The organism is Nostoc sp. (genome assembly GCF_036917655.1).
Classification (GTDB): Bacteria; Cyanobacteriota; Cyanobacteriia; order Cyanobacteriales; family Nostocaceae; genus Nostoc.
Window position 1 is genome coordinate 1 of sequence record NZ_JBALCY010000061.1, and the last position, 57,671, is coordinate 57,671.

53 protein-coding genes and 2 pseudogenes are annotated in these 57,671 nt (G+C 42.4%); 38 read left to right on the plus strand and 17 right to left on the minus strand.

The genetic code is table 11. The features are described 5' to 3' along the window. The 11 genes from V7K30_RS20675 to V7K30_RS20725 form a co-directional block, all read left to right on the plus strand. Window positions 1–218: hypothetical protein (locus V7K30_RS20675; protein ID WP_335002423.1), on the plus strand; the 218-nt coding region annotated here is incomplete at its 5' end. An 86-nt stretch (window positions 219–304) separates the two neighbouring features. Continuing rightward, window positions 305–544, plus strand: coding sequence for a helix-turn-helix domain-containing protein (locus tag V7K30_RS20680; RefSeq protein WP_335002424.1), 240 nt, complete (start codon window positions 305–307; stop codon window positions 542–544). A gap of 4 nt (window positions 545–548) precedes the next feature. Then, window positions 549–3,683, plus strand: a complete 3,135-nt coding sequence (locus V7K30_RS20685) for a PAS domain S-box protein (protein WP_335002426.1) — start codon at window positions 549–551, stop codon at window positions 3,681–3,683. Beyond that, window positions 3,680–4,159, plus strand: a complete 480-nt coding sequence (locus V7K30_RS20690) for a response regulator (RefSeq protein WP_335002428.1) — start codon at window positions 3,680–3,682, stop codon at window positions 4,157–4,159. The genes V7K30_RS20685 and V7K30_RS20690 overlap by 4 nt, the downstream gene beginning before the upstream one ends. Then, on the plus strand, window positions 4,156–6,123 hold the full coding sequence (locus V7K30_RS20695; RefSeq protein ID WP_335002430.1) for a hybrid sensor histidine kinase/response regulator: 1,968 nt from the start codon (window positions 4,156–4,158) through the stop codon (window positions 6,121–6,123). The genes V7K30_RS20690 and V7K30_RS20695 overlap by 4 nt, the downstream gene beginning before the upstream one ends. Before the next feature lie 884 nt (window positions 6,124–7,007). Continuing rightward, window positions 7,008–8,249: a pentapeptide repeat-containing protein gene (locus tag V7K30_RS20700; RefSeq protein ID WP_335002432.1), complete on the plus strand. Its 1,242-nt coding sequence runs from the start codon at window positions 7,008–7,010 to the stop codon at window positions 8,247–8,249. A 672-nt stretch (window positions 8,250–8,921) separates the two neighbouring features. After that, complete coding sequence (locus V7K30_RS20705; RefSeq protein WP_442941087.1) at window positions 8,922–10,118, plus strand: ABC exporter membrane fusion protein; 1,197 nt, start codon at window positions 8,922–8,924, stop codon at window positions 10,116–10,118. Between the two features lie 112 nt (window positions 10,119–10,230). Continuing rightward, entirely contained in the window at window positions 10,231–11,403 is a 1,173-nt protein-coding gene (gene devC / locus V7K30_RS20710) for an ABC transporter permease DevC (protein WP_335002510.1), read from the plus strand. Between the two features lie 156 nt (window positions 11,404–11,559). Next, the gene (locus tag V7K30_RS20715) at window positions 11,560–12,252 is read left to right on the plus strand and encodes a DevA family ABC transporter ATP-binding protein (RefSeq protein WP_335002436.1); all 693 of its coding nucleotides are present in this window, start codon (window positions 11,560–11,562) and stop codon (window positions 12,250–12,252) included. Window positions 12,253–12,919: 667 nt separating this feature from the next. Further along, window positions 12,920–13,855: a M23 family metallopeptidase gene (locus tag V7K30_RS20720; protein WP_442941086.1), complete on the plus strand. Its 936-nt coding sequence runs from the start codon at window positions 12,920–12,922 to the stop codon at window positions 13,853–13,855. 119 nt (window positions 13,856–13,974) lie between these two features. After that, complete coding sequence (locus V7K30_RS20725; RefSeq protein ID WP_335002440.1) at window positions 13,975–14,514, plus strand: late competence development ComFB family protein; 540 nt, start codon at window positions 13,975–13,977, stop codon at window positions 14,512–14,514. Window positions 14,515–14,566: 52 nt separating this feature from the next. Here the strand turns inward: V7K30_RS20725 and V7K30_RS20730 are convergent, their stop codons facing one another. Beyond that, window positions 14,567–15,211, minus strand: coding sequence for a L,D-transpeptidase (locus tag V7K30_RS20730; protein WP_442941088.1), 645 nt, complete (start codon window positions 15,209–15,211; stop codon window positions 14,567–14,569). 678 nt (window positions 15,212–15,889) lie between these two features. On the opposite strand from V7K30_RS20730, the gene V7K30_RS20735 reads away from it, so the two are divergent. The 3 genes from V7K30_RS20735 (at window position 15,890) to V7K30_RS20745 (ending at window position 17,837) form a co-directional block, all read left to right on the plus strand. Beyond that, window positions 15,890–16,042 carry a hypothetical protein gene (locus tag V7K30_RS20735; protein WP_335002442.1) on the plus strand — a complete coding sequence of 51 codons (153 nt, stop codon included), beginning with the start codon at window positions 15,890–15,892 and terminating at the stop codon, window positions 16,040–16,042. 366 nt (window positions 16,043–16,408) lie between these two features. Beyond that, on the plus strand, window positions 16,409–17,065 hold the full coding sequence (locus V7K30_RS20740; RefSeq protein ID WP_181928358.1) for a sigma-70 family RNA polymerase sigma factor: 657 nt from the start codon (window positions 16,409–16,411) through the stop codon (window positions 17,063–17,065). 157 nt (window positions 17,066–17,222) lie between these two features. Then, on the plus strand, window positions 17,223–17,837 hold the full coding sequence (locus V7K30_RS20745; RefSeq protein WP_335002444.1) for an anti-sigma factor family protein: 615 nt from the start codon (window positions 17,223–17,225) through the stop codon (window positions 17,835–17,837). A 16-nt stretch (window positions 17,838–17,853) separates the two neighbouring features. Here the strand turns inward: V7K30_RS20745 and V7K30_RS20750 are convergent, their stop codons facing one another. Further along, window positions 17,854–18,309, minus strand: coding sequence for a gamma-glutamylcyclotransferase family protein (locus V7K30_RS20750; RefSeq protein ID WP_335002446.1), 456 nt, complete (start codon window positions 18,307–18,309; stop codon window positions 17,854–17,856). A gap of 168 nt (window positions 18,310–18,477) precedes the next feature. Between V7K30_RS20750 and leuS the strand changes: the two genes are divergently transcribed. The 3 genes from leuS to V7K30_RS20770 all read left to right on the plus strand — a co-directional run bounded on the left by leuS (window position 18,478) and on the right by V7K30_RS20770 (window position 24,033). Beyond that, complete coding sequence (leuS, locus tag V7K30_RS20755) at window positions 18,478–21,096, plus strand: leucine--tRNA ligase (protein WP_335002448.1); 2,619 nt, start codon at window positions 18,478–18,480, stop codon at window positions 21,094–21,096. 35 nt (window positions 21,097–21,131) lie between these two features. Beyond that, complete coding sequence (locus tag V7K30_RS20760; RefSeq protein WP_335002450.1) at window positions 21,132–21,365, plus strand: hypothetical protein; 234 nt, start codon at window positions 21,132–21,134, stop codon at window positions 21,363–21,365. A 1,513-nt stretch (window positions 21,366–22,878) separates the two neighbouring features. Further along, the gene (locus V7K30_RS20770) at window positions 22,879–24,033 is read left to right on the plus strand and encodes a pyridoxal-phosphate-dependent aminotransferase family protein (protein ID WP_335002452.1); all 1,155 of its coding nucleotides are present in this window, start codon (window positions 22,879–22,881) and stop codon (window positions 24,031–24,033) included. A 321-nt stretch (window positions 24,034–24,354) separates the two neighbouring features. Here the strand turns inward: V7K30_RS20770 and V7K30_RS20775 are convergent, their stop codons facing one another. The 4 genes from V7K30_RS20775 to V7K30_RS20790 form a co-directional block, all read right to left on the minus strand. Further along, window positions 24,355–24,582, minus strand: coding sequence for a DUF2949 domain-containing protein (locus V7K30_RS20775; protein WP_179065710.1), 228 nt, complete (start codon window positions 24,580–24,582; stop codon window positions 24,355–24,357). 503 nt (window positions 24,583–25,085) lie between these two features. Next, window positions 25,086–25,592 (minus strand): DUF192 domain-containing protein, encoded by a 507-nt coding sequence (locus tag V7K30_RS20780; protein WP_335002454.1) that lies wholly within the window; start codon window positions 25,590–25,592, stop codon window positions 25,086–25,088. 543 nt (window positions 25,593–26,135) lie between these two features. Beyond that, window positions 26,136–26,822 (minus strand): response regulator transcription factor NblR, encoded by a 687-nt coding sequence (nblR, locus tag V7K30_RS20785; RefSeq protein WP_335002455.1) that lies wholly within the window; start codon window positions 26,820–26,822, stop codon window positions 26,136–26,138. Between the two features lie 287 nt (window positions 26,823–27,109). Beyond that, on the minus strand, window positions 27,110–28,027 hold the full coding sequence (locus V7K30_RS20790; RefSeq protein WP_335002457.1) for an NAD(+) kinase: 918 nt from the start codon (window positions 28,025–28,027) through the stop codon (window positions 27,110–27,112). 853 nt (window positions 28,028–28,880) lie between these two features. On the opposite strand from V7K30_RS20790, the gene V7K30_RS20795 reads away from it, so the two are divergent. Next, window positions 28,881–29,009: an HNH endonuclease gene (locus V7K30_RS20795; protein WP_335002514.1), complete on the plus strand. Its 129-nt coding sequence runs from the start codon at window positions 28,881–28,883 to the stop codon at window positions 29,007–29,009. Window positions 29,010–29,107: 98 nt separating this feature from the next. Here V7K30_RS20795 and V7K30_RS20800 read toward each other — a convergent pair whose 3' ends face one another. Beyond that, entirely contained in the window at window positions 29,108–30,883 is a 1,776-nt protein-coding gene (locus tag V7K30_RS20800) for an SWIM zinc finger family protein (RefSeq protein ID WP_335002516.1), read from the minus strand. Between the two features lie 485 nt (window positions 30,884–31,368). Between V7K30_RS20800 and lpdA the strand changes: the two genes are divergently transcribed. The 4 genes from lpdA to V7K30_RS20820 all read left to right on the plus strand — a co-directional run bounded on the left by lpdA (window position 31,369) and on the right by V7K30_RS20820 (window position 35,559). Further along, the gene (gene lpdA / locus V7K30_RS20805) at window positions 31,369–32,799 is read left to right on the plus strand and encodes a dihydrolipoyl dehydrogenase (RefSeq protein ID WP_335002459.1); all 1,431 of its coding nucleotides are present in this window, start codon (window positions 31,369–31,371) and stop codon (window positions 32,797–32,799) included. Window positions 32,800–33,028: 229 nt separating this feature from the next. Beyond that, window positions 33,029–33,919, plus strand: coding sequence for an indole-3-glycerol phosphate synthase TrpC (trpC, locus tag V7K30_RS20810; RefSeq protein WP_335002461.1), 891 nt, complete (start codon window positions 33,029–33,031; stop codon window positions 33,917–33,919). A gap of 242 nt (window positions 33,920–34,161) precedes the next feature. After that, window positions 34,162–34,413 carry a DUF5340 domain-containing protein gene (locus V7K30_RS20815; RefSeq protein WP_163929097.1) on the plus strand — a complete coding sequence of 84 codons (252 nt, stop codon included), beginning with the start codon at window positions 34,162–34,164 and terminating at the stop codon, window positions 34,411–34,413. A 477-nt stretch (window positions 34,414–34,890) separates the two neighbouring features. Continuing rightward, on the plus strand, window positions 34,891–35,559 hold the full coding sequence (locus tag V7K30_RS20820) for a carbonic anhydrase (RefSeq protein WP_335002463.1): 669 nt from the start codon (window positions 34,891–34,893) through the stop codon (window positions 35,557–35,559). 437 nt (window positions 35,560–35,996) lie between these two features. On the opposite strand, the gene V7K30_RS20825 is transcribed toward V7K30_RS20820, so the two are convergent. Further along, window positions 35,997–36,155 carry a YqaE/Pmp3 family membrane protein gene (locus tag V7K30_RS20825; protein WP_335002465.1) on the minus strand — a complete coding sequence of 53 codons (159 nt, stop codon included), beginning with the start codon at window positions 36,153–36,155 and terminating at the stop codon, window positions 35,997–35,999. 141 nt (window positions 36,156–36,296) lie between these two features. Next, complete coding sequence (locus V7K30_RS20830) at window positions 36,297–36,644, minus strand: translation initiation factor (RefSeq protein ID WP_335002467.1); 348 nt, start codon at window positions 36,642–36,644, stop codon at window positions 36,297–36,299. Between the two features lie 330 nt (window positions 36,645–36,974). On the opposite strand from V7K30_RS20830, the gene trpB reads away from it, so the two are divergent. From trpB to V7K30_RS20860, 6 genes are all read left to right on the plus strand, one after another. After that, window positions 36,975–38,210, plus strand: coding sequence for a tryptophan synthase subunit beta (trpB, locus tag V7K30_RS20835; protein ID WP_335002469.1), 1,236 nt, complete (start codon window positions 36,975–36,977; stop codon window positions 38,208–38,210). Window positions 38,211–38,241: 31 nt separating this feature from the next. Beyond that, window positions 38,242–39,399, plus strand: a complete 1,158-nt coding sequence (locus V7K30_RS20840) for a class I SAM-dependent methyltransferase (protein ID WP_335002471.1) — start codon at window positions 38,242–38,244, stop codon at window positions 39,397–39,399. A gap of 199 nt (window positions 39,400–39,598) precedes the next feature. Next, the gene (locus tag V7K30_RS20845; RefSeq protein WP_335002473.1) at window positions 39,599–39,886 is read left to right on the plus strand and encodes a hypothetical protein; all 288 of its coding nucleotides are present in this window, start codon (window positions 39,599–39,601) and stop codon (window positions 39,884–39,886) included. 429 nt (window positions 39,887–40,315) lie between these two features. Continuing rightward, window positions 40,316–40,843 (plus strand): CAP domain-containing protein, encoded by a 528-nt coding sequence (locus V7K30_RS20850; protein ID WP_335002474.1) that lies wholly within the window; start codon window positions 40,316–40,318, stop codon window positions 40,841–40,843. 347 nt (window positions 40,844–41,190) lie between these two features. Then, a complete protein-coding gene (locus tag V7K30_RS20855) occupies window positions 41,191–41,739 on the plus strand; it encodes a CAP domain-containing protein (protein WP_335002476.1) in 549 nt (182 codons plus the stop codon). 89 nt (window positions 41,740–41,828) lie between these two features. After that, complete coding sequence (locus V7K30_RS20860; protein ID WP_335002478.1) at window positions 41,829–42,458, plus strand: ribonuclease H-like domain-containing protein; 630 nt, start codon at window positions 41,829–41,831, stop codon at window positions 42,456–42,458. Between the two features lie 549 nt (window positions 42,459–43,007). On the opposite strand, the pseudogene V7K30_RS20865 reads toward V7K30_RS20860, so the two are convergent. From V7K30_RS20865 to V7K30_RS20875, 3 genes and pseudogenes are all read right to left on the minus strand, one after another. Then, window positions 43,008–43,454, minus strand: a pseudogene (locus V7K30_RS20865) (rhodanese-like domain-containing protein); the annotation flags it as partial. A 310-nt stretch (window positions 43,455–43,764) separates the two neighbouring features. Beyond that, window positions 43,765–45,318 carry an NACHT domain-containing protein gene (locus V7K30_RS20870; RefSeq protein WP_335002480.1) on the minus strand — a complete coding sequence of 518 codons (1,554 nt, stop codon included), beginning with the start codon at window positions 45,316–45,318 and terminating at the stop codon, window positions 43,765–43,767. A 93-nt stretch (window positions 45,319–45,411) separates the two neighbouring features. Next, window positions 45,412–46,269: an NACHT domain-containing protein gene (locus tag V7K30_RS20875; protein WP_335002482.1), complete on the minus strand. Its 858-nt coding sequence runs from the start codon at window positions 46,267–46,269 to the stop codon at window positions 45,412–45,414. A gap of 543 nt (window positions 46,270–46,812) precedes the next feature. Here V7K30_RS20875 and V7K30_RS20880 point away from each other — a divergent pair. Next, window positions 46,813–47,532 (plus strand): response regulator transcription factor, encoded by a 720-nt coding sequence (locus V7K30_RS20880; RefSeq protein WP_335002519.1) that lies wholly within the window; start codon window positions 46,813–46,815, stop codon window positions 47,530–47,532. Between the two features lie 148 nt (window positions 47,533–47,680). Continuing rightward, entirely contained in the window at window positions 47,681–48,667 is a 987-nt protein-coding gene (locus V7K30_RS20885) for a protein rep (protein ID WP_335002484.1), read from the plus strand. 126 nt (window positions 48,668–48,793) lie between these two features. On the opposite strand, the gene V7K30_RS20890 is transcribed toward V7K30_RS20885, so the two are convergent. The 3 genes from V7K30_RS20890 to pdxA all read right to left on the minus strand — a co-directional run bounded on the left by V7K30_RS20890 (window position 48,794) and on the right by pdxA (window position 51,811). Beyond that, window positions 48,794–49,279, minus strand: coding sequence for a hypothetical protein (locus V7K30_RS20890; RefSeq protein ID WP_335002486.1), 486 nt, complete (start codon window positions 49,277–49,279; stop codon window positions 48,794–48,796). A 927-nt stretch (window positions 49,280–50,206) separates the two neighbouring features. Beyond that, window positions 50,207–50,680, minus strand: coding sequence for a hypothetical protein (locus V7K30_RS20895; protein WP_335002488.1), 474 nt, complete (start codon window positions 50,678–50,680; stop codon window positions 50,207–50,209). 39 nt (window positions 50,681–50,719) lie between these two features. Further along, on the minus strand, window positions 50,720–51,811 hold the full coding sequence (gene pdxA / locus V7K30_RS20900; RefSeq protein ID WP_335002490.1) for a 4-hydroxythreonine-4-phosphate dehydrogenase PdxA: 1,092 nt from the start codon (window positions 51,809–51,811) through the stop codon (window positions 50,720–50,722). A gap of 206 nt (window positions 51,812–52,017) precedes the next feature. Between pdxA and petM the strand changes: the two genes are divergently transcribed. The 3 genes from petM to V7K30_RS20915 all read left to right on the plus strand — a co-directional run bounded on the left by petM (window position 52,018) and on the right by V7K30_RS20915 (window position 53,607). After that, entirely contained in the window at window positions 52,018–52,122 is a 105-nt protein-coding gene (petM, locus tag V7K30_RS20905; RefSeq protein WP_162395471.1) for a cytochrome b6-f complex subunit PetM, read from the plus strand. Window positions 52,123–52,400: 278 nt separating this feature from the next. Then, window positions 52,401–53,399: an SDR family oxidoreductase gene (locus V7K30_RS20910; RefSeq protein WP_335002494.1), complete on the plus strand. Its 999-nt coding sequence runs from the start codon at window positions 52,401–52,403 to the stop codon at window positions 53,397–53,399. Between the two features lie 55 nt (window positions 53,400–53,454). Next, a complete protein-coding gene (locus V7K30_RS20915) occupies window positions 53,455–53,607 on the plus strand; it encodes a hypothetical protein (protein ID WP_335002496.1) in 153 nt (50 codons plus the stop codon). Window positions 53,608–54,057: 450 nt separating this feature from the next. On the opposite strand, the gene V7K30_RS20920 is transcribed toward V7K30_RS20915, so the two are convergent. Continuing rightward, on the minus strand, window positions 54,058–54,351 hold the full coding sequence (locus V7K30_RS20920) for a transposase (RefSeq protein ID WP_335002498.1): 294 nt from the start codon (window positions 54,349–54,351) through the stop codon (window positions 54,058–54,060). 169 nt (window positions 54,352–54,520) lie between these two features. Here V7K30_RS20920 and V7K30_RS20925 point away from each other — a divergent pair, with 169 nt between their 5' ends. After that, window positions 54,521–54,808 (plus strand): hypothetical protein, encoded by a 288-nt coding sequence (locus V7K30_RS20925; protein WP_335002500.1) that lies wholly within the window; start codon window positions 54,521–54,523, stop codon window positions 54,806–54,808. A 398-nt stretch (window positions 54,809–55,206) separates the two neighbouring features. Further along, on the plus strand, window positions 55,207–55,659 hold the full coding sequence (locus V7K30_RS20930; protein WP_335002502.1) for a hypothetical protein: 453 nt from the start codon (window positions 55,207–55,209) through the stop codon (window positions 55,657–55,659). A 176-nt stretch (window positions 55,660–55,835) separates the two neighbouring features. Here V7K30_RS20930 and V7K30_RS20935 read toward each other — a convergent pair whose 3' ends face one another. After that, the gene (locus tag V7K30_RS20935; protein ID WP_335002504.1) at window positions 55,836–56,198 is read right to left on the minus strand and encodes a hypothetical protein; all 363 of its coding nucleotides are present in this window, start codon (window positions 56,196–56,198) and stop codon (window positions 55,836–55,838) included. 209 nt (window positions 56,199–56,407) lie between these two features. Between V7K30_RS20935 and V7K30_RS20940 the strand changes: the two are divergent. From V7K30_RS20940 to V7K30_RS20950, 3 genes and pseudogenes are all read left to right on the plus strand, one after another. Continuing rightward, window positions 56,408–57,063, plus strand: a pseudogene (locus V7K30_RS20940) (ISAs1 family transposase); the annotation flags it as partial. After that, window positions 57,051–57,443 (plus strand): CRISPR-associated endonuclease Cas1, encoded by a 393-nt coding sequence (cas1, locus tag V7K30_RS20945; protein WP_335002506.1) that lies wholly within the window; start codon window positions 57,051–57,053, stop codon window positions 57,441–57,443. The pseudogene V7K30_RS20940 and the gene cas1, both read left to right, overlap by 13 nt. 25 nt (window positions 57,444–57,468) lie before the next feature. Next, complete coding sequence (locus tag V7K30_RS20950; protein WP_335002508.1) at window positions 57,469–57,606, plus strand: CRISPR-associated endonuclease Cas2; 138 nt, start codon at window positions 57,469–57,471, stop codon at window positions 57,604–57,606. Window positions 57,607–57,671 lie beyond the last annotated feature (65 nt).

The following is a 57,671-nucleotide window of genomic DNA, read 5'->3' on the forward strand; positions in this document are numbered from 1 at the left end:
TTCTGAGGCTCGATGTTGACCTTCTGAGGCTCGATGTTGACCTTCTGAGGCTCGATGTTGACCTTCTGAGGCTCAATGTTGACCTTCTGAGGCTCGACGTTGACCTTCTGAGGCTCGACGTTGACCTTCTGAGGCTCGATGTTGACCTTCTGAGGCTCAAACGTGACTTTTTTAAGATACAAGGTTGGCTAGAGTCACAGCAAAACCAAACTTATTAGTATAACCTTGGAAATATTCCCTAAGCAGGAGATAAAAATAGGACACCCGTCTTATTCTAGTCATTCTATGGGAATAGGAAAAAAAGATGTCTGTAACAAAGCATCTGGAAATTTTAGATTTAATTCGGGAACTTCGGCAGCAACTTAATCTTTCTCAAAAACAGTTTGCTGCTAAATTAGGGGTTTCATTCAAAACAGTCAATCGCTGGGAGAATGGGCATACAGTGCCTTCACGGATAGCGCTAAAACTAATAAAAGAAATGTTACGGCAGATGGGTGAACCCGGCAAAAGGCTGCTAAACCAGTATTTTCCTGAAGCAGAGTAGAGTTATGGCTCATAAAGTGAAAGTAGCTGAACCCAAAAAGATTTTTGCTGGCGGTAGAAACAAGGGCGCAATCATTCGGGAGCAACTGCTGCACTATATTATTGCTTTGCTATCCGTTGCTTTAGCAGTGGGAGTAACGCTGCTGCTCCGTCCATATTTCACCGCAGCACCTGCGGCACTATTTTTGGCTGCGGTGATGGTGAGTGCCTGGTACGGGGGTTTCGCACCAGGACTACTTGCAACTGTTTTCTCTACTTTGGTAATCAACTACTTATTTCTTCATCCGCTCTATCCGCTGAAGATTACAAATCTGGACATTTTAGTGCGGCTAGTCGTGTTCATGCTGACAGCAGGATTAATCATCTGGCTCAACGAATCACGCCGCACAGCCCAAAAGAAAGCTGAAGCCAGCCTGAAGTCACTACGCGAAAGCGAGGCCCGGTTTGGTCGCTTAGTAGAGTCCAATATTCTTGGGGTAATTGTGGCTGATTTGAACGGCTTGATCATTGAAGCTAATGATGCCTTTCTGCAAATGCTCAATTATACACGCGAGGATTTGCGCTCTGGTCGAATCCGCTGGGGCGAGATCACTCCACTCGAATACATTGAGGTGAGTGAGCGATCAATTGAAGAACTGAGAATTGCTGGGAGTTGTAAACCCTTTGAGCAGAAATACATCCGCAAAGACGGCTCTCTAGTTCCCGCCCTACTTGGCTTTGCTAAACAGGGAGATCGGACAATCATTGGTTTTGTTCTTGACTTGAGCGAACGCAAACAAGCCGAAGCAGAAGCCCAGCGTCGCGCCCGCCAAGCAGAAAAAGCCGAGAGCATTTTGCAAATGCTGCTAGAACATGTTCCAGAAGGGATTACTATTACTGGTGGTCTCCCTGATTTGCCAATTATCGCTAACAGCAAACTCGCGCAAGAACTTTTGGGCAGACCGAGTGAATCTCTCGTTGGCATGTCTTCTGACTCTTATGTTCAGTTCTCCGGTCTGTTCCTGGCTGATGGTGTAACGCGCCCCACCTTAGAGCAACTACCTTTATACCGGGCTACGCGCTATGGTGAAACGATCCGCAATGAGGAATGCATCATTGAACGTCCAGATGGTACTAGGATTACAGCGATCGCTAATGTAGTACCAATTCGGGATTCTCAAGGTGAGATTATCGGTGCTATAGATTGCTGGCGCGATATCACCAACCGTAAGCGCATAGAAGAGGCACTGCGGCAACGAGAAACAGAACTTCGCCTAATTACAGATACGCTACCAGTTCTAATTTCCTTTGTAGATTCAGAACAACGCTACCGCTTCAATAACCGAGCCTATGAAGAATGGTTTGGGCATCCGGCGGCAGAAATCTATGGAAAGCATCTTTGGGAAGTTGTGGGTGAATCCGCCTATGAAGTTGTTCGTCCCTATGTGGAACAAGTACTCGCAGGAGAGCAGGTTACTTTTGAAAGTCAAATTCCTTATAAAGATGGTGGAACACGTTACATTAATGCTATTTATGTTCCTCAGTTTAATAAACAGGGAACAGTTGAAGGGTATGCAGCGTTGATCACTGACATCAGTGAACAGCAAGCTGCGCTACGCGATCGCAACCAGGCAGAAGCAGCGTTGCGTGAAAGTGAAGCCCGCTTTCGCCAGATGACAGACACTGCTCCTGTACTGGTATGGATGTCTGACACTGACACACTTTGTAACTACTTTAATAAACCCTGGCTAGATTTTACCGGGCGGACTATTGAGCAAGAAATGGGCAATGGGTGGACTGAAGGTGTTCATCCCGATGATTTTCAACGTTGCTTAGATACATACGTTAATGCTTTTGATGCCCGACAAAAATTTACAATGGAATATCGCCTCAGACGCTTTGATGGCGAATACCGTTGGGTTTTGGATACTGGTGTGCCTCGGTTTGCACCAACAGGGGAGTTTCGCGGTTATATCGGCTCCTGTGTTGATATCCACGATCGCAACTTGGCACAAGTTGCGCTCCGTGACAGCGAGGAGCGATACCGAATTTTAACGGAAGTGTCGCCACAGGCTATTTGGATGGGCGATCGCGATGGTGGTATTACCTATTGCAATCAATACTGGTTAGACTACACTGGACTGACAATGCAGCAAACGGCTGGGTATGGCTGGATTTATGCCATTCACCCCGATGACCGCGATCGCCTCTTTAAAACTTCCATGCAGGCTGTTGCTAACGCTACAAACTACGAAATAGAAATTCGCTTCCGTCAAGTTTCTGATGGTAGCTATCGTTGGCATATTGTCCGGGGTTTACCATTTCGAGATGCAGGCGGACAGATTATCAAGTGGGTAGGCATCGCCAGCGACATTCACGATCGCAAAGTTGCCGAAGCCGCCCTGCTACAACTCAACGAAATGCTAGAGCAACGGATTCAAGAGCGCACTGCCCAACTCCAAGCCGCCAACAAGGAACTGGAATCCTTTTCCTATTCAGTTTCTCACGACTTGCGAGCGCCGCTTCGCCACATCGCCGGATTTATAGAATTGCTTCAGAAGCGGCATAGCTCAACCAGCTTAGATGAAACGAGTCAGCGCTATTTGGGGATAATCGCCCAAACTGCAAAACAGGCAGGAATACTGATCGATGAGTTGCTCACATTTTCTCGCATGGGGCGCACCGAAATGCGCTACATCAACCTGAATATGGAAGAATTGGTGCAGGAGGTAAAACGCGATTTGATCAGAGAAACCCAAGGACGCATAATCCATTGGGACATTGAGTCACTGCTAGAAGTGCAGGGCGACCCCTCCATGCTGCGGCTCGTGCTTCGCAACCTGATGGGCAATGCCGTAAAATATACCCTGACTCGAAACCCAGCAGAAATTACTGTTGGAAGTGCTGAGAATGAAAACGAAGTTGTCTTTTTTGTAAAAGATAACGGCGTAGGCTTTAATATGCAATATGTTCACAAGCTATTCGGAGTATTTCAACGCCTGCATAGCGACCCACAATTTGAAGGCACTGGTGTTGGATTGGCAAACGTGCAACGCATTATTCATCGACATAACGGTCGAGTTTGGGCAGAGGCTGTAGTTGACAGTGGAGCCACTTTTTATTTCTCGCTGCCTAAGTTGTTGAGAAAGGAGAGTGAATGAAAGAACTTAAGCGAATTCTGCTAATTGAAGACAGTGCCAACGATGCTGAGTTAATCCTAGCTGCCTTGTCGGAAAACCATCTTGCCAACGAAGTGGTGGTGGTACGTGATGGAGAGGAAGCACTGGATTATCTTTATCGCCGGGGGTTGTTTCGGTTGCGAATGGAAGGGTATCCTGTTGTAGTGCTGCTGGATTTGAAATTACCTAAAATCGATGGACTAGAAGTACTGGCACAACTCAAATCTGACCCAGTTATGCGAGTGATTCCTGTCGTCGTACTCACCTCTTCCCGTGAGGAGCCAGACCTAGTTCGATGCTACGAGTTAGGGGTGAATGCCTATGTTGTTAAGCCAGTAGATTACCATGATTTTGTCGATTCTATTAAGGGTGTGGGACTTTTTTGGGCAGTGATCAATCAGCCTCCCGTTGGTGCTCTACCTCCTGCACCTCATCCTCAACAGGAGAGCAACAGATGAATGTCCTCCGTTTCCTGCTTTTGGAAGACAGTCTGTTAGATGCAGAGCTTGCCCAAGCGATGCTAACTGAAGGGGGAATTAATTGCGAACTAATCCGAGTGGAAACCGGCGCTGATTTCCTAGCTGCTCTGGAATCAGAGACTTTCGATTTAATTCTTGCCGATTATGCCCTGCCATCTTTTGATGGAATTTCTGCTCTGGAAATTGCCCGAAATCGCACACCTGAAGTTCCTTTTATCTTTGTTTCTGCCGCGTTGGGCGAAGAATTAGCGATCGAAGCTTTGAAGAACGGTGCAACCGATTATGTGTTGAAGCAAAGACTAGGGCGGTTAGTTCCTTCCGTGCAACGGGCATTACGGGAAGCTAAAGAGCGCCGTGAGCGCAAGCAAGCAGAGGAGTCTTTACAGAAAAGTGAAGCTAGGTATCGCCGAATTGTTGATACTACTTATGAGGGAATCTGGATGATTGACCAAGAAACCCAAACAGAGTATGTGAATCAGCGGTTGTCACAGATGTTAGGCTATCCGGCAGAAGAAATGCTCGGTTGTTCCATATTTGATTTTATGGATCACGCTGATGGGATAGCAGTCGAAGAGATACTAACGTGGCTCAAGGGAGAAGAGAGTGATCTTAAAGAAGGTCGATTGCGCTGTAAGGATGGTTCGTACATCTGGACACTGATTTCTGCTAGAGCTATTTTTGGTGAACAAAATGAGTTCTTAGGGGCGATCGCTATGCTAACTGACATCACTGATCGCAAACGCACTGAATCAGAACGTGATCGCCTTTTGCAACTTGAGCAAAGAGCCAGAGCGGAAGCAGAAGCTGCTAACCGGATCAAAGATGAGTTTCTGGCGGTACTTTCCCATGAATTGCGATCGCCGCTGAATCCGATTCTCGGTTGGGCAAAACTATTGCAGAGCCGTAAATTTGATCAGGTAGCGCTCAAAAAAGCACTGGAAACCATTGAACGCAATGCCAAATTACAAGCTCAACTAATTGAAGACTTGCTGGATGTTTCTCGCATCCTCCAAGGCAAACTCAACCTCAACATGATGCCAGTCGATCTAGCATCCACCATTGAAGCCGCAATGGACACAGTGCGTTTGGCAGCAGAGGCTAAAACCATTCAAATTCAGACGATGCTTGATTCGACTGTGGGCAAAGTTCTGGGAGATTCCACTCGCTTACAGCAGGTTTTCTGGAACCTCTTATTAAATGCCGTCAAGTTCACAGCGACAGAGGGACAAGTAAATGTGCGTTTGGAGTGCATCGACGCTCAAGCCCAAATTACCGTGAGTGACACAGGTAAGGGCATTCACCCTGACTTCCTACCTCATGTGTTTGACTATTTCCGTCAGGGCGACAGTACCACAACTAGAAAGTTTGGTGGGCTAGGGTTAGGTCTAGCGATCGCTCGTCACTTGGTCGAAATGCACGGTGGCACGGTTTGGGTCGAAAGTCCTGGCGAGGAGCAGGGAGCTATCTTTACAGTTAGATTACCACTGATCAAAGATGGTGCAACAATTAAAGATGACACGAATACCGATTCTTCAACTGCCATTCCTGTTTTTTCTCCGCTCATGGGTCTACAAGTGCTGATTGTGGATGACAATGCTGATACCCGCGAGTTTTTCAGCTTTGTGCTTGAGGAGTTTGGCGCGATCGTCACCGCAGTCGCATCAGGAGATGAAGCATTACAAGCGCTAACCCAGTCAAAGCCAGATATCTTACTCAGCGATATTGGGATGCCAGAGATGAACGGCTATATGCTGATGCAACAGGTGCGGACTCTGGAAGCAGAAATAGGGGGAAAACAGCTTCCCGCGATCGCTCTGACTGCTTATGCGGGCGAAATCAATCAGCAGCAAGCACTAAAAGCAGGGTTTCAACAGCACCTCGTTAAACCTGTAGCACCAGAGGAATTGCTCATGGCGATTTCTAATTTAGTCCAATCTACTTAGGTGTTTGTTATAAACCTGAGTAATTAGATGAACCTCGTTAATCTTATAGATTTTAAACTATTCTTCACAGGTAATATGGCGTTTTCAATTGCCTGGAATACCTCCGGTTGATGCATAAAAATGTTGTGTCACAACTGCGTGTTTTTATAAAAGGTTTGTTGTCTTGTCAAGGATTTATATTGCCCTACTTATATCAAGTTCGGGTAATTATTTATGATTCCCACAGTCGTTGCACCCCACCCGCCAGATGCTCCACTTGGGGAGATCCCTCTGAGCGCTGGCTCCCCTTAATCCAATACGCTTGGGTTAAGGATAATTGTAGGTTAAGGTTTTTGGCTTTAACCCAAGCGTATTGCCCCTTAATACCATGTCCGCATAATTAGTTACGATTCCCACAGTCATTGCACCCCACCCCTTAATCCCAGGGGATTAAGGGGTGGGGTTCTTCGCGTTTAATAAGCAATCAAGCGGACATGATATAATCCCCTCCCCGCAAGCTCTTAGGGCAGACAAAGCGTAGCTTTGAGGGGGTGGGGTTCTTCGGGTTTAATAAGTAATCAGGCGGACATATATTAATCATTCGTGAATAATCAGATCCCTAACTTCTCTAGAAAGTCGGGTATCTCAGACTTGGGACTTTCACAAATAAAATAGGATTGCTATAGCAGTCATAAATCATTTGTAAAAATAAATTAACCGCAGAGGCGCAGAGAGCGCAGAGAGAGGAATCGGAGATTTTCACGACTCATTTAGGATTGCTATATATAGATGATTTTTATGTAGTTGATTTAATAATTCGTTAACTTTATCCGTGTTTGTACTCTATCATAACTTTACAGATCCTCTTAAAATCAACCTAAATTTATTTCCGTAAGGAGTCAGATATGAAGACTTATGACATGTCTTTCATAAAGATAAATGGACTTACGAGTTTGTTGGTATTTATCTCAATTATATTTATTTTCTCATTAACTCTAATATTTTCATTCTTTGAAAATATTGAAGGATTTTCAAATCAAGAAAAAATAGAATATATTAATCAAGCATTAACAACTCTGGCGATAATCATTGGGGGATTGGCATTAATTATTAATGCTTACTATACTTCTAGACTCTCTGTTGATGAAAATCAGAGTGTGTTAACTAAACTCCTTGGTGAGACGCTAGCTTGGAACGACAACATCGTAACTGGCATTAATAACACTCAACAAACTCTAGAAGAAATTGTTCCAGAACGTTTTTCTAAAGCAATTGAACAGTTGGGTAATGAAAAGATTGAAACGCGATTTGCCGCAATTTATGCTTTAGAACGAATTGCTAAGGATTCTCTGAAAGACCATTGGACAATTATGGAAATCCTCGCTGCTTTTATCCGCGAGAATGCCTCGGTAAATCAGGAATATGAGGACAAATTACAAGAGTCATCAAAACTTCCTACAGATATTCAAACAGCCTTGACTGTCATTGGACGACGCGATTCACAAAAAGATCCAGTAAATCAGAAACTAGATTTACGCAATACAGACCTTAGTAATGCAGACTTAACGGAAGCTAACCTGTCTAAGGCAATCTTCGTAGGAGCTAACTTGCAATGGGTCAATTTTACACGAGCAAATCTCTCGGAGGCAGACTTATCATTAACCTATCTTTGTGGCTCAATCTTTTATGAAGCCAACCTGCAAAAAGCAATCCTCCCAGAAGCCAATCTTCAAGGCGTAGTCCTCAGAAAAGCGAACCTTTCTAAGGCAATCCTTTATGATGCCAATTTGGAAGGGGCAATCCTTTGTGATGCTAACTTAGCAGGCGCAGTTCTTTGTGATGCCAACTTAGAAGGAGCAATCCTCTGTGATGCCAACTTGGAAGGAGTAAACTTTGAGGGTAGCAATCTCCAAGATGCAAATCTGATTGGCAGTAACTTGCAAAGGGCAAAACTTGCTGGAGCTAACCTAGAAGGTGTCTTACTCAGTACAGCCAACCTCCAAGAAGCAAATCTCCAAGAAGCTAACCTCTTTAGGGCAAACTTCAGCGGATGTGAAAACCTAGAATTACAGCAGATTGAACAGGCAATTGGCGATCGCACAACAATCCTACCGGAAAATTTGAAAATACCCAAACACTGGAAGTAGCAAAAAGCTAAAGTTTCAGCATCTAAAACTCGATTACACAGTAGGGTAGCACAGCTTATAGCTATGCGCCCCTACTGTATTGAATTTAGTACCCAAAACTAAAAAATTGCCCAAACCTGAGAAATATTCTCTATCAGTTTAAATTTTTGTTCCTAGTGATGCTACTAATGGCGATCGCGCACTGAAGTTATTGGTAGCAAATTGGTTGGTCAATTTAAAATCCAATTCAACAAAAGAACTTTTAGGAGTTAAATATATCACTATAAATTATATATATATCAAATTAAAATACATTTTTTATTAATTGGAATTTATTTGGTTTTGATGACAAAAAATCTTTCCTTTTAATTGAATTTGTCTGTTGTTTGTTGGCGCTGTTACAACCCGTATTCTGGAAACCGTTTACTATACCTGAGTACTTTAAAAAAACAAAAGTAGTTCGTCAGGAACATAAGCATCTTAATACTGGATAGTGACTTGTTGTTATCCTATCCAGCTAAATCGCCGTAGGTTTGTAAATTCTCAACGATTTTCATTTTTTTTTTTTTTTTTTAACTCTGAATCGATAAATCAACAATAACTAACAAAGGAAGTAAAAATTAGCAAAGAGGTAAGGATAAAAACTTAATCTATTTAGTTTTTTCTGCGCCACTAGTTAAGAGGTAATCTATGGTGCGAAACTCAAAGCTAGGGTACAGAACGTTCCCTAAGTCTATTCTGCGTCCATCCGTTGCTATAGGTATAATTGCATCTTTATTGGTTGGCGGAATAAGTTTTTATATAGTAAAACGCTGGCAAAATTATGCAAATCTAGAGGCACAAGTGCCAGCAACACAATTGCCACAGTTAAAAACGGTAACAGCTTTAGGGCGGATTGAACCACAGGGAAAGGTAATTAAACTCTCCGCTGCGGTGTCTGCGGAAGGAAATCGGGTAGAAAAATTATTAGTGAATGAGGGGGATAGGGTAAAAGCAGGACAGGTGATTGCGATTTTGAACAGCCGCGATCGCTTGCAAGCAACATTAAAAGAGGCGCAGGAACAAGTGAAAGTAGCCCAGGCAAACCTAAACCGCACCCAAGCAGGTGCCAAACCCGGTGAAATTGCCGCCCAAAAAGCTGCGATCGCTCACCTAGAAGCAGAACGCCAAGGTGATATTAATGCCCAAACAGCTACAATTGAGCGGTTCCAAGCCGAAGTGCGTAACGCCCAAGCAGAAGACGAACGCTATCAGCAACTATCTCAACAGGGCGCAATTTCTGCCTCCCAACGGGATAACAAGCGTTTAAACTTGGAAACCGCCCAAAAAAGCCTGCAAGAAGCACAGGCACAATTAAATCGTACCCAATCAACTAGCCAGCAACAGATCAAAGAAGCCTCAGCAAAACTTGATGAAATCGCCGAGGTGCGAGGAGTGGATGTAGAAGCTGCCCAAGCAGAAATTAATCGTGCTGTAGCAGCGATGAATCTGGCAAAAGTCAATCTAAAACAGGCTGAGGTGCGATCGCCTCAAAATGGACAAATATTCGAGATTCATACCCATCCTGGCGAATTAGTATCAAATGATGGCATTGCTGATATCGGACAAACCAACCAGATGTATGTCATAGCCGAAGTCTACGAAAGCGATATCGGCAAAGTGCATTTAGGGCAGCAAGTGCGAGTATTTGGTGATTACCTCCCGATTGAATTGCAGGGAATCGTAGATCGCAAAGGCTTGCAAGTGCGGCAGCAGAATGTCATTAACACAGATCCTGCCAGCAATATCGACAACAGAATAGTGGAAGTCCATATCCGACTAGATGAAGCCTCCAGCCGAAAAGCTGCCACCTTAACCAATATGCAAGTTAAGGCAGTAATTGAATTGTAAAAAGGGCATTGGGCATGGGGGACTGGGGACTCCTTCATCCACCTCAGAACTCCGTTCATCCACCTCAAAGATTCATTCCCAATGCCCAATGCCCCATGCCCCGTACCTAATTATGCAATTAATCAAACAACTGCGACGGCGAACCCCTTTAGGATGGCTGCAACTGAATCATGAAAAAAGCCGTCTCTTGGTGGCATTGTCAGGCATTGCCTTTGCGGATCTTCTCATGTTCATGCAGCTAGGCTTTCAGACTGCGCTGTATGACAGTAACACCAGACTACATCGCAGTTTGCAAGCAGACATTGTTTTAACCAGTCCCCAAGCCCGTAACTTGCCAAGCTTGTCTACATTTTCTCGTCGGCGACTTTACCAAGCAATGGATATACCAGGGGTGAAGTCGGCAGAACCAATGTATTTCAACAACACAATCTGGAAAAATCCTCAAACACACCGGGAAACGGGGGTGTTAGTTATTGGGTTCAACCCAGATAAGCCAGCTTTTGACTTACCGGATGTTAACCAGCAATTGCAGGCGATCAAAATGCCGGATACCGTCTTGTTTGACCGTGGTGCTAGAGGAGATTATCAAAAAGCGATCGCTCAAATTGACCAAGGTAAAACCCTAACCACCGAACTAGAACGGCGCACAATTACCATTACTGGCTTATTCCAAGTCGGGGCTTCCTTTGGCGCTGATGGCAACTTGATTACCAGCGATCAAAACTTTTTGCGGTTATTTTCTGGGCGACAGTCCAGCAGTGTCAGTCTAGGTTTGATTCTTCTTAAACCAGGCTATGACCCGAAAAAAGTAGCAGCAATGCTCAAAGTTTACCTGAGAGATGATGTCAGAGTCTTAACCCACGCCGAATTTATTGAATTTGAAAATAACTTTTGGAGAACAAATTCCCCAATTGGGTTTATTTTTAGCCTGGGTGTATCAATGGGGTTTGTGGTAGGCGTGATAATCGTCTATCAAGTCCTTTCCACCGATGTTAATGCCCACGTTCGGGAATACGCCACTTTCAAAGCAATGGGATATCGCAATTACTACCTGCTAGGTGTGGTGCTTGAAGAATCGTTGATATTAGCAGCACTGGGCTTCTTCCCCGGATTGGGAGTGTCCTTAGCACTTTACCAATTGACTCGCAGTGCCACAAATTTGCCCATGTACATGACTGCGATTCGGGCATTGCAGGTATTAGTACTGACCATCATTATGTGTGCAATTTCTGGTGCGATCGCCACCCGCAAACTCCAAGCCACCGACCCCGCTGATATGTTCTAGAAATGGGCATGGGGCATTGGGCATGGGGATAATTAACAATCCCCAATCCAAAATCCAAAATCCAAAATCCAAAATCCAAAATCCAAAATCTAAAATCTAAAATCTAAAATCTAAAATCCAAAATCCAAAATCCAAAATCCAAAATCCAAAATTCCTATGCTTTCCGTCATCTCCATCCAGAGTCTCGACCACCATTTTGGTCACAGTTCACTCCGCAAGCAAGTTCTATCTAACATCAACTTAGAGATTAACGCTGGTGAAATTATTATCATGACTGGGCCCTCTGGTTCTGGAAAGACTACCTTGCTGACCTTGGTGGGTGGGTTGCGTTCTACCCAATCTGGTAGCTTGCGGGTGTTGGGACGAGAACTTTGTGGTGCTAGTGCTGAACAACTAGTGCAGGCGCGACGCCATAACGGTTATATTTTCCAAGCACATAACTTGCATGGTAGTTTAACGGCACTCCAAAACGTCAAAATGGCTTTGGAATTGCACAAACATCTTGGGTTAAAAAAGATGCTAGCGAGGTCAGCCCAGATGTTAGAGCAGGTAGGATTAGGAAATCATTTGCATTACTATCCTGATAAACTGTCTGGGGGACAAAAACAACGAGTAGCGATCGCTCGTGCTTTAGTCAGTCATCCTCAAATAATCCTGGCAGATGAACCCACCGCCGCCCTTGACAGTCAATCGGGACGAGATGTAGTCAATCTCATGCAAAAATTGGCAAAAGAACAAGGTTGTACCATCTTGATGGTTACTCATGACAACCGCATTTTAGACATTGCCGATCGCATCGTTCACATGGAAGATGGTAAACTCAAGTCAAAAATAATACTATCAGCCTAAAGTTAATAAGTGTATTCCATCATTCAGAGTTGATTTATAAAGTAAATCTTAAGTGTGGCGTGGCAAGACTAAATTTGTGCGTCAGATTTATGGTTTTTTGGCGCTAAAGCACTACTACGAGCCTTTACTTAAAAATTATGTAGTGAGCGGCTCCAGCCTTCTCTAGGAGAACACAGGCCAACACTACGAGCAGATTTGAATATATTTACATTATTTAACATAGTTTAATTTATTCTCGCCGATTTACTTACTCGGTTTGCGTGATTTCCCTATACCTATTTCAACCTAACAATGTGATATTAGTGTCCAGTTGCATAAGTGTCCAGTTGATTCCAAGATTTACTTCAAGTATTATGATGTAATGAATGTAACCACAACGAGTTTCCTTTGTTGCCTAAAAAGTGACACCTATGGCAAGCTACGAGAGCGTTTTTGTGATCAATCTAGTTAAATTTTATGCTCATTTCTAATGTCATACACCTTGGTTATTAGAGTTAAGACCAATTTACTAAAATTACAGTTAAAATCATTCGCCCTTGCAATCCATAAATACCTGGAGGATTTCCTAACATTTATGGTTTTCAACAACATCGGCTTCAAACAGGAAACACTGGTAGTAATAAGCTAGTCTATTTTCCAATACAAGCAAGGGATTTTTTGTAGTTCTATGATTATTGAGAATAGCGCTAGTAGTTCAAACAAAATGTTGCTCGGTTCTGATGTCAAAAGTTTAATAGCCAATCGCCGGACAATAAATCTGTTAAAGGGAATATTTGCTGTTATCCCTCTCACCTTGGCATTGCCCGTGGATGCTTTACAAGTAAAGGTGACTCCAACTAATCCTAAATTAGGGGATACACTATCGGTAGAGATTAATTTAGATAACTCTGAAAATGCTACAAATCTAACAGTAGCTACTGGTAAAAATACATATCGAGCGTTTGAAATTGCGCCCAATCAATATCGGGCTTTTGTTCCCACAACTCCACTAGAAAAAGCTGGAACTAGAACACTTCGGGTTGCAGGGGATGGTCAAGTACAAAACTTGGCAGTGAATGTGCTTAATCGCAAGTTCCCCGTACAACGCATTACTTTGCCACCTGGCAAAGCCGGAGTGGATGCCACAGAGTATGAACTTAAGCGCGTGGCAGCTTTTAAGGCGCTGCAAACACCAGAAAAGTATTGGAATGGAGTATTTCTGAAGCCAAATGCAGGGCGAATGAGTACAAACTATGGTGTACGTCGCTACTATAATGGTACATTTGCAAAGGACTACTATCATCGTGGTCTTGACTACGCTGGTGCTGCCGGTTCACCAGTGATTGCCCCAGCCGCTGGGCGAGTTGCTTTGGTAGGTAGGGTATCCCAAGGGTTTCGGATACACGGTAACGTAGTTGGCATTGACCACGGTCAAGGAGTAACCAGTATTTTCATGCACCTGAGTCGTATTAATGTTAAAGAAGGTGATTTTGTAAAAGCTGGTCAACTAATTGGCGCAGTGGGTTCAACAGGTGCTGCCACCGGGCCACATTTACACTGGGGTTTGTATGTCAACGGACAATCTGTTGATCCAACACCTTGGCGAACTAAGGTCGTTAACTAGTAGAGGCGGAATTAATCGCATCTGTGCATAATTTGTGTTTTTTGCTGAGAATTAGGCAAAATAAACTGGATTGATACCGTCCCTACCTTGCTTGGCTAACATAAATAATGATAAGCGTTATGAGTATCGAAAAAATTGTAGAACAAGCTCTCCAGGATGGTTATTTGACACCAGCAATGGAAGCAGAAGTCGGTAGAATCTGTGACAACGCCTCGGAACTCTCAATTGAAGAGTATATGGCGCTGGATCGGCTGATGGGAGCACTATTGACTGGTGAGGTAGTGGCGGTACCTCGCAAACAATTCATTAACGTCATGGAAGAATTGGTACTAACGGAAGCGATCGCCCGAGTTGCAGAAATTGAAGCCACCAGCGAAAGTTCTCTAGATGTCGGGGACATTGCTGCTTACGCTCTCAATCGGCTACCACCTTTGTATGCTACTACAGAAGAAGGTGCTCACTTCCAGCGCAAAACGGCTCAGGAACAACTGCAAGAATTAATTTCTCAGCAAGTAAGTGAGGCGATTAACCGTTATCTCGATCGACCCAATTTCTTCCCAGAACGGCAAGCCTTGGGCAAAAACACTGGCAATGAGGTTGTACGCCAAGTTAGTGCTTTACTTCAGACATATGCACCTAACTTTGAGCAAAAATTATAATTTTAAGAGTCAAGAGGCAATATTTCCTTGACTTTGGACTCTTGACTCTTAATTAATTACGCACTAACACCGTTGTCCCTATACTCACTTGCTCATATAACATTCGGACATCAGAATTACGCATTCTTAAGCAGCCGTGGGATACAGCCGTTCCTACCAGGTCAATATCCGGTGTCCCATGAAAGCCAATTTCATTCCGTCCATCTGACCAAAAACCAATCCATCTGTCTCCCAAGGGACTATCCGTACCAGCCTGAAACACTTTGCCAGTAATCGGGTGACGCCAGATTGGATAGTGTCGCATGTGGATCACCTGGAAAGAACCTGTAGGCGTTTCCCAACCTTTCTTACCTACAGCGATTGGGTAGCTGGCTATCACCTCATCTCCTGCATATACATAGGTGCGGCGATCGCTTAAATCAACCACTACTTGCGTTTTGACATTTGCCAGCCTATTAGATGGTATTTGTTGAGCTGAAGCCTGAGACCATAGACCTTTTGGCCAATTATCCGCAACTGGATTTTGTCTTTCTACTTGCGCCACCAGCCGCGTCTGAATTGGTAAGTCGGTTGTTTTAGCTACATTCTTCTTAGTTATTTGAGGCTGAGTTTGGGGCTTAATAGGAGAAGACTTGAGTGGAGAAGCCCTCGAAATAGTTGCTTTAGCTACATTCTTATTAATTATTTTCGACTTAATTTGAGAGTTAATAGCAGAATACTTGAGTGGAGAAACCCTCCGAGTAGTTGCTTTAGCTACATTCTTCTTAATTATTTTCGACTTAGTTTGAGGCTTAATAGCAGAGGACTTTGGTGTAAACGCCCTCTGGGCAGTTGAGCCTTGGGTAACTTCATCAGGTGGCACAGATGCACCCAGCGCAATTTCCCCTAAACTCACTTGAGAAAGATTCTTGTAGACTCCCTCTGAGCGGCTTCCCTTAAGATTGGTTCGGGTAGAATCTCGCCGCATTGAAGTAGATGCAGACTTCTCAGACTGCCGTTCCGCCGTAGTAATGCGCCAATGGACAGCTAAAGATAAAAATGCTGTGCCAAAACAAAGCAACATTACCATCCGCCCTACAGATTCGTTTCTTACCATTGCCATCGCCTATTGTTTATCCCTGACATATCCAGCCGAGCAATTGGATGACTTCATCATCCGATTATCAAAAATTTATCAATACTTATCATTTCCGCTATAAATCTGCCAACACCTCTGGGCAAACTAAGACTATGCAAATTGTCCCAGCGGCAAAACTCCCGGCGAGCAACCTCATTCCTCGAAAGTTCTGCGGGTTGTAAGCCTTTAATCGGACTTTCTGATGGAACTTTTGAAATGTAGCAGTCAATCATTAATGGTGTAGGTGGAAGAAAAACCATGCTTGAAAAACTATTGCTAGCAGTCACAATTACATTTTCCCTCAATTTGTTTTTTCAAGTTCGCTTGCCAGAGCAACATAACTCTAGTGCTGCCTACGGGCCACAACCAGAACAATCAGCAACTATTCTGGTAACAAAATCAAAAAATTAAGTCACCATCCTAGCAACTACAGCAACCCAACTTCCAGAAATTATTACCTGAATTTTAAAAGTATCAAGAAGTTAGAATTACAAAATTTTATCTTCATCCTTATAACCAGATTTAATTATTTTTATCAAGCGTATATACTCGGTTGCTAAAAATACCAAATTGTGCTTGTGACTACGCCTTTGTTAGTTGATGGGTCTTGGGCAACTATGGGAGCAGTATAAGGAAAAAGTGGCTCTCTTTATTGCTATAAAAGTATCCAAAATTGTATGCCTCCGTGTTCCAGTCATAAATCCGTCACCTTAGCATGGAACTTCTGTTCCATTAGCAGGTCTAATAGATAGGGATGATTTAGAGCCAGTACGATCTATGAGTCAGTCGATTACTGTATCCTGGTCAACGGTTGATGCAAAGTATCCAGAAGCATCAGTGCAAGTTGACAAACTCCCTAACCACGATTTAATTTTGCGCTGTCAAGCGGGACTGCGACCAGATCGTGTTGCGTTTGCAGAACTATTACGCCGCTATCAAAGTCAAGTTGATAGAGTTCTATACCACCTGGCTCCAGATTGGGCTGACAGAGCCGATTTGGCTCAAGAAGTTTGGATTCGAGTATATCGGAATATTAACCGATTACAAGAGCCTGCTAAATTTCGGGGCTGGTTAAGCCGCATTGCCACCAACTTGTTTTACGACGAGTTACGGAAACGCAAGCGGGTTATGAGTCCTTTGTCACTGGATGCTCCCCGTTCGCTAGAGGACGGCGAGATGGATTGGGAAATCGCCGGCGATACCCCAGGCCCTGAGGAAGAACTGACAACTAGAGAATTTTACGAGCAGTTGCGGGAAGCGATCGCGGATTTACCAGAAGTCTTTCGTACTACTATTGTCCTCAGAGAAATCGAAGGCATGGCATACGAAGAAATTGCCGAAATCACTGGAGTTTCCTTAGGAACTGTGAAGTCAAGAATAGCCAGAGCTAGATCGAGGTTGCAAGCTCACTTGCAGAATTATCTAGATTCCTAATTTACAGTATCTTGCCTCTGCCCAATGGCAGAATTTAAGCATTGATTAAGAATTACACCAAAGATGTAGATCGCTTCTGCCTTTAGGAATAAAATTGGCTAATTTTCCCGAAATTCCCGCCCAGTTTCCCCGTGTATGAATTGGTAATAATGTTAAGATGACTACTGATTCTCAGTTTTACGACCGTTCTCCTTTGCAACTTCCTCAAGATTTGCCAGATGGAATGGCCAAGCATACCAATGAATCAACGGGTCTTATGGATATGGTGAAGCGCGATCGCTTCGAGTTATTGAGTGCTTACCTCGATGGTGAAGTCACAGCCACCGAACGCAGGCAAGTAGAAGAATGGCTGGCAAATGATGCCTCGGTTCAATGCTTGTATGCCCGACTGTTAAAACTGCGCCAAGGCTTGAGGACTCTCCCAGTGCCAGCAGCCCAACAGTCCCCAGAAGCAACAGTTCAGCAAGTATTGACACGTTTGCGCCGCCGCTCCCGTTTAAACTGGATGGCGGGAGGTGCAGCCGTTGCTGCTTGTGTGATCGGTGCAGTATCTGGCTTAGTAGGCGGTGGTTCGATGGTGCCGCAACTGGCACAACGACCACAAACAGAACCTATACAAACCTCCTCAGCGGCTATAGTTCCCCCTTCCCCGCTGATGGTGGGACTAAATAACCCGGTAATTGAAATTCCGAAAGCAGCAGTAGCTTCTCCAGAAAACTCAATTTATCAGGTAAAGCCGCAACAGCACGACCCCAAACAGGACATAAACTAATCGCAAAGTTAACAGTTCACAGATCATAACTGTACTTTGTGGTTAAGCCGCAGCCGCTCCACCAGCCGTCAGATTGGAGGAAGCCTCCTAATTGATCAACTTGCTCTAGAGTCATTAAATAAACCCAAGCCCAACCCAGAGAGAGCGACTGTGGCTCATAAACCTCGATAATTTGTCGATTATAGAGGTTTTCTGGCATTTGTCTAGTGGGCTGGTAATTTTCCAGCACATCTAATTCATTTAAAATCCTTGGGTTGGAAAAAGAGAGTAAATATCCGTAAACTTGGCTATCCCCTAGCGTCATTGCTGGGTAGCCCATTGGTAGAGCAAACAATTTACCTTGTACAAAAGCTCTTTTAACATCTATTATCTTGCCAGCACAGTATTTTTTATAGTTAGCTTCACCTGGTTTAAGCGTGCCGTAGACAAAAACCCGCACCAAATCAGAAAATTTTATATTTGATTCAACCATCTAAACCTTCATCAAATGACTCTTGCTATACCTGAAACGCTAGCAGTTCGGGCATAACCAGGCTGATGCTCAATTATATAAATCTGTGAGTAGTTGACCTACAATATAGGTTAACCTAGCAGGTTGACATGCAGGTTAACCTAGACAGACCCAGTAGGAGAATTTTTGGTGGATTCCCGATATAACCCAGCAGCGATTGAGGAAAAATGGCAAAAAACATGGGTAGAACTTGGCTTAGATAAGACACCGACAGCTAGCAACAAGCCAAAATTTTACGCTTTATCCATGTTCCCTTATCCATCGGGCAGCCTCCACATGGGTCACGTCCGTAATTATACGATTACCGACGTGATTGCCCGCCTCAAGCGAATGCAAGGGTATCGGGTAATACACCCAATGGGTTGGGATGCCTTTGGCTTGCCAGCAGAAAACGCCGCAATTGACCGTGGTGTACCCCCAGCCAAGTGGACTTATCAGAATATGGCCCAGATGCGGCAACAATTGCAGCGTCTTGGTTTATCCATTGATTGGGAATGCGAACTTGCTACCTGTTCACCAGACTATTACAAGTGGACACAATGGATTTTCTTGCAGTTTTTACAAGCGGGGTTAGCTTACCAAAAAGAAGCAGCGGTAAACTGGGACCCAATTGACCAAACTGTACTGGCAAATGAGCAAGTCGATAACGAAGGACGTTCTTGGCGCAGTGGGGCAATAGTTGAGCGCAAATTGTTGCGGCAGTGGTTTTTCAAAATTACCGACTACGCTGAAGAATTGCTCAATGACTTGCATAAATTGACAGGTTGGCCGGAACGCGTCAAATCGATGCAGGCAAACTGGATTGGAAAATCTACAGGCGCTTACTTAGAATTTCCCATCATTGGGATAGATGAAAAAATCGGCGTCTACACCACACGTCCAGATACCGTTTATGGTGTCAGCTACCTGGTGTTAGCACCAGAACATCCTTTAACCAAACGCGTCACCACAAAAGAACAACAAGCGGCGGTAGAAGTCTTTATTAAAGAGGTTTCCAATCAAAGTGAGTTGGAACGTACCTCTGAAGACAAACCTAAGCGGGGTATCCCCACCGGTGGTAAGGCAATTAACCCATTTACAGGGGAAGATGTGCCTATTTGGATTGCTGACTATGTACTGTATGAGTATGGTACTGGGGCCGTGATGGGTGTACCAGCACACGATGTCCGGGATTTTAAGTTTGCTAAAAATTATGATTTGCCAATTGATTTTGTCATCGCTTCCCCAGATGATGTTGCAGGTTTTGACTTAACTCCAACATCAGAGATAGATGAAGTCACACAACTCATCCAAATTGACTATAACCAGGCATACACTGAACCAGGAATTTTAATTAATTCTGGGCCTTTTACTGGTATGGCTTCCACAGATGCTAAACAAGCAATAATTGAATCCGCCGAAAAACAAGGTTTTGGTAAAGTGCGGGTGCAATACCGCTTGCGGGATTGGTTGATTTCGCGGCAGCGATACTGGGGCGCACCGATACCTGTAATTCACTGTCCCAACTGTGGGATAGTGCCAGTACCTGACAAAGATTTGCCAGTCCAGTTGCCGGAAGAGGTGGAATTTACTGGACGTGGCGGTTCACCTTTGGCTCAGTTGGAAAGCTGGGTAAATGTCGCTTGTCCGACTTGCGGCACTCCGGCGAAGCGGGAAACTGACACGATGGATACTTTTATTGATTCCTCGTGGTATTTCTTGCGCTTCCCTGACGCTAAAAATGAACAACAAGTTTTCGATTCCAGTAAAATTAATGACTGGATGCCAGTTGATCAGTATGTGGGTGGGATTGAACACGCAATTTTACATTTGTTATATTCGCGGTTCTTTACTAAGGTTCTGCGGGACAGAGGGTTACTGAACTTTGATGAACCCTTCCAACGCTTGTTAACTCAAGGTATGGTACAGGGTTTAACTTACACAAATCCGAATAAGGGTGGTAAAGATAAGTGGGTTCCCTTTAATCTTGTAGATCGAGCTGATCCACGAGATCCTAAGACAGGTGAACCATTGCAACTTGTTTATGCCACCATGTCTAAATCAAAGGGCAACGGTGTCGCACCAGAAGATGTAATTTCCAAATACGGTGTAGACACAGCGCGGATGTTCATCTTGTTCAAAGCGCCGCCAGAAAAAGACCTGGAATGGGATGAAGCCGATGTGGAAGGCCAATTCCGCTTTTTAAATCGGGTTTGGCGTTTGGTGACAGATTATGTTGCGGCTGGGGTATCGCGTAAGAAAGCCCAATCTGATTTAACTAAGGCAGAAAAGGAATTGCGGCGGGCGATTCACACGGCTATTCAAGCGGTGACGGAAGACCTGGAAGACGAATATCAATTCAACACAGCTATTTCCGAATTGATGAAGTTGAGTAATGCCTTAACTGATGCTGACGCGAAAAATTCACCAATTTACGCAGAAGGTATTCGGACTTTGGTGGTGTTATTAGCACCCTTTGCACCACACATTGCTGATGAATTGTGGCATTTGTTGGGTGAAAGTGATTCAGTTCACACTCAAACTTGGCCATCGTTTGACCCTGCTGCTTTGGTAGCTGATGAAATCACTTTAGTGATTCAAATTATGGGTAAAACTCGCGGCGCGATTCAAGTACCAGCACAAGCAGATAAAGCAGCGTTGGAGAAATACGCCCGTGAATCAGAAATTGCCCAGCGTTACATTGAGGGTAAAGAGATCAAAAAGGTAATTGTGGTGCCTGGAAAGTTGGTGAATTTTGTAATCAGCTAAGTACAGGTTTGCGTAAAATCGTGGCGATTTGAGGGTTGAAATTTAAACGCATAGGCGCTTCTCTACGAGACGCTACGCGAACGCCTTCCCGCAGGGTAGGGACGCAGAGAATTGAGTTAAAGCGATCGCCCGAAGAAAGCGCCTTACGGAAAATGTTAGTATTTGTGTTGGTGCGATCGCTTTGCTGGTACTACCAATCACCGAAATTGAAAAGCGCAAGCGTGAAATCTAAGCGAGTATTATTTCACCTCAAACTATTTGGATGGTAACTCGAATAAACTCGTCGTGATTCTAACCACTTCGGTATTATTGTTTGCACTAACAATCGTAACTGGGAGCAGTTTGCAACACGGATAAATGAGGCTGTAACAGCAGAAGAACTGTTGCAAGAAAAACTAATTCGTGTGGTACGTGCAGTCAGTTAAAAAGGTTTTGATAGAACGTGGAAACTTAATATCTTAAGTTATTGTAATTTATCTTACAAGGTTATGTAGGCTATTTTTCCAAAGGCATTGAAGCAAAATGTTCTGCTCGTATTTATTACGGCACGGATGCTAAAGCTATCAAGCATGTATTGCAAGAAGTATTGTAACAGTAATTTATTTTTCTGCTATATGTGTATTTAAAAACATCTGTATTATAGCCTAGAGAGTTGGGCTGTTTTATTTATACACGAAAAAGCGCTTGAGAGTTTTGCTCACTCAAGCGCTTTTCCGTAAAAGCTTATACCAACTCACTCGTTTGATGCAACATTTGAAATCTGCAAAACTCCCTAATAAGGGAGTATTGCGGGGATAACTTGTGACAAACATGTGGTGAAATGGCATCACTCCTTGCACTAACTAAGAATATCTCTTTTAAAACAAAACCGGGGATCTGGTGAGTGACAGTTTATGAACTGACACTAGTTAAAAACGACTCACCATGAATGGTAACTAACAAGACTAAGCACAACTGTAGCAATTTTGTAAGTATAGTATAAAAACTTATAGTTTATTAGCGTAGGCGTAGCCCGCAGTAGGCATCACCTACGTCTGAGTGCAACCTCAAAATGTGCAGCAATTAGTAGCATAAATATCTCAACTTCGGCGGCAAATGAACTGTAAACCATCAGTAGAAAATCGCCATTGAGTAGGCTTGGATATTGGCATAGAAGCGATTTTGACGGAAATAAATCATCACCTCTTCAATGGATGGAGGTATTCTTTAGAGAATGGCAACCCAAGAACAAATCTTCCATCCAAGCACATTGAAAAGTTGGGGTTATGTATCTTCTATCTCTTAGCAAACGGCGACATCCAACTCTTCCGCATAGTGTAGGCGGTTACTTCCTTCGTTGAAGCAAAACACGACTTTTTCACCGACGATTCCTGCGAGATTCAAAACGATTTCGCGTGTTTCTATAAAAACAACAGAGGCAGATTTTAGATAAGATTTAAGAATTCATCATACCTGTACTTAAAATTATGAGAGTCTAGATAAACGCTTCACCCTTGGCGAAAATAGCTACTCCCCTACGAGCAGACGCCTTAACCTCGCGTCTAAGTGTATGGTAAGATCGCCTGGAATAGAGGTTTTATTTGAGTTGGAGTCTTGTATAAATTGCAAAGGTCAGGCTGACCGTTCATTAACTCCCACTCTACTTTTCCTATGGATTTGGAAAATATACAACAAGACTGGTGAGAATCTGAGTGTAATTTTTAGATAAATATCTAGAATTTGCTACCAGACTAAACCAACTTCCCACAATTTTGACTTTTATTTGACTTTTAGGATAGACACATGAACGATAAGCTGATGCTGATGATTCCTGGCCCAACCCCGGTGCCAGAAGCGGCCTTACTGGCATTAGCCAAGCATCCGATTGGACACCGCACCAGTGAATTTAGCAACATATTGGCAGAGGTAACGGAAAACCTTAAGTGGCTGCACCAAACTCAAAGTGATGTGCTGACACTGAATGTCAGCGGTACGGGTGCTGTAGAAGCCGGAATAATTAATTTTCTCTCTCCAGGCGATCGCATTTTAGTTGGCTCTAATGGTAAATTTGGCGAACGCTGGGTAGAAGTTGGTCAAGCCTACGGTTTGAATGTAGAAGAAGTTAAGGTGGAATGGGGAAAACCCTTAGACCCCGCAGTATTTGCCGAAAAACTCCAAGCAGATACCCAAAAACAAATCAAAGCGGTAATCATTACCCACAGCGAAACCTCGACGGGTGTGTTGAATGACCTAGAAAGCATCAACCGCCATGTCAAAGAACACGGTGAAGCTTTAATTATCGTTGATGCCGTCACCAGCTTGGGTGCGTTCAATCTCCCTGTGGATGCTTGGGGTTTGGATATCGTCGCCTCCGGTTCCCAAAAAGGTTATATGATTCCGCCGGGATTGGGTTTTGTCTCTGTCAGCCCCAAGGCTTGGGAAGCTTACAAAACTGCGAAGCTACCAAAATATTATTTGGACTTAGGCAAATATCGCAAAGCCACAGCCAAAAATACAACTCCATTTACTCCGCCTGTGAACTTGATCGTAGCGCTGCACACGACGTTGCGAATCATGAAAGAGGAAGGATTGGAATCAATATTTGCTCGACACGAACGGCTTAAGAATGCTACCCGCGCCGGCATTCAAGGGTTAAATTTACCCTTGTTCGCAGCAGATAGTTCCGCTAGTCCGGCGATTACGGCTGTAGCACCACAGGGAATTGAACCGGATAAGATTCGGTCATTGATGAAAAAACGCTTTGATATTGCCCTTGCAGGTGGTCAAGACCATTTGAGTAATAAAATTTTCCGCATTGGTCACTTGGGCTTTGTGAGCGATCGCGATATCCTCAGCTGTATAGCATCCTTAGAAGTTACCCTAACAGAACTTGGCTACGAAGACTTCACCCCTGGATCTGGTATAGCGGCAGCAGTTAGAGTATTTACTCAGTCCTGAGTATCGAGTCATGAGTATAATTTTTATTCATTATTCAGCCCTCATTACTCAGCACTAAATCAAAAGAGCGAGTTAAATTATCAACTCGCTCTCTTGATTTATGTGTACATGAGTAGAAATCGCCAGAGACAAATTTTTTATATATCAACCTTTGCACAAGGTAGAGTGGGTGTGACACGCCTAGATTCTCCTGAATCAACTACTCATAAGCTATCTTTATTAATCTGCATCCTATCAATAACTAAGAGGCTAGCAGGATTGGGTTTCATCTCTACAAGACCAGAGGCGAATATTTTGAATTTTGAATTTTGAATTGCTTATCTATGCCGTCTCCAGCCAATCATAAATTTGTTCTAACTGGTCTAGAGTAATCAACCCATACTGCCAAAGAATCATTGCTAAAGGGCCTGGATCTTGCTCTCGATGGCGAAGCGCCACCGCCAGTGATGCTGTGGAAATTGCCAAATCTTCTTGCAAAAAATGAATCAGTCGAGAATATTTTGATGGTGACATTTGTATCTCACCTCCTTGTGCAGAATGTATTGTCATATATCAGTTCACCATTGCTCGGTAGCCAGTATTTCATCTGTCACTGTGCCGTTATCGGCTATACACCCCAGCACAGTTTTTTTGATCTGCCCTCAAGAGAGGCTTCTCATCAAGGGCCTGAGAAATAGAAATTTTTGTACAAATCATCTGCTCGATTCTCAAGCAGTATTTTTGCTTAGTTAAATTGGCTCCATCTTGTTTACTTGTCTACTTTATTTAATTACACATGTAGTAACAAAGATTCCATAGCCTATACTCTCTTATTGGCAACTATTTACACTTGCGCCCAAGGGAATATTTTTGCAACCAAACCTTAAGACCGCGATTTTAGGTTGGAGACAGTAGAATTTTACATTATTACCACAGTTTTTAAATAGTAGCGTTACAGATGACTGTTTTACCACATAAAGTGACATTTTTTACAAAAAAAACATAGATTTCGATAGTATTGGCTCTGAACAGAGCAACCACCCAAATCTTTATTCCTGCAAAGCACCGAAGTCTCAAAACTGAATTTTGACAATATCGCCCACTTTCAACTTCAATTCGGCAGCTCTTCCAGAGCGAAGTTCAATCACTTTATCGATTGGTGTATTGGGGCCATAGGTAGGACAAGGCTCACTTGCACAGGGAGGTGCAGCAGCCTGAATATATTTAACTACACCTTTATGTAGAAATACCATGTCCAACGCCACAGGTACATTCTTCATCCAGAAACTGACTGGTTGTGGTGAAGGGAACCCAAACAGCATCCCTCGGTTATCTGGCAAAGCTGGTCGATACATCAACCCCATCTGTTGCTGTTGTGGCGTCTTTGCTACCTCTAATTGAATCGTTGTGCCATTAGGAACAATGGCTTTAGCAGAAATTGGTAGTGTTTGACCTAAACTCTCTGGTGCTGGAGTTTGAGAACCAGAGGTGAGGGTGGGAGGTTTAGCTGTTGTTGGCATAGAACAGCCCATCAGAAAAATACTCAGCAACATCGAGAGCAAACTTAGCCGACGACTCATATAGTTTTTCAATTTTGTAATTTAGATTTCAATTTTACAGTGTTGTAGGCAGAAATCGCTGGGGTGGGAGGCAGAGCCTTCAAATGTGCATTCCCAGTCTGAGACTATTGGTGACAACTTAAGGTTATAGCGGTTCTCACTTGAGTGAGGTACAAGAACCCCACTGCCCCCAACCCCCTCCCCGCTCTTCCATAGGGGGCTATGATGTACTTCATGTCATTAGGAAACGCTATAAACTATTTGTCAATAAGCACTATTGCTTAAAATATTGTCCAAAATCGGGGTTATAAACACAATTTTTAAGCTAGCGATGCCGTTCGCGGAGCGGATCGTAGAGAAGGCGGGCTACGCCTACGCATCATATTTAAAAGCATGATTCATTCTTACCCCAGTCATTCAGTATTAAGCTAAATTTTATACTCCAATAATTGGTTGATTTAGAGCGTAATTACTATTGACAAAACTAATTTGGTCTTAATTTGTCACCAATGGTCTGAGACTGGGAACGAGGCAACGAGGTAGGCAAACTTCCGCCACAGTGTACTATGATTCTCTTAAAACGTAACCTACGCCTCGCACTGTTTGAATGAGGCGCTTTTGACCTTCATCTTCGATTTTTAACCGCAAGTAACGGATGTACACTTCAATTACATTTGACTCACCCAGAAAGTCGTAACCCCAAACATTTTCCAGAATTTGTTCGCGGGTTAACACCTCACGGGGATGTTCCATTAAGAATTTTAATAGTTCAAATTCCTTCATTGTCAAGTCAATTGCCCGTCCGTTATGTATGGCACGGCGAGTTGCTATGTCTAAAATTAAATCCCCAAAGCGTAACTGCTCCGTGCTATCCACATCGGGTTTTAAGTAGAGGCGAATCAATTTCAAAAAGTCTTCTGAGCGGTAAGGCTTGAGGATGTAATCATCCGCTCCAGCTTCTAGACAAGCTACACGATCATCGACTGTATCCCTTGCCATTAAAATCAACACAGGCGATCGCATACCACTGCTTCTCAGATTTTTGCACAATGAGAGTCCTGATTCTCCTGCTAGCATCCGGTCTAAAACAATTAAAGCAGGTTGGCGATCGCGACAGTGTTGTAAACCACTCGTCGCATCATGGGCCAAAATTGATTCATAGCCGGCTTCTTGCAAATCGCAAGAAAGTTGATTTGCTAGGCTCTCATCGGTTTCAATCACCAAAACACAGGGACTTTGAGCAACTGTCATAACAATTTGGGATATTGGATTTGGGATTGTAAAGATATTCCAGAGAAAATCTTTACATCAGTTAAAAGTGCAATTATGAGTTGATAGTGATGGAGCAATCCTGATTTGACACGCTGCTAAGGATCTTTTAGCACGTTCAGGTGTCAGCCATCGAATTCTCCGATGCAATCTTAATAACTAACTCCAAATACCATCCCCGTACCAGTAGTTCTGGAAGGAAATCACCAAATGGGGGAAATGAGGGAGAAATAAGTCCTAACTCCTAACTCTTAACTCCTAACTCCTAACTACGGCAATTCTACCGAAGTTGGTTTAGCGATATGTGGCAAACCCCAACCTAATTTTTCTCGCAAAATTCGGAAAAACTCTGGCGGTTGCAGGCGAATAAATCGGACACTATATTGCGATCGCTCCATATATACTCTATCTTCTGGTAGGATATAGCACCCACCATTGCCATCTACCACCATCACCAGCCGAGGAATGTTTACTGGGTAGATGTTGACCGATTCAGTATCTGGAAATACCAATGCTCTAGAAGCTAGGGAATGGGGACAAATGGGTACTAGCTGTAAAACAGGTACGCCAGGAGTCACCACTGGCCCACCAGCACTTAATGAGTAAGCTGTAGAACCAGTAGGCGTAGAAACAATCACACCATCCGCCGCAATATCTACTGGCGCATGACGTCCTATGGCAATTTCGAAATGGCACATAGAGGTCAAAGGTTCCCGATGCAGCACCATTTCATTCAAGCATAGGGCTTCCCATAGTACTGCATCTCCCCGAAACACTTTGACGGTGAGCATAGCTCGTTCTTCAATTTCATACTCACCCGCCATCGCCTGTTCTAGTGCTTGGGGCAATTGATTCAGGAAAGTTTCTGTCAAAAATCCCATGTGGCCGGTATTCACTGTTAGCAGTGGAATACCACAGGGCGCTACTTGACGAGACGCTGCTAAAACAGTGCCGTCTCCCCCTAACACCACTGCAAACTTCATATCTGAGTCAAAACCAGGGGGTGTCAAACCGTCAATGGGCGTGTGGCATACAGAACTCTCAGGGGTAGAGTAGCCCAGTATTCCACCGATACTCGATGTCATACATACATTCCAACCGGCTGCGGTTAGCTTGTCTTTCAACTCGATAGCGACACGGCCCGCTATCGGTTTAACGTCATTGTAGATAATGCCTGCTTTCGGCACACTCAAATATCCAAGTTTAGGCGATGCTCTGTATTATGTAATCCTTACACATTTTTGGTCATGTAGTCATTAATCTAGAGTCAAATATCCAGAGTCTAGAGTTTTACAGCTATTGGACTTTTAGCCTAGCTTTCGGATTCCTTTTAAAAATTGGTTCGTTTGATTGCCATTTTGCATAGCAGTATGTGTAAATATTTCCACCTTTATTATACCGCTTACGTACCTCATACTGATGAATTCAGACCTCAGGTGGTGACATTGGCTATTGACTAGCTGCTGTCTAATTTCCTTTAGTTACTGAAGCTTCTCTATGATTTGGTCAATGCGGTCAGTCATAATGGTTATCGGAGTTATGCTTATTGAAAATTTTAAAGTATAACTTATCAGAACGCGCTAGCAGAGTTGGGCGATACCAAGGGAGAGCCTAACCGCGATGGCATAACCGTCCCCTGGAAGCGCGATCGCTCCCTACGCAATCCCCACTTTCCCGCAGCGTTAGCGCGTCTCAAACCCTATTGACAGGGGGATTATAGCAGAGAAGAAGAGTTTGCCAGAGATGCTGCCAGAACAGAAACCATGTACTGATCATTCATCGCAGCGCGTCGTGACTTTTGGCTAATACCAGGGTAAGCGCATCTTGTCAACAAGAAAGCCCTAATCTCAAGAAAGACCAAAATAATCGCATTAAGCCACGCTTATTGATAATAAATTAGGCGTAGGCGTAGCCCGTCGTAGACATCGCTATTAGTCTGTGGAAATCAACCGAACCATAAATTCCTATTCTATCGTTGATACATTAAATGTATGTTTTGTCAATTCTATTTGAGATGCGCTTACCCTGGAGGAAGATGTACTGGGGATTGACCACATAACCCCAAAAAGCTTGGGAGGCAAAGACGAGTACAAAAATCTCCAGATATTACACAATCACTGCCACGATGAAAAAACAACTCTAGATGGTTCAGTTGTGAAGTCCGCATGATAAGCGCCGATTCATTGAGGAGCCGTGTGTGGTGAAAGTCACAAGCACGGTTTTGAAGACCAACGCGGTTGTTGACAACCTCGTTGAGTTTACTAAGCTTAATCCATACCTTTTTGCTTAAACATTCCCATCAATTTACGTTTCCGAAGGTGGGTTTGGATCAAGTTTTCCCGGTAGCTTAACCAGTCGGCTTTCTTCCCAGATTCCAAGTAGGCATTACGTGCCTTTTTCAACCATTCAACCGCGTAGTAGTAGTATTCGGCTTTACCTGCATCCATAATCTTTTCGGCACGGCGACGAGCATTAGCAATCACCCAACCAGGATTGTGAGAGATAGCAGCATCCATGACTCGGTAAATCAACTCTGAATAATAAGAACTGAGTTCACTGACGATCGCAATTGCATCATCAATTAGTCCTTCATATAAAAATATATCCACCTTGGCTGATTCTGTTCCCCAACTACTATAAGTACGGATAATTCTCAGCAGGTCTGTTTTGACACTTTTCCAGTTTTCCCCAGCCAATTCTTCCATCTTTTGGTAGTCAACAAAGCAGGGCTTCACTTGAAAAGCAGCCTTGATTGCTAATAAAGCAGCTTCACTATTACCCCACTCAAGAGCCAAATCACTTGTCCAAATTCCCAATTCATACTGACAATTACCCGGTAAATTTAATCCACTCTGGGCTATATCTAGCGCTTGCTGTAATGCCCCCTGAACGCTTAGTGTTTTCGCTAGGGCAAAAGCCTCTTCCATTGAGTTCATCTGGGTTTGAGCAGCATCAATTGCTTCTTCCACCCTGCCCAAACGCCCTAGCATTGTGAGATACTGCTGGGTTTGCCCTTCCGCTTCTGCTAAATACAAGTATTCTTGATAACGTTCCTGACGTTCGAGAATTTTCAGCCGAATTAGTGCCAAATTATCCGCGTAGTCTGGTACATCTTCTTCCCAAGCTCCCCTTTCGGTAATATTACCTTGAAGAACTTGTAGCAGCGGCGGATAATTCCAACCTTGGCGTAAAGCCTCCATAATCATGCCAAAATCAGCATTCCACTCATCTTGCCAGGTTTCTAAATTTATTTGAATATCAACTTTTTCTTCTGGGCTCAGCTCCACACTGAGAATTGCTTCACACCAGGCATTATTTAATTCCCCGACAATTTCATCGTTTTCAGCGCCGTATTCTGCAACATCATCCCAATTTTCGACACAGGTAGAGGTAATCGCTTCCAAAATAGCGATCGCATTTTCACCCTCTCCCCGTTCGCTAAAATCTACCGCAGTTTGCACTACACTCAGCAAATCTTCGGCAATCGGGTCTTCTTCGTACCCCTCCTCAAAGTAGCGCACGGTATCCCGGAGAATCTGCCGGACTTGCCCCCGAAAGGGAACCGGATCAATAGTAGTGTGGCGCAAGGGTTTTGTGGTCTTTTCCTGGACAGCAGGATTAGTCATCCAGGTAACATGGCGGTCAATCGCCTCAATCAGTGGTGGGTATTCTGTTACCAACTCTTGCAGCAGCCCTTGGGTTTGGATATGATCCAGGCGATCGAGTAGTTGTTCTAGGGTGGGGCGCTGCTCAATATTTTCTGAGTTACGCGCACAGACGAGCATCGTCGCGACAATGTGTTTGCACCACCCTTCAAAGTCGTAAGCACAAGTGCAGTTGACTGAGGTTAACCCACTGCTATCGAAACTCAGATTGACATGATAAGGTCTAGCTTGAGTGCCTACAACATCTGCCTGAAGCAGATGACCACGTTGGGTAACAGCATTGACAGCACCAGCCTCATAATATGCCTCGCCTCGCTGGAAAGATTTGGCGTTGGCATGACGGCGGATAGTAAATTCACTAATTTGGGGAATAGACATCGAGCGATCGCCTGCGTAAATCCTTTGGATAAATCCTAAATCCAGCTTAGGTGTTAGGCTAACGCACTGTAAAGAGAAAGGTCTGGGGATTGGGGATTGGGGATTGGGAAAAGACAAACGAAAGACTTCTTCAATAATTTTTCCTTGTCCCCCTTGTCTTCCTTATCCCCCTAGTCCCCACTCCCCTTGTAGTACAAAAAAATAAGTATCTAGATTTGACTATAATTACTGAAAACATCCATCTTTTCACCATAAGTGAGTGAATCATAATCTGAGTTAGCAACACCCGAACGTTAAATCAGTAAATAGTTATTAGGCGGATGGTATTGGATTTAAATCAGTTCCCAGTGTTCACTGATCACGGATAACTGTGTGCTGGGGGCTTAAACCCAGCAACAAAACTGAGAACTGATAACTGTTAAAGGGGTTGCGCTGATTGTCGGTCAAGTTGAGAATAAATAGGCGAAGCACACAAGGAAACTAACGTGAGTGAAGGATTTGATTACGATTTAGTAATTATAGGCGCTGGTGTAGGCGGACATGGCGCAGCCTTACACGCCGTAAGTTGTGGTCTGAAAACAGCGATTATTGAAGCTGCTGATATGGGAGGAACCTGTGTTAATCGGGGCTGTATTCCTTCTAAGGCGCTGCTGGCTGCATCTGGACGTGTGCGCGAGTTACGCAATGCCCACCACCTCAAGTCATTAGGAATTCAAGTTGGTAGCGTGGAATTTGATCGCCAAGCGATCGCTAATCATGCTGGTAATCTCGTCTCGAAAATTCAAGGCGACTTAACCAACAGCCTCAAACGTCTAGGAGTCGATATCATCAGGGGTTGGGGAAAAATCGCTGGGGCGCAAAAAGTCTCTGTCACCGGAGATAGTGGTGAAAAAACCATCACAGCCAAAGACATCATCCTTTCGCCAGGTTCAATTCCTTTTGTGCCTCCAGGGATTGAAGTTGACGGCAAAACTGTCTTTACCAGCGACCAAGGCGTCAAGTTAGAGTCGTTACCAGACTGGGTGGCAATTATTGGCAGTGGTTACATCGGCTTGGAATTTTCTGATATTTACTCAGCTTTGGGTTGTGAAATCACCATGATTGAAGCCCTAGATCAGCTAATGCCAGGATTTGACCGCGATATTGCCAAACTTGCCGAACGGGTGCTGATTACTCCCCGCGATATTGAAACGAAAGTGGGGATATACGCCAAAAAAGTCACCCCTGGTTCACCTGTGGTGATTGAGTTAGCAGATTTCAAAACCAAAGAAGATGTAGATGTCATCGAAGTAGATGCTTGCTTGGTGGCTACCGGACGCATCCCAGCGACCCAAAATCTCGGTTTAGAGTCTGTGGGTGTGGAAGTTGATCGGCGGAATTTTATCCCAGTTGACGATCGCATGGCAGTGTTATCAGCCGGTGAAGTCGTGCCGCATTTGTGGTCAATTGGCGACGCTAATGGAAAGATGATGTTGGCACATGCGGCTTCTGCTCAAGGCATCATCGCGGTAGAAAACATAGTTGGGAGGGAAAAAATAGTAGACTATCGCAGCATCCCCGCAGCAGCGTTTACCCATCCAGAAATCAGCTATGTAGGACTAACAGAAACCGCAGCAAAGGAGTTGGGACAAACCGAAGGGTTTGAAATCGCCGCAAGTCGGAGTTACTTCAAAGGGAATTCCAAAGCGTTAGCAGAAAATGAAGCCGATGGGATTGCCAAGGTGATATATCGCAAAGACACAGGAGAAGTCTTGGGCGTCCACATTTTCGGACTGCACGCCTCAGACTTAATTCACGAAGCGTCAGCTGCGATCGCTAATCGTCAATCTGTCCAAAGCCTTGCACATCTAGTTCACGCCCACCCGACACTTTCCGAAGTCTTGGACGAAGCTTATAAACGAGCGATCGCCATCTAAAAGTTAGGAATGAAAAGTTAGGAGTGAGGAGTTAATAATACCCTAACTCCTAACTCCTGTACAGACGCGATTAATCGCGTCTCTACTCCTAACTCCTGTACAGACGCCATTAATCGCGTCTCTACTCCTAACTCCTATACAGACGCGATTAATCGCGTCTCTACTCCTAACTCCTGTACAGACGCCATTAATCGCGTCTCTACTCCTAACTCCTAAATCAGCACTGATTATGCAAATTCGTCGCCGTTCACCTAACCCAGCTATTAATGTATCCATATTACGTTATCAGGCTGCCGTGCCTGATGCAGAGCCAAACAACATCTTGGAGGAAATTGTCTGGCAGAAAGAAGTAGAATATGACCAAATGCGGGAAAAAGTTCCTTTGCAGGAATTGGTCAAGCAGGTACTAACTGCGCCCCCAACCCGTGATTTTATCGCCGCCTTGCGCCAAGGTAAGACTAAGCCAGCATTAATTGCGGAAGTCAAAAAAGCTTCACCTAGCAAAGGCGTTTTGCGAGAAGATTTTGACCCAGTAGCGCTCGCCCAATCTTATCAACAAGGTGGTGCGAGTTGTCTTTCTGTACTAACGGATGCCAAGTTCTTTCAAGGTAGTTTTGACAACTTAGCCAAGGTTCGGGCTGCCGTAGATTTGCCCCTACTATGCAAAGAGTTTGTCATTTATGCTTACCAGATATACTTGGCGCGGATTCAGGGTGCAGATGCTATTTTGTTGATTGCAGCTATCCTGGGCGATCAAGATTTGAAATACTTCCTCAAAATTGCTAACAAACTGAAAATGGCAGCCTTGATTGAGGTGCATAGTTTGGCAGAACTTGACCGTGTGTTAGCCTTAGATGGCGTCTCCTTAGTAGGAATCAATAATCGCAATTTGGAAGATTTCTCTGTTGACCTGCAAACTACTTGCCAACTTTTAGCTGCAAGGGGTAGCCAATTGCAGGAGAAAAACATCCTTGTTGTCAGCGAATCAGGACTACACAACCCAGATGATTTGAGTTTGGTACTGACAGCAGGTGCATCTGCTGTACTCATTGGAGAATCTTTGGTAAAACAACCAGATCCCGGCGCTGCGATCGCCCATATCTTGCCGAGGAATTTCTGAAAGAGACACCTTTTAAGGGCCCTTAGCGCAGGGTAAGTATAGAGAATTGTTAGGCGATCGGGCAGACTATGCGTAGATACGCAGCAGTTTGCCGCCTGATATTATCAATATCTTTGCCAAATCTTCATCGCCACTGATATCAAAGCCGTAAGCAATTAGTTATTTCTTATGTAACAATTTATTGACAAGAGAGAAAATCTGACTAATACAAAATCCCATAGATGAAATCAAAATTTAACTTCATGGAGCAAATTCCTCTACCTTCACCTATCCATTACGAACTTATACTCCAACTTTTAGAAAGACAAACTATGTTAGCGGTAAATGATAATCCAGATTTACGGCATCAGGTGAATCAGCTAATTATTACTCTCCGAAAAGCTGCCGTGCAACAAAAACGACTAGAAGAAATTTGCGAGTTTTCCTCTGTGACTGTTGATCACCGTTGGTCAATCAATCATCATAACGGTAGCAAAGTTGTTGCCCCCGATTGAAGCTGATAACTTAATATCTCAACCTCACATTTGGTTTCTTTGTTAAGGTAGCTTACCACTGTCAGAAAGTCTCTCTGTGTATTCAAGGGACTAGTACTCAAAACTTCCGCCGCACTTGCTTGACTCAAATGCACAGTTTCAGGTGTGATTTGAAAGGATTCTGGTTACAGAACTTTCTCAGCTTTGCAAAAATATCTAGAGATGCTAGATGAGGATTTTAAATCTTAGTCTCAATGCTGAGATTTTAGTTGATATAAATTTTACTTTATTTATCTAGTTTCCTAAAGTTATACATAGTTATTTATTCTCTAAATCTTAACTTGCTTATTTACAATTTATACAATAATTCTATTAATGTTGTTGAAAATAATTGTCATTTTTATAAAAATTTGAGCTCGAAAAAAGTTCATATTGATTTAAAGAAAATTCTAGATCAGCTAAAATATTGATGAGATTCTCTCTCGAATTTGACGAAAGATGAAATATAACAGCATTGATGAACTACTCAGAAATAATCAGGCTTGGGTTGCCGAGAAACTGGCTCTAGACCCAACTTACTTTCAAGAATTATCTAACGGACAAACACCACCTTTTCTATACATCGGGTGTTCTGATAGTCGTTTGGCACTAACAAGGTTTACCCGTACAGAACCAGGAGAGTTATTTGTACATCGTAATATTGCCAATCAAGTTTCTTTAACGGATATAAACTTTTTAGCGGTTTTAGAATACGCAATTTTACATCTTGGGGTGGAACATATTATTGTTTGTGGTCACTACGATTGCGGCGGAATTAAGGCGGCTTTAGAAGGGAGAACCATCGGAATTCTTGATAACTGGGTAAATCCGATTCGAGAACTATATTTACAGAAACAAGAAGAAATTGATGCCTTGCCAACAAGAGAAGAACGTCTGAATCGTTTGGCGGAAATCAATGTTGTAGCGCAAGTAAAAAATCTTTACCAAACTTCCATCATGCGTCAGGTTCTCTATGAGCGAAAAGCGCCTATGGTTCATGGCTGGGTATTAGATATAGGCACTGGGTTGATCAAAGATTTGAATGTCTCAACTGAGCAATGGCAATTGCACATCTGCCCCTTGCTTCTAGAGTTTAGACTCTATGCTATGTTAAAAAATGAGAGTTGATTCGGTATTTACCGCCACACAAAAATATACATTGGAGACGTGACCAATCATGTCTTTGCAACTTTTATTTTAAGTGAAATAAATAGTTTTTTTTCGCCACATTACATTATTGTAAATTTTACGTCGAAATTCTAAATAATTTTAGGTTTTTGTCCAATTAGAGTTATAAATATAAAGGATGCATTATGCTTCTGGCTAATGCACCGTCAAAGATTAGCTCAACATGATGCATTAACGAAGTAACGCACGCTACAAGTTGGATATTTTTTTAATTGCAAGTCCTAATTCCTTTTGGCTGATGAATTCTTCTTTAATAATTTGCAGACATGGAATTCATAATCCTTTCTATAGAGGCAATTCATGAATTGCCTCTACGCCAATATTATTCAGAATCAGTAACGCCGAGATTGGTACACCCAACCTCCACCTACCAAGAATTATTTTTTCAAAATTATCCACACTGCATGAATAATCCCAGGAATGTAACCAAAAAGCGTCAAAAGTATATTAATCCAAAAGTCTATACCAAAACCTACTTGCAGAAAAACTCCCAAAGGCGGTAAGAAAATGGCACACAGAAGACGAACTAAATCCATTTGAACCTCCTGTTAATCTCACAAAAGACAGCTTGTCGGCGAAGTGATTCACCACTGCTCAAGAATATTTGTACCTCTCAAAGATAACATTGCCACTCTCAATTTACGTCACGGTTGAGATGCGGTAAACCGCACTCAAGATTAGCCACCACTAATTTTGGCTTTATAACCTAGCTTGGTCAAAATCTCGACAATTTTCTGCTTGTGTTCGCCCTGAATTTCAATTTCGTTGTCTTTAATTGTCCCACCTGTCCCACACTGGCTTTTCAACTGCTTCACCAAATCTGCCAAGGTTTCCGGTTTGGCTTGAAAACCGCTAATCACTGTGACGGTTTTGCCTTTGCGTCCTTTGCGGGAAGCTTGTACTTTGAGATTTTGTTGTTGTGGGGGCAGTTCTGAAATTGGTCTTTCTGTGGCGGCGGAGTTATCGTTGCCAAATTCGCGGTAGACAAAGCTTTTGTCAGAAGATTTGGGATTGGAAGAAGACATAAAATGAATGTTTAAGAAAAATTTCAAAGGCAGTGGAAACTTCTACGCAACCATTCTGCTGGGATATCAATTTCTAGGCTAACATCACAAATCCATTGCAAGGGATTTAAAGTAATCGGGCATTGGGCATTGGGCATTGGGCATTGAAAAGAGGCAGAAGAGCGGGGTGCAGGGGGGAAAACTCTTCTCCCTTGCTCCCTGCTCCCTTGCTTTTTCCCCAGTCCCCAGTCCCCAATTCCCAGTCCCCAGTCCCCAGTCCCCAGGTATATTCCAGATATGCCCCAGACTTTTCTATAATAATTAAGTCATTCCTATCATCAAAATCAGCCCGTGACTACTACTCCCCTCTCTCCAAGTTCAACTGCTCAGGTTCCCGATCAGCTAGGTCGCTTTGGACGCTTTGGCGGTAAGTATGTACCAGAAACGCTTATGCCTGCTCTTGCTGAACTAGAAACAGCTTATCAGCAATACCGCAATGAGCCTGGTTTTCAAGCAGAATTACAGCAGTTGTTACGGGACTATGTAGGACGTGCCACACCATTATATTTCGCTGAACGCCTGACTGCTCATTATGCCCGACCCGATCGCACAGGGCCACAAATTTACTTAAAGCGCGAAGATTTAAATCATACTGGCGCTCACAAAATTAATAATGCCCTTGGTCAGGTATTGTTGGCAAAGCGCATGGGCAAGCAACGGATTATTGCCGAAACGGGTGCTGGACAACATGGAGTTGCCACAGCCACAGTTTGCGCTCGTTTTGGGCTGGAATGCGTAATTTACATGGGCGTTCATGATATGGAACGCCAATCTTTAAATGTGTTTAGAATGCGGTTGATGGGGGCAGAAGTGCGTCCGGTAGAAGCGGGAACTGGAACTTTGAAGGATGCCACTTCTGAAGCAATCCGCGATTGGGTGACAAATGTGGAAACAACTCACTACATCCTGGGTTCGGTAGCAGGGCCCCATCCTTACCCGATGATGGTACGTGATTTCCATGCAGTAATCGGCCAAGAAACTCGTGCCCAAGCAATCGAAAAGTGGGGTGTATTGCCTGATATTCTCTTGGCTTGTGTGGGTGGTGGTTCCAATGCAATGGGACTATTCTATGAGTTTATTAATGAATCTTCTATCCGGTTCATTGGGGTTGAGGCCGCCGGGGAAGGTGTCAATACCGAAAAACACGCAGCAACCTTGACAAAAGGACGAATTGGTGTATTGCATGGAGCAATGAGCTATCTATTACAAGATGAGGATGGGCAAATTATTGAGGCACACTCAATTAGTGCGGGGTTAGATTATCCCGGTGTGGGGCCAGAACATAGCTATTTGAAGGATACTGGTCGCGCCGAATACTATAGTGTGACGGATGCAGAGGCTTTGGCGGCATTTCAGCGATTGTCGAAATTGGAAGGGATTATCCCGGCATTGGAAACAGCCCATGCGATCGCCTACCTCGAAACCCTATGTCCCCAACTAACCGACAGTCCCCGAATTGTAATTAACTGCTCTGGACGCGGCGATAAGGATGTACAAACAGTAGCCAAGTTGTTAAATGATGCATAAATATACATAAAGTTTTTGGGAAGAAGCAATAATGGATCAACAATTCCAACACGCTATGCTACCGCAACCCACTCACGACGAGTTGGCACGCCAAAACTTTGTGCAAAGTCTGAAAATGCACATTTTCAAGAATATCTCTCCTGGGAATAAAGTACTTTATGAAAAACTAGCCAAGCCGAAGTTTGAACAAGAACATCAGCGTCCTCCCCAGAATGGTTATGAAATTCGGGAAGTAATGCAGCACGAACCCCACTACCGCTGGACGGGTTCCCTCAAGCGGATCAACCAGGAAATGTTATGGGATGCTGTAAATACCAGCGTTGACAGACAACTGCCAGAGTTGATTCAGCGTGCCAAGGATCAAGGTGGTGAACTAGGTACTTTAACCCTCGACCCAAACTTTCAAATACCTACTCATCAAAAGGCTGTAGACATTCACTGTATGCCCGGAGGATATCACAGTGAATTCACTGCTGATGATGTAGCTGCTGGCGCAACTTACGATCGCGGCGCTTACGTTTATGGTCTAGGTTGGTTGGGGCCGCTCAACGATGATATGGGGCTATCTATAGTCCAAAACTATCTCCTGCCAGAGTATCCCGACTTTCGACCCAGAAAAATTCTCGATATGGGATGTTCTATCGGCAATAGCACATTACCCTATGTGGATGGTTTTCCAGATGCAGAAGTCCATGCCATAGATGTAGGCGCACCCATGCTGCGTTATGCTCATGCAAGAGCCGAATTTTTAGGCAAAGGGGTACACTTCTCTCAGCAAAATGCCGAACACACTAACTTCCCAGATGAATCATTTGACTTAGTAGTTTCTCACATTTTGCTCCATGAAATTCCCCCGCCAGCCGTCCGTAAAGTTATGCAAGAATCTTATCGTCTACTGGCTCCCGGTGGCATGATGCTCCATGTGGAAGCACCCCTGTATCGTCACATGGATGCCTATACACAGTTCATTTTTGATTGGGAAACCGCTAACAACAACGAACCTTTCTGGAGTGCTGTGCGCGATCTGGATTTAGTGCCCTTAGTTACTGAGGCTGGTTTTGCAGCAGATAAGACATTCGAGAAGTTTGTCCCTAATGGGGCATGGAAAGCAAAAGTAACTAATGACCTGTTTAAAAATGGTAACTCAGGCAGCCAAGGCACTTGGTTTGTGGTTGCTGCAACTAAGTAAGCAGAGGAAGTATACCAATTCGTAATTCGTAATTCGTAATAACGCTCTCTACGAGACACTGCGCGTAGCCTGCTTCTTTGCAGGAGTACGCGGACTCCTTCGCGTTACGCTAACGTAATTCGTAATTGAGAAAGTCAGATTTTATCTGGGTTTCTTTCTTTTGTGTGTGTAGTCTTATTTTTGGAGAATTGGTATTAGGATGGCAAAAATAGCTAAGGGTAAACGACCTGTTTACTTAGATAATCCGCAAATCGATAATTTGTTGGCGATCGTCATGGCTTTGACTGGTGAGGTATCCGTGTTGCGTGAGCGGCTGGACACCATTGAACAGTTGCTAGAAATTAAAGGTATTTTATCGGCTAGTGAGATTGAAGCTTACGAGCCGGATGCCAAGGTAATTAAGGAGCGGGAACAGTGGCGTGCGGAATATATTGCACGGGTGTTGCGCGTGGTGCAGCAAGAGTTAGAAACCCTTAACCAAGGCTAGTTGAAATCACGCAGAGATTTTGCTGAATAAATCCATACCATTTATATCCTACATTCCGCATTTTCAAATGTTGTAATCGGTTTTTACTTATTTTACGACGTGAAGAAAGCTAAGTAATATACTTAAAGACAGTAAAATAACTTAGGTTTTAAGATGGATAAGCATCATAAAGAACTAAAAAAATCGAAAAAAGTTAGTTACTGCACTATGTAATACCCTAAGTATGGAAGATGGGATAAAAACAATCATACTAATGTTAGAAGACAATTATTTATTAAACAGCACTATTTTTTCGTAATATCGTGGATTTCAACGTTTACTTGTAGTTTTTGAACAGAAAACGGCACAAATTAGAGCTATATAGACCTATAAGCAATTTGTCACATTGATATTAGTTGGTTAGATTGTCTAAAAGTTTACTTCCAGCAAATGATTCAACCAACAATATACATCGTTGCTTTAGGCACTATAGTTCTCAGTAGTGGAGCGATCGCTACTCCTGTAACAAATCCAACTTTTACACCGCAACAGTCAGATGTATTAAATAATACTGTTTACATGGCAGCATCTAGCATCAACATTGCCGCTCTAGAACAGTCGGTTTTCAACCAAATTAATAACTACAGAGTTTCCCAAGGGCTACCAGCGCTGACTCGTAATTCTGCCATCGATAATCAAGCCAGGATTCACAGTCAGAACATGGCTAATGGTACAGTTACTTTTGGACATACAGGATTTTCAGAGCGAATTAGAGCAATCGGTATTTCTTACAGAGCAGCTGGTGAAAATGTCGCCTACAACCAGGGATATAGTGATCCTGCCACAATAGCTGTTCAAGGCTGGCTCAAAAGTCCAGGGCATCTAGCCAATATCAAAGGTAATTATGATAAGACGGGGATTGGTGTCGCTAGCAACAGTAAAGGCGAAATCTACTTCACACAAATTTTCCTTCGCTGATAGATGTGGTAAGATTTAGGTTTTTTCTCAAATTCCCCAGATTTCAGCCTGCTAGCAAAGCTTTTGCTAGATGTTGAATAATGTAGTTTCAATGACATTTATCTATTGAATACTATATTATTTTTTAGTAATTCATGAAAATCTTAAATTATCAGCCAAAATAACCGTGATTTCATGAAGCTGACCGATTAAAGTATTGACAATTGAAAATGATTGTTTCTACTTCCGATAGAAGGATATAGCCAGATTGCCAAAATTCATCAATCCTTAATAGTATCCTGGTATATATCTTCGGAACAATAAGGTAGAGTAGAAGTCTTATATCTCTACACATTACGCAATTCTCCATGTTCCGACAAACTGCTTTTGGCATCGCTTTAAGTGCGCTTGTCCTTGCTAGTGGATTAACGACTGTCCCGATACCAAATCATTCTTCTACAAATACATCCACCCGTAATAAGCTGTTGTCGCTTTTTTCCAGTCAGGTTGCAATATCGACTCCTACTTTTAAAACTACGGAGTTAGAAAAATCAGTTTTTGACCAAATTAATCGATATCGGGCTTCTAAAGGACTGCCAAAGTTGACCCTAAATGCAAATATCACTCGACAGGCAAGAATTCATAGTCAAAATATGGCTAAAGGTAAAACCCCATTTAGTCATCAGGGATTTGAACGGCGAGTCAAAGCTATCCCTCTTCGCTACAACAGTGCGGCGGAAAATGTTGCTTTCAATCGGGGATATAGCAACCCTGTGGACGAAGCTGTTACCGGTTGGCTCAACAGTCCCGGACATCTAAAGAATCTTAAAGGAAATTACAACCTGACTGGAATTGGCGTTGCTACTAATAATCAAGGCGAAGTCTACCTGACACAAATGTTTTTTCACACTAGGTAGATTTAATTTCTGATTTTTTTGCACAATAATAATGTAGTGTCTGACAAGACTTTTATCTGCTGGACACTGCAATTATTTTTGAACAATTCATGACATTACAAGATTTTCAGGTGAGCGATCGCGATCTCAGTGACGCAGCCCTTGGACAGTATTTAGAATCTACAGCGATCGCAGTTGATACAGAAACGATGGGATTATTGCCACAGCGCGATCGCTTGTGTCTTGTCCAGCTGTGCAATCTAGAAGGAAAAGTGACTGCAATCCGCATAGCCAAAGGACAAGCTGACGCCCCAAATTTAAAAAAACTCTTGGAAGCGGCAAATGTCGTAAAAGTGTTTCACTTTGCTCGCTTTGACCTTGCCACTTTGCGAGCTAATCTGGGGATTCAGGTTCAGCCTGTTTTTTGCACCAAAATTGCTAGTAAGCTAGCCCGTACTTACACAAATCGCCACGGACTCAAAGATGTGGTGCAAGAGTTAGAACAAGTGGAACTGGATAAAAGCTCTCAAAGTTCTGATTGGGGTAACGCCGCTAGCTTATCTGAAGCTCAACTGAGTTATGCTGCCAATGATGTGCGCTACTTACTTAGTGTGCAGCAGAAGCTAATGGGAATGCTCAAACGAGAAGAACGTTGGGAAATTGCTCAAGAATGTTTTGAATTTCTACCAACAATAGTTTCCTTAGATTTATTGCAATTTAAAGATTTGTTTGAACATTGAGCAAACAGTAAACCTCTTGCAAAATTTGTATTTCTGCTGGACAAGCCTCTGGAGGCAGAATATGTTGTCTCCTGACTCTTCAAACTTCTCACATGCCAAGGGCAAACGGCAACTCCTTCTCCTGCACGCTATCACGTAGCTTGCTTCCTGGTAGGGGTACGGGGAATCGCAAAAGCCGCAGTTCAGAGTTCTCTGTGAATTCTGACTTATTTCCTCACGAGAAATTGATATTTTGCAAGAAGTCTATTGCTAATTTGCTAAGTTATTTTATGCCTAAGAGTCAACATTGGAATCATCTGAACCTGTAGGAGTTCTAGATTCACTAATGTCTTACTTCACGTCATTAGCTTTCTGTTGAATGTCTTGCTTCACGTCACTCGCTTTCTCTTGAATGCCTTCCTTGACATCACTGGCTTTCTCTTGAATGCTTTCCTTCAAGTTACCGGCTTTCTCTTCAATGCTTTCCTTTAGATTACTGGCTCCCTCTTGAATGCTTTCCTTTAGATTACTGGCTCCCTTTTTAATGGCTTCCGTCGGGCTAGTGCCTCCCTTTTGCAGATTCTCTTGGTGATTTTTTAGACGGTCTACCACATTGTAGTCATCTGCACCTGGGGGAGTTTTTGATTCAACAATGCCTTCTGTTGGGCCACCGATATCCTTCCACGCAGCAAGACCACCTTTGAGTTGGGAGACATGCTCAAATCCATTAGAACGCAGTTGTTGAGCGGCTTGGGCAGTTTCTTCTTCATTAGCACCGTAAACGTAAATGTCACGGCTCTTATCCAACGAAGCAGCTGCACGCTCTACCAATTCATCTTTTGGCATCGGCATCGCGCCCATAATGTGACCTTTGTTGTAGGTTGGGCGATCGCGCACATCGAGTATTGTAAAAGCTGGTTCGCCCCATTCTAGACGAGTCTTCAAGACATGAGCATCAGATTGTGCTTCTATTGGTGGCTGTGGGGGAATGATGCCGCCTGCTAAATTGTTAGTCATAACTGTTCCTTATTGACGATATTAATAGCAATTTAACGGACTCAACATATTTAATTGCTCTTTCTATGGGATGAAGTTGCTCAAAATATCTCCTTAGATAGAGTGGTTAATTGAAAGATTTTCTACCATTTAATGCATTGCAAATACAGTCAACTTAGACTATCAGAAGGAATTTTTTGGATTAAATTAATTAAATATATTTAAAGTTTATATTTATAACGTTTAATTATTAATACACATTATAAGCAAACTTAAAATTATTAAATTCCCTACCTAATTAATCAAAAAATAGTCTAAAAATTAAAAATATTCAGCCATTAGTACAGGAATTGCGTATCTTTTCAATATCTGCGATCGCTAATAATAATGTCTCTTCAATCTCTTGCCGCACTATTGGAGTGACACAAGCAGCGCTATTGAGGCAATCTACCAGTAATTTATTGACATCGTAATATTGCTGAAGCAATTCTTTTTGCTGTTCGTTGAACTGCCAGTCGTAACCAATATTGCGATACTTAATCAGCATCTCTCTTAATTGTTCACCCCAGGCTTTACCTTTAGCTTGCCACCAGTCCCTAAATTTCTCTGGATTGCTATCTATTTTTGGTAGTTGTTTTTTGATTTTTTGCAGCAATTGCTTCAATTTAGGATCAACAACAAGGTCAACAGCTTTATCAAAGGCAATAACAAGGGCATATCCATGATCAAGTCCATCGTTGAGGGTATACTCAAAGGCAAAGTCAAGCTCGTTAAGGCAGGCAACAGTACTGAATAGAAACTCATCAAGTACAAGGTCAGCGTCAAAGGTGATATTACCAACAAGAGCACACTCAAGGTCATAACCAGAAGTATAGACAAAGGCATGATGCCTATGGCAACAGCTTCGCTCAACGCAAACGAGGTAAAAGGCCCGAACACCTGCTGCTTTGTAGCGGGTAGAAACTGAACTAGATTTTTGATGCAACCAGGTTAGAAAATACTGTAATCTTTCGTCACCAGCCACTAGCAAATCAATTTTTTGCTTCATTAACTGTAGTATTTCATTAGCATTCGGCAACATACTAACAGTTAATAAAAATACCTGACGCCAGCGCTTTTCAGTTATGTGACTTACCAGATTATTCCAAGCATAACTTGGGGAACTTTCAACAATTTTTCGAGCCGTGAAATACTCTTGAAATGTCAGATGAGAAAAAGAGTAAATTCCCCGCGCTCTTTCCACCAATAACCCATTTTGTACCTCAATTGCTTTCATTACTGCTTCGTTATCTAGCTGCAATTGAGTTACCTCTGAATTAACATTTTGTAAGTTTTCTAGATAGTCAGCAATAAGTTGCAGGATTTTTTCTTGTTCAAAAAAGTAATTTTCTTGCTCAAAAGTGAGATATGCAATTTGAAAAAGCAGTTTTTTCTTACTTACCAAAGTCAATTTATGAGCAACGCGATCGCGTTTAATTCCCCTGACTTCATCCCATCTTACCAGCAAAATATTCAGTGCTTGCTCATATAACTTGGCTGGATTTAAAGGAAATTTATCTTTTACTTGGAACACCAAGCAAATCCAATGCAACAGTAGTGGAGTGATTGCCAATTCTCGGATATGCTGATTTTCTGGTAGATGTAACTGATTAATAAATAAATTTCCTATGGCTTCCCCATCTTCTTTGGACTTAAAAGCAACTGCGATAAACCAATTTTTGGCAAAAACTTCTACTTCTTCTTGATCAAAGTCTGCCACTTCAACTTCAGTAAATCCCTGAAATCTATATTTTTGGGCAGCAATTCGACAGCTAATAACAAACTGATTTTTGTAAAAAGTTTGGGTAAATCTCCGAATTTCTATTGAACCTATCCCACTATTCAAAAAACCCCTACTTCTTTTCGTAAAATGTGCTTGAAAACCTTGATTTTTCGTTTTCGGTTCTCAATAAGCTTAAGCTTTGTAGCACAAATATTATTAGTGGGATAGGTTCATTGTAACTTTATCTATCTTTGGTGCTGGGACTTCATCTAATCCATCTAGTAAAATCAGCAGTTTGCCTTCAACCAGTAGAGTTTTAGTTGATTCCTGTTCAACACCGCAACTAAGAAATTCTTGGGTGATGTAGTTCAATAAATTGAATTCGCTGTCTTTTTTGGCATCTTCAGCAAATTCTTTCACCCTAATAAAAATTGCTATGCGATTTGGCTGAAACTCGCCTTTGTTACACTCAATCGCTAGATATTGTAAAAATGTAGTTTTACCTGACCCTGGTTTACCCAGCACCATCAGTTTTGAGTGCCGCAATACTGCTTCCAACCCTGGTAATCTTCTCTGGCGCTTGTATCCTCCAAGTTGATTAAAGGTCGATTTAGATTTGAAGTCTTTCAACAGGTCAGAAATTTCTCGCCATTGCAGGCTGCTTATCTCCTCTAAGACATTAATATTGGTGTAAATGTCCATCACTTTAGCTGTCTGGGCAATGTCCAACATTTGCAGAGTGTTGCACTGGTCTTGAATTTTATCTTGACGCTTTTGACGCACTTCCCGTACCAGTGTATCGAGGTCAACACCTTTGAATTGCGCTTTAGGAGTTACCTCAAATGCCACATCTTCAGGTAAGCCAGCAACCTTTTGCCAAGATAACCCTAGCTGTTGGCAAATTTGCACAAAACAAGAGCGTGAAACCGACTCACCTGCAAAAAATTTGGAAACTGGTTGACGTGTAATGCCTAAAGCCGTTGCTAATTTATGCTGACTCCAAGTTTTGTCTGTTAAAGCTGTTTTTGCTGCCTTAATGCCTTCTGGTGATGCTCTCAGTCCTTGGCTTGTCATAGTCTCAGGCTGAAACTTGTAGTATAGTGTATGCTTAAGAGGGTAGCTACATGTAAATACACGCTGACTAAATTTTCGTAGACTCTCTTCAAGAGGACATACCCGTTGGCTAGAGTACAGTTGAATAAGTAGGAGTTTAGAATCTAGATTGGCTTATAGCTTAGTTTGTGAGCCTTTGTAGATACCTTAATTAATCAGGGAGTACGTTATTCTTCCAAAGCTGTAGCAATTGCCGTGGCGTTTAGTGTTTCTCTGTACTATTTGCGGTCATAAAGATGGTTTTCAATTACACTCATTTTAAGTATAAAATTTTAAAATTATACAATACAAATTCAAAAATATACAAAATTCATACAATACTTATACATTTTATAAGCATTAGGATGGCTGAAGTTTTCATAAACTTCATGGAAAATTAATTGTATACAAGTACTACAGTGGCGATCGGACTCAGCAGAGACGCGCGTGAATACACTCTCAACAGAAACACGTAAAGCAAAACTGGCGCAACAACGAATCGCCCAATCTACAATAGGCAGCATTATGGTTATAGTTACGGCTACTACTCCCAAAATTCTGATCGTCGATGATGACTTCGGCGTCCGAAATCTCGTCTATCGTTTTTTAAGTCGGAAATATCAAATAGAGTCGGCAGCAGATGGTAAGACGGCCTTATCGTTGTTTGAGCAATTCAACCCAGCTTTAGTGATTCTGGATTGGAATTTGCCGGATGTGAATGGTTATAGCCTCTGCCAAGAAATGCAGAGTCGTACTAATGTTTTAGTGCTGATACTAACTAGTAGGACTGATGAGGCTGATAAAATTAAAATCTTAAGCGCGGGTGCTGATGATTTCATGACTAAACCATTTAGTCTTGCAGAAGTTGAAGTTAGAGTAGAAGCTCTTTTGAGACGGATACGTTACATCAACCCCTCCCCAACACAACGTATCATCTTCAAGCAGCTAGTAATTAATCCAGAAGGTCGGGAGGTTACACTTAACGATAAACCTCTCGCTTTAACAGCGCTGGAATTTAATATCTTACATTTTTTAGCAAGTCATCCTAATCAAGCTTGGAGTCGCCCACAGTTAATCCAAAAAATCTGGGGTTGCGACTATATAGGAGATGGCCGGGTGGTTGATGTGCATATTGGTCAGCTTCGTAAGAAGATGGAAGTCGATGCCAGCATACCAGAGTTTATTAAAACTGTACGGGGCTATGGTTACAAGTTTGAAGCGGCCGACGATAATACTAATTCTTGAGCTTTCCGATTTCGGGAGTACTTCATAATAATGAATCACTCAGATAAGTCAGCATTAGTCTTATTACTTACTTAAATACTTTTACTGAGGCTTGAGCGGATAACTTGCGTTAATTTGGGACGTTGATACAAACTGATTTGGTGATTTCGTGTCTGCTCAAGCCTCAGACAGTAACTTTATTGCTTTTAATATATCGTCTCAAGATAAGTTTCAGAAAAATCAAAATGTACAGAGTTTATCCGAAGTTTCGCCTATAGGTAAAATTTGGGACAAGCATAAAGCTAATACTGATAAAGTCTTACATTATTACGCCAAAGCAGACGAAGATTATTTTCAGCAGTATGCTTGGCGGATGAGAATCTGTTCCGAGTTGCTGAAATTTCAATTAGTACGAGACGAATCAGAAGGTATTTTCAACTTAAAACTATCAGATGCCCGATTCTGTAGGGTTCGTCATTGTCCGGTTTGTCAGTGGCGGCGATCGCTCATGTGGAAAGCAAGAGCTTACAAAATTCTCCCACAGGTTGTCACTGATTACCCCAAGCACCGTTGGCTGTTTGTTACTTTGACTGTAAAGAATTGTCAAATTAAGGAACTCAAGGAAAACTTGGATTCGATAAATAAAGCTTTTAAGCGATTCACTGAATTGGAAGCATGGACTGCGAAAGGCTGGGTGAAATCCACAGAAGTTACCAAAGGTAAAGATGGAGTCTCAGCACATCCCCATTTACATATTTTAGCAATGGTGCCGCCTTCCTATTTCAGTCATGGCTATCTTTCTCATGCCAAATGGGTAGCGTTGTGGCAGCAGTGCTTACGGATTGATTACCAGCCTGTTGTTCATATTAGCGCGATCGCAAAGCATCATAACCCTTCACTACTCATCCCAGAAATTCTCAAGTATCAGGTGAAAGAGTCAGATTTAGTAGGTGATAGAGAATGGTTTTTAGAGCTAACCCGTCAACTGCATAAAACTAGAGCGATCGCTGTTGGGGGTATACTCAGGCAGTATATGCGCGAATTAGAAGAGAAAAACCAAGACCTCATTGATGAAAGTGAAGAGACGGATGAGGTAGATGGGGAAAGTTTGTTTTTCCGATGGGAGCGCAAGTTACAAAGATTTAATATAGAGTGACATCAGCGATGCAACCACAGTCATGTAATCCTTACAGGAAAAAGATTACAGGAATTTAAAATATAGAGTGACATCAGCGATGCAACCACAGTCATGTAATCCTTACAGGAAAAAGATTACAGGAATTTAAAACTGTAAATACTGTGGTTTAATCCGACGAAAGGATAAAGACCATCGCTCAGATACAACAGGAAGTAGTTCATGGGAAATACTAGAATCAAACTTGATAACCTGACCATCTTCAAGGTGATGTTCTTGATTATCGATGGATAAAGTAGCACGTCCAATATTGACCAATGCTACTAGAGGTTCAAAAACGGAATGGTCAGTGTGTTGTTTCATGCAACTACCAGGACGATAATGGCATAATAAGGCACAATTCCATTCTGGGAAAATGCGATCGCCAAGTCGATTAACCCTCTCATCCCAATTGCCTGGATTAATTTTCGCATTAGGCTTTAGTAGTATTACCTCGTATCTAAACCATTTGTGAGTTCGACCAGAAGCAACTCCACTAGAGAACATCGACTTCATGCGAGATTGATGATTGCACCAATCATGAAGACTTTGAAGATCGCGACCAACATATTCAGGCATTATATCAAAATTCATAATTAACTCCTAAAAATCAAAATTTCTTCAACTTAACATGAACAAAAAAAAGGAAGTCCTATCCACTCAACGAGTAAAAAACTGGATTTCCTCACTTTTATTAGGCGTTAGCCGGTTCAATCTTTGTACAACACGAAGTATTTAAGAAAAAATATTTAAAGACGTATTGACACCACGACTATTGGAGTACAACTCTTTATTTATTTTCACTTTTAGAGAGGAAGAAAGAAGTCTTGCAACTAAGCAAGTAGATAAATACACACTTCATAACTTTTAGGCGTTAGCCTATCCTTTCTCTAACCCCAAAAGCACAAAAAATAAATACCAGTCGCCTGAAAAACAGATGACTGGTATTTATAAATTGCCTTTACTTGAAGCTAGTAAATAGCTTCGATGATAAAGTTATAAAATCTCAAAGTAGATTGGTAAAAACAACAATGACTAATCCAAAGCCTATTCGCACAGTTCGCCGGGGAAGAATATTCCCTGATTGATATTCAGTGGTCAGAAAAAAAAGCTCAACAAGAGGCATTTTACCAACGCTGTAAAGTTATTTTTGACCGAGTTCAACCAGAGTTAATCAAAACTCACTACAACTGGTACATAGCTGTTGAACCTGAGAGTGGAGACTATTTCGCTGATAGAGATGAATTAGCTGCGATAAATAAATCTCGCCAGTGCTACCCAAATGTTCCGGTGTTTATATTTCGGATTAATGAGACAGGAATAGCTGGCACAATAGACCTCTTGCAAAAGTCCATAACACCCCACCCCCAACCCCTCCCCGCTTGCGGGGAGGGGTTGGGGGTGGGGTTCTTTATTTTTGATTTATGCAAGAGGTCTAATATGATTAAAGGCAGCTTTGGTGATGAGGAACAGCTACTTTTTTAAATAGATTTTAGAGTTATTAAAACGAATAATTAAATTTTAACTAGCTAGAGAAAAAGCTTCTGCAACCGCTTTTGGTAATTCAATCAATACAAAATAATTGCTAGGATATAAATAGTCTTCACCTGATTCATCAATAACTCTAATCATTCGGTGCTTAACAGCATCAGAATCAGGAACAGTCTGGTAAATTTTCCGAATTTCTAAAGAAGCAGGATAATCTTTGTTGCTAATGCAAACAACATATTGAGTTTCTGTGTTCGCTGACTGCATAACGACTCCTATAAAAAGCGGTTTTATTTTAATTTCTTTCTTACCAATTCCGTGGGCTTCATACCAGTGTAACTCAGTTTCATAAATGCTTCCGTCGTCTAAGCTAATGGTTGCAAAGCCTTTAAGTTTCCGCCACCGTCCTGAACCATAAGTTTTACGCAAGCGTTCTAGTTCACGAATGGAGTTACCAACAGCAATTATTTCAATATTGGTGATCTCTCCGATAATTTCAAAATCCAAGTAAGCATTACTCCTAGTAAATATTGCAACAAATAACTTTTAACCACAACTCACCGCCAACCTTTGAATAACCAACTCAGCCGCTAAATGTATCGCTGCTTTCATACTCGTAGCATCAGCAATTCCCTTACCCGCAATATCAAAAGCTGTTCCGTGATCTGGTGAAGTCCGAACGAAAGGAAGACCTATAGAAGTATTAACTGCCCGATCAAATGCCATGAGCTTCACAGGAATTAAGCCTTGGTCGTGGTAAAGTGCTAGATAAGCATCAGCCGGATTTTGTACTAAAGAATTTCCATACCAAGCTTGACCAGGTTTAACCCACATGGTATCTGGCGGTATCGGCCCATCTAGCTGCAATTGTGGTCGTTTTTGCCGCTCTTTCTCTAACCAGGGAATTAACCAATCCTGTTCTTCATGTCCTAATTGTCCCTGTTCGCCACTGTGGGGATTCAACCCGGCGATCGCAATTCTCCCTCTATCTATACCAAAATCCTTCTCCAAACACTCCACCAACAAATCTAATTTCTGTGTCAACAACTGCGGTGTCAATGTATCGGCTACTTGACGTAGAGGAATATGTGTGGTAGCAAGTAAGGTGCGGAGTGTCCAATTAGTATGGGGCGATCGCGCTACGAATAACATCCCAAAACGGTCAACACCTGATTTTTGTGCCAAAAGCTCCGTTTGTCCTGGATAATTATATCCTGCGGCTTTCCAAGCAGATTTAGCGATCGGCCCTGTGACTATCCCATCAAATTTACTAGCGAGTGTTTGAGCGATCGCAGATTCCATATAGGCAAAACTAGCCGCACCACTCGCCGCATTACCTATTCCTGGGATAATTTCATCTTTAATTTTCTCATCCAACTGCACATCGCTGACTGATAACTCATCTGGATTTGCCAAAGGTGCTAAATTCTCAGTTAAATTCAGTTTGTGATAAGTCTGTGACAGCAAATCCTCGTTACCCACCACTGTAACGTCATATTTTTTACTAATTTCCGGATCAGCTAAAGCTTTCAAAACCACCTCCGGCCCAATCCCCGCCGGATCTCCCAGCGTCAGCGCCAAACGCGGACGATTTTCTTTGACAAAATTTATTAAATTGCCTTGATTATTTTGATACATAAAATCTCTTCATAATTATTATCATCAAATTTTCCCGTTTTCCCATTTCCTCTTCTTCCAACAGTAGGGATTGCCCCTCAAACCAGTAGGGATTGCCTGCTAAACTAGTTTAAAATTATTTACACAGGTCTAATCCTACAGCAACTATTGAAAAGCTTCTGGTAGACCTAGTTTACACACCACTTTGCATAAGGAGAATCACACCAATGGGCGGCGAAATTTTGAATGCAGCTCTATTGTCTTTCGGTTTAATCTTCGTGGGCTGGGGCTTAGGCGCGTTGTTACTGAAAATTCAAGGCTCAGAAGAATAATTGAGTGCTGAGTTAGGAGAGACGCGATTAATCGCGTCTGTACAGGAGTTAGGAGTAGAGACGCGATTAATCGCGTCTGTTATTATTCTCCCCAGTCCCCAGTCCCCACCCCCTTTTTCATCGAAATGGGAAAAAAGCTTGTCCGTTAACCGGACAGTAATTTTCCCATGAGTCTATCTAAATAAATAGATTTTCTGAGAAAAGATGTAAAGTTTTGTTTGCATAGGTTATTCTGATAACATTCTTTTCATAAAACATTAAAATTTATTACAACCCTCATGACATTATTAATCATCGGTGCCACTGGCACATTAGGAAGACAAGTGGCTCGTCGTGCAATCGATGAGGGATATAAAGTACGCTGCCTCGTGCGGAGTAGCAAAAAAGCAGCTTTTCTCAAAGAATGGGGTGCAGAACTCGTACCGGGAAACTTGCGTTACCCCGAAAGCCTAGCGGAAGCATTGTCAGGTGTAACCCAAGTTATTGATGCGTCAACATCTCGCCCTACAGATTCACTGAGTATCAAACAAGTAGACTGGGACGGCAAAGTAGCATTGATTCAAGCAGCAAAAGCAGCAGGTGTAGAGCGTTTTATCTTCTTTTCGATTTTAGATGCTGATAAATACCCAGAAGTGCCGCTAATGGAAATTAAGCGGTGTACAGAACTATTCTTAGCTGAGTCTGGCTTGAATTATACCATCTTGCGGCTAGCTGGTTTTATGCAAGGGTTAATCGGTCAATATGGGATTCCCATTTTGGAAGCACAGCCAGTTTGGGTGACAGGTAATTCCTCTCCCATCGCCTATATGGACACTCAAGACATTGCTAAGTTTGCTATCCGAGCATTGAGTGTACCAGAAACGGAAAACCAAACTTTTCCTGTAGTAGGTTCTCGTGCATGGAGTGCAGAAGAAATCATCAATCTGTGCGAACGCTTATCTGGAAAAGATGCCAGAGTAACGCGGATGCCAATAAATTTGCTACGTACTGTGCGGGGCTTAATGCGGTTCTTTCAGTGGGGATGGAACGTAGCAGACAGGCTCGCGTTTACAGAAGTATTGGCTAGTGGTAAACAGTTAAATGCTTCAATGGATGAAGTATACACAGTCTTTGGTTTAGATCAGCAACAAACCACAACCCTAGAAAGCTATCTACAAGAGTACTTCAGCCGAATAATGAAGAAGCTCAAAGAGGTAGACTACCAGAAAAATAAAAATAAAAAGCAGAAACCTAAAAAAACTCCTTTTAAACAGTCTTCAAAAGTCAATAGTCAATAGTCATTACAAAATAGACATTAGTCTTGACACTCCCACCCCTAGAAGGGGCGGGATTTTGAATCACAGGGGTTCTAGTGAACTTACCCTCTCCCAAGGGGAGACGCGAAGCGCCAACATCAAGCATATTGACCATCTGCCCGACGGCTGCACACCCTCTATTGAGGACGACTTGAGCGGCTTGACTTATCAATCTGTATCGGTTGTGTAGCCGCAGTTTGAGCAAACATGAACACGCTCTGACAACTCTTTCTTACCCCAATACGCTTGGGTTAAGGCTAAAAACTAAAACTGATGTAGGTTGGGGAGCCAGTGCGTTGCGGGGGTTCCAAGAGTTGTAGCAACTGGCGTTTGAGGAACGAAACCCAACAAAGTCCTAAGGATGTTGGGTTTCGCTGTTGCTCAACCCAACCTACTTTTCTTCTTAACCCAAGCGTATTGTTTCTTACCCGTCTGGGTTCCGCAACTTGGGCAAATCTGACTTGTCTTTCTACTAAGCTGTCGCGTCTTTAATTTTCGAGAGTGTTCTCGTTGCAACAAGGGTTCCAGACCATAAAAAGTGCAAGTTATACGCGCGACAGCTTATCAACTTTCTGGAAGTAGATACCACGCTTAAAGCAACACTGTTCAAGAATTTGGAAGAATTGACCCCATCCAGCGTCTAAACAATGCTTCCTAAGCATTGTTTAGACAATCCAACCAAGTTCAAATTATCAACAAATATTGTTTTTGCTTGATCGCAAAGTTGGTGTGCTACCTTCCAATGAAAGTCTTTTCTAGTATTAGCAATATGTTCATGGAGTTTTGCTACTTTTGCTGTAGCTCTGCGCCAGTTATTTGACCCTATTTTTTTGCGACTAACTCTTTGTTGCAGCGATTTCAGCTGGCGTTGGAGGTCTACAAAAAATTTAGGACGCTTAACACTCATACCATTAGAGGTAGCAACAAAACTCATTAGGGACTTGCAAAAAATAAAACATCCCATGAAAAATAATGATAATCATTATGAAAGGAGAGAAAGCGGATAGTGCCACTGATGCACAAGATAGCAGCGACAATTTAAAGAAAATCAGTAAGCAAGGTGGCATTCTAACATAGGCTTTATTGTCACTGGTCAATCTGCAATGATTAAGCAGATTAAAGGCTTACCTCACGACGATAGAACCCTATTTACAGAGATTATCAGGGGAATTCCCAAGATTAGAAAGTATATCTCTATTTATGGCACTCAAGCAGCTAATTTACAAAGATTGCTAGGTAATTTGGATGATATAGAAGCATATATCAAAACTAAAAATAGCAGGATTACTGATGAGGCTAGATTATTAAGACTTGTGTTCGTTATGGATGAACGTTCACTAAAACTTTATTGTTTACCGCATTTAGACTGTACGGATTTTGACAGTAAATAAGTGGAAATTACAGAGTTAATAGCTAAGGAATTTAGGGAGAATTTAGCCAATCAAGTTAATAGAGGGTCATAGACTGAAAGTATTGATGATACAAGATTTTCAATGAAACAAACAGAAAGTCTGAATAGAACAAGACAGGGTACAGACAATCTATATACAAGTGTTATTAAGCCTTACTGCGCTCACTGCGGTTCTAACAATATTGGAAGTAAATGTAAAGATTATTACCGATGTAAAAACTGCGGCAAGTGGTGAGTGGTGAGCAAAATTATTTACAAATAACTAAAAAAGTATAGAAAGTTATCATACATTATTTATTACCTATGATAACTCTTTATATATAGCTTATTCACCTCATGTCAATTGGGATCGCACTATAGAGAATTAAGGACGAACAAATGAGTACGCAACTTACAGTCGTTTGCTTTGAAAAAAGCCTTAAAGTTATCATAAACCCATTAAAGTATTGGGCTATTAAACCAGATACTTTATTTTTCACAAAACAACGATATGAAAGTAGTGCTTGTAACGCCAATTTGATGATAAAAATTGATGATAAATACTGTTTAACATCTAATTTAGACATTATAGAACTAGTCGATCAAGAGACTATCGTTTATTTAGTTCAAAAAATTACAGAGATTGTCAACATCAAAATGAAGTTTAAAGATTTATATATAGGTCAATATTTTACCCATGAGTTACTAAGTCATATTATGAGGAAAATTGAAAATGAACGATACAGTTATAGTTATTATGAGGCTAGATTATTATCAAAAGGTAGCAACATATTTAGCGACAGAATAGACCCTAAGATACCGCTAACAGAAACCTGGATAGAGGTAAATTAATAGTGAAAGACAACCGGATGAAAGTGGATATTCAGATGAGGTGACTAAATCGCCGAATGACCTCTCGGAGTGGATGACCGAAGAATCTCTAACAGATGTGTCCACCAACTTTCTAGCTCCTATAGCGAAGGAATCGCCTGAGCAAGCTGTGGAGACTATTAAAGACCTGCTCACATTTATTCCACGCGAGGTTTTGTCCTCCGCGGCCAAATTATTAGCTTCTGGGATAAGGTAGATAATTCAGCCGTTGCTATGGCAATTCGATATTGCTGTGGATGGGTGCTAGCATCTGCCACCTGACTGCGATCGCAGCCAGGGGGATATATTCGCGTCCACAGACCTTGTATTTTATATATAAATGGGGGGCTGTGAACGCAGCCGAGAGCCAAGCTGTGTAAATGATTCAAGGAAAACTTCGGGTTGTATCCACAGGGGTAAATTAGCCCAAAAATTGGGTGTGTGGATGCACCGGGAAAGTGCAGGGTAAGCTCATCTAATTTGGTATAGGGTGAGCTTGACAAATTAAGTAAGATAAGCATAAACAAAGGCGGAAAAAATGCACTTGACTTAAGAACAAGATCAATGAGAAGACTTCAATACTGTTGTCCCAAAATCTTCAGGAGTCAAGTTGATGTCACAGGGCTTTAAAACAAAATCTGCGGATGAACTTCAAAACGCACGTAGTCAGCGAAAGTCAAAAGAAATAGCAGACATCGGCAGTATTCAACAGAGTTTAGTGGAGCATTTTATTGATGCAATGGGGACACAAACTGAAATTGCCAAACAGATTGTCGCTAAAAAAGCTGATTATGTCCTAGGACTTAAAGCTAATCATCCCACTCTCAAGTACAACAATGGTTTGAAACTGAGAAAGCCAATAATTTCCGAGGCGTTGATGTCAGTTATGACAAACGAATTGAGAAAGCACATCATCGCCGAGAAATTCGTGAAGTTTGGACTGTACCTGTTGCTGCTATTGGCGAGCTTTATCAACCCAAATTATGGGTAGGATTGAAAACCCTAGTGATAGTAGTCCGTGTGCGTCATCTTTGGAACAAAACTACCCGTGAAGTTCAGTTTTATCTCACCTCTTTAAACAGTGATGCTCAACTTATCGGTCGGGCTATCCGAAAACACTGGGGCATTGAAAAGGAGGCTCATTGGACTCTCGACTGTACTTTTGCGGAGGATGCTTGTCGCATTCGTTCTTTTCACAGTCCCCAGAATTTTGCGCTTTTAAGACGCTTTGCTCTCAATGCTCTTAACCTTGAACAAACCTACAAACGTAGTCTCCGCCAAAAAATTAAACGTACTGCTATGGATAATAATTATATGATTCAGGTTCTTAGTTGTTGTTTCATTGGCAATACTTTAGATTCTTCTGATTCCTTATGTCAAGCCTGATTGAGATGCTCTTACCCTGTGTTGCTGGGCTAGATCCTTATATTGGATATTTGCATGAAGTCCATCATGGACAACCTGCAATGGTGCTGGACTTAATGGAAGAGTTTCGTGCTTTGATTTCTGACAATGTAGTACTAAGTGTATTACATAAACATGAAATTCAACCTGATGATTTCAACGAAAGTTTAGGTGCATATCGACTAAATGAAACTGCTAGAAAAAATTTCTTACAAGCATTCGAGCGCAAAATGAATGATGAATTTAAACATCCAGTTTTTGAGTACAGATGTACTTATAGACGAGCTATTGAATTACAAGCTCGGTTACTGGCTCGGCATTTACAGGAAGGGATTCCATATAAAGCTTTAGCCTTACGTTAATCATCATTTTTCAAAAAATCTGACAATGACTACCCTGTTTTATTTAATTATTTACGATCTGCCTGATAATAAAGGCGCAAATAAACGTCGCACTCGTTTACATAAGATGTTGTCTGGTTACGGGAAATGGACACAATTCACGAAATCCCCTCATGGGGACTGAAACCAGCGCAATGCGATCGCCTAATTCAACAATTCAACAATCCCTCCTGGCTGTAATCAAGTTTT

What these genes read in the sequence shown, in the direction of transcription:
- V7K30_RS20680 (WP_335002424.1), top strand. Translation starts at nt 305, where the DNA reads ATGTCTGTAACAAAGCATCTGGAAATTTTAGATTTAATTCGGGAACTT.
- V7K30_RS20685 (WP_335002426.1), top strand. Translation starts at nt 549, where the DNA reads ATGGCTCATAAAGTGAAAGTAGCTGAACCCAAAAAGATTTTTGCTGGC.
- V7K30_RS20690 (WP_335002428.1), top strand. Translation starts at nt 3,680, where the DNA reads ATGAAAGAACTTAAGCGAATTCTGCTAATTGAAGACAGTGCCAACGAT.
- V7K30_RS20695 (WP_335002430.1), top strand. Translation starts at nt 4,156, where the DNA reads ATGAATGTCCTCCGTTTCCTGCTTTTGGAAGACAGTCTGTTAGATGCA.
- V7K30_RS20700 (WP_335002432.1), top strand. Translation starts at nt 7,008, where the DNA reads ATGAAGACTTATGACATGTCTTTCATAAAGATAAATGGACTTACGAGT.
- devC (WP_335002510.1), top strand. Translation starts at nt 10,231, where the DNA reads ATGCAATTAATCAAACAACTGCGACGGCGAACCCCTTTAGGATGGCTG.
- V7K30_RS20715 (WP_335002436.1), top strand. Translation starts at nt 11,560, where the DNA reads ATGCTTTCCGTCATCTCCATCCAGAGTCTCGACCACCATTTTGGTCAC.
- V7K30_RS20720 (WP_442941086.1), top strand. Translation starts at nt 12,920, where the DNA reads ATGATTATTGAGAATAGCGCTAGTAGTTCAAACAAAATGTTGCTCGGT.
- V7K30_RS20725 (WP_335002440.1), top strand. Translation starts at nt 13,975, where the DNA reads ATGAGTATCGAAAAAATTGTAGAACAAGCTCTCCAGGATGGTTATTTG.
- V7K30_RS20735 (WP_335002442.1), top strand. Translation starts at nt 15,890, where the DNA reads ATGCTTGAAAAACTATTGCTAGCAGTCACAATTACATTTTCCCTCAAT.
- V7K30_RS20740 (WP_181928358.1), top strand. Translation starts at nt 16,409, where the DNA reads ATGAGTCAGTCGATTACTGTATCCTGGTCAACGGTTGATGCAAAGTAT.
- V7K30_RS20745 (WP_335002444.1), top strand. Translation starts at nt 17,223, where the DNA reads ATGACTACTGATTCTCAGTTTTACGACCGTTCTCCTTTGCAACTTCCT.
- V7K30_RS20750 (WP_335002446.1), bottom strand. Translation starts at nt 18,309, where the DNA reads ATGGTTGAATCAAATATAAAATTTTCTGATTTGGTGCGGGTTTTTGTC.
- V7K30_RS20770 (WP_335002452.1), top strand. Translation starts at nt 22,879, where the DNA reads ATGAACGATAAGCTGATGCTGATGATTCCTGGCCCAACCCCGGTGCCA.
- V7K30_RS20775 (WP_179065710.1), bottom strand. Translation starts at nt 24,582, where the DNA reads ATGACAATACATTCTGCACAAGGAGGTGAGATACAAATGTCACCATCA.
- V7K30_RS20780 (WP_335002454.1), bottom strand. Translation starts at nt 25,592, where the DNA reads ATGAGTCGTCGGCTAAGTTTGCTCTCGATGTTGCTGAGTATTTTTCTG.
- nblR (WP_335002455.1), bottom strand. Translation starts at nt 26,822, where the DNA reads ATGACAGTTGCTCAAAGTCCCTGTGTTTTGGTGATTGAAACCGATGAG.
- V7K30_RS20800 (WP_335002516.1), bottom strand. Translation starts at nt 30,883, where the DNA reads ATGTCTATTCCCCAAATTAGTGAATTTACTATCCGCCGTCATGCCAAC.
- trpC (WP_335002461.1), top strand. Translation starts at nt 33,029, where the DNA reads ATGCAAATTCGTCGCCGTTCACCTAACCCAGCTATTAATGTATCCATA.
- V7K30_RS20815 (WP_163929097.1), top strand. Translation starts at nt 34,162, where the DNA reads ATGGAGCAAATTCCTCTACCTTCACCTATCCATTACGAACTTATACTC.
- V7K30_RS20820 (WP_335002463.1), top strand. Translation starts at nt 34,891, where the DNA reads ATGAAATATAACAGCATTGATGAACTACTCAGAAATAATCAGGCTTGG.
- V7K30_RS20825 (WP_335002465.1), bottom strand. Translation starts at nt 36,155, where the DNA reads ATGGATTTAGTTCGTCTTCTGTGTGCCATTTTCTTACCGCCTTTGGGA.
- V7K30_RS20830 (WP_335002467.1), bottom strand. Translation starts at nt 36,644, where the DNA reads ATGTCTTCTTCCAATCCCAAATCTTCTGACAAAAGCTTTGTCTACCGC.
- V7K30_RS20840 (WP_335002471.1), top strand. Translation starts at nt 38,242, where the DNA reads ATGGATCAACAATTCCAACACGCTATGCTACCGCAACCCACTCACGAC.
- V7K30_RS20845 (WP_335002473.1), top strand. Translation starts at nt 39,599, where the DNA reads ATGGCAAAAATAGCTAAGGGTAAACGACCTGTTTACTTAGATAATCCG.
- V7K30_RS20850 (WP_335002474.1), top strand. Translation starts at nt 40,316, where the DNA reads ATGATTCAACCAACAATATACATCGTTGCTTTAGGCACTATAGTTCTC.
- V7K30_RS20855 (WP_335002476.1), top strand. Translation starts at nt 41,191, where the DNA reads ATGTTCCGACAAACTGCTTTTGGCATCGCTTTAAGTGCGCTTGTCCTT.
- V7K30_RS20860 (WP_335002478.1), top strand. Translation starts at nt 41,829, where the DNA reads ATGACATTACAAGATTTTCAGGTGAGCGATCGCGATCTCAGTGACGCA.
- V7K30_RS20875 (WP_335002482.1), bottom strand. Translation starts at nt 46,269, where the DNA reads ATGACAAGCCAAGGACTGAGAGCATCACCAGAAGGCATTAAGGCAGCA.
- V7K30_RS20880 (WP_335002519.1), top strand. Translation starts at nt 46,813, where the DNA reads ATGGTTATAGTTACGGCTACTACTCCCAAAATTCTGATCGTCGATGAT.
- V7K30_RS20890 (WP_335002486.1), bottom strand. Translation starts at nt 49,279, where the DNA reads ATGAATTTTGATATAATGCCTGAATATGTTGGTCGCGATCTTCAAAGT.
- pdxA (WP_335002490.1), bottom strand. Translation starts at nt 51,811, where the DNA reads ATGTATCAAAATAATCAAGGCAATTTAATAAATTTTGTCAAAGAAAAT.
- petM (WP_162395471.1), top strand. Translation starts at nt 52,018, where the DNA reads ATGGGCGGCGAAATTTTGAATGCAGCTCTATTGTCTTTCGGTTTAATC.
- V7K30_RS20910 (WP_335002494.1), top strand. Translation starts at nt 52,401, where the DNA reads ATGACATTATTAATCATCGGTGCCACTGGCACATTAGGAAGACAAGTG.
- V7K30_RS20920 (WP_335002498.1), bottom strand. Translation starts at nt 54,351, where the DNA reads ATGAGTTTTGTTGCTACCTCTAATGGTATGAGTGTTAAGCGTCCTAAA.
- V7K30_RS20925 (WP_335002500.1), top strand. Translation starts at nt 54,521, where the DNA reads ATGATTAAGCAGATTAAAGGCTTACCTCACGACGATAGAACCCTATTT.
- V7K30_RS20930 (WP_335002502.1), top strand. Translation starts at nt 55,207, where the DNA reads ATGAGTACGCAACTTACAGTCGTTTGCTTTGAAAAAAGCCTTAAAGTT.
- V7K30_RS20935 (WP_335002504.1), bottom strand. Translation starts at nt 56,198, where the DNA reads ATGCTTATCTTACTTAATTTGTCAAGCTCACCCTATACCAAATTAGAT.
- cas1 (WP_335002506.1), top strand. Translation starts at nt 57,051, where the DNA reads ATGTCAAGCCTGATTGAGATGCTCTTACCCTGTGTTGCTGGGCTAGAT.
- V7K30_RS20950 (WP_335002508.1), top strand. Translation starts at nt 57,469, where the DNA reads ATGACTACCCTGTTTTATTTAATTATTTACGATCTGCCTGATAATAAA.